General features: G+C 74.3%; 37 protein-coding genes and 1 pseudogene. 26 read left to right on the top strand and 12 right to left on the bottom strand.

From position 1 onward, the window contains the following. Window positions 1-234: 234 nt before the first annotated feature. Complete coding sequence (locus ACZ6RT_RS21700) at window positions 235-1131, bottom strand: lysostaphin resistance A-like protein (RefSeq protein ID WP_470155648.1); 897 nt, start codon at window positions 1129-1131, stop codon at window positions 235-237. 672 nt (window positions 1132-1803) lie between these two features. On the opposite strand from ACZ6RT_RS21700, the gene ACZ6RT_RS21695 reads away from it, so the two are divergent. Then, the gene (locus ACZ6RT_RS21695) at window positions 1804-2208 is read left to right on the top strand and encodes an SRPBCC family protein (protein ID WP_399194942.1); all 405 of its coding nucleotides are present in this window, start codon (window positions 1804-1806) and stop codon (window positions 2206-2208) included. Window positions 2209-2438: 230 nt separating this feature from the next. On the opposite strand, the pseudogene ACZ6RT_RS21690 reads toward ACZ6RT_RS21695, so the two are convergent. Both ACZ6RT_RS21690 and ACZ6RT_RS21685 read right to left on the bottom strand, forming a co-directional pair. Beyond that, window positions 2439-3407: pseudogene (locus ACZ6RT_RS21690) on the bottom strand (RNA polymerase sigma factor); the annotation flags it as partial. A gap of 311 nt (window positions 3408-3718) precedes the next feature. Then, window positions 3719-4228: a hypothetical protein gene (locus tag ACZ6RT_RS21685; protein WP_399194944.1), complete on the bottom strand. Its 510-nt coding sequence runs from the start codon at window positions 4226-4228 to the stop codon at window positions 3719-3721. Window positions 4229-4450: 222 nt separating this feature from the next. Between ACZ6RT_RS21685 and ACZ6RT_RS21680 the strand changes: the two genes are divergently transcribed. Then, window positions 4451-5746, top strand: a complete 1296-nt coding sequence (locus ACZ6RT_RS21680) for a sensor histidine kinase (protein WP_470155645.1) — start codon at window positions 4451-4453, stop codon at window positions 5744-5746. Between the two features lie 119 nt (window positions 5747-5865). After that, window positions 5866-6510, top strand: a complete 645-nt coding sequence (locus ACZ6RT_RS21675; RefSeq protein ID WP_470155644.1) for a response regulator transcription factor — start codon at window positions 5866-5868, stop codon at window positions 6508-6510. Here ACZ6RT_RS21675 and ACZ6RT_RS21670 read toward each other — a convergent pair. Then, window positions 6495-8147, bottom strand: a complete 1653-nt coding sequence (locus tag ACZ6RT_RS21670; protein WP_470155642.1) for a serine hydrolase domain-containing protein — start codon at window positions 8145-8147, stop codon at window positions 6495-6497. The two genes, ACZ6RT_RS21675 and ACZ6RT_RS21670, sit on opposite strands and share 16 nt — an antisense overlap. Before the next feature lie 335 nt (window positions 8148-8482). Between ACZ6RT_RS21670 and ACZ6RT_RS21665 the strand changes: the two genes are divergently transcribed. From ACZ6RT_RS21665 to ACZ6RT_RS21655, 3 genes are all read left to right on the top strand, one after another. Further along, the gene (locus ACZ6RT_RS21665; RefSeq protein WP_470155641.1) at window positions 8483-10324 is read left to right on the top strand and encodes a discoidin domain-containing protein; all 1842 of its coding nucleotides are present in this window, start codon (window positions 8483-8485) and stop codon (window positions 10322-10324) included. Between the two features lie 160 nt (window positions 10325-10484). Further along, a complete protein-coding gene (locus ACZ6RT_RS21660; protein WP_470155639.1) occupies window positions 10485-10697 on the top strand; it encodes a hypothetical protein in 213 nt (70 codons plus the stop codon). A 9-nt stretch (window positions 10698-10706) separates the two neighbouring features. Continuing rightward, window positions 10707-11729, top strand: coding sequence for a RimK family alpha-L-glutamate ligase (locus tag ACZ6RT_RS21655; protein WP_399194954.1), 1023 nt, complete (start codon window positions 10707-10709; stop codon window positions 11727-11729). On the opposite strand, the gene ACZ6RT_RS21650 is transcribed toward ACZ6RT_RS21655, so the two are convergent. Continuing rightward, on the bottom strand, window positions 11698-12570 hold the full coding sequence (locus ACZ6RT_RS21650) for a pyridoxamine 5'-phosphate oxidase family protein (protein WP_470155637.1): 873 nt from the start codon (window positions 12568-12570) through the stop codon (window positions 11698-11700). The two genes, ACZ6RT_RS21655 and ACZ6RT_RS21650, sit on opposite strands and share 32 nt — an antisense overlap. Next, window positions 12567-13004, bottom strand: a complete 438-nt coding sequence (locus tag ACZ6RT_RS21645) for a hypothetical protein (protein WP_470155636.1) — start codon at window positions 13002-13004, stop codon at window positions 12567-12569. Before ACZ6RT_RS21645 ends, ACZ6RT_RS21650 begins: the two co-directional genes overlap by 4 nt. A gap of 216 nt (window positions 13005-13220) precedes the next feature. Here ACZ6RT_RS21645 and ACZ6RT_RS21640 point away from each other — a divergent pair, with 216 nt between their 5' ends. Further along, window positions 13221-13631, top strand: coding sequence for a RidA family protein (locus ACZ6RT_RS21640; protein ID WP_399194960.1), 411 nt, complete (start codon window positions 13221-13223; stop codon window positions 13629-13631). Between the two features lie 98 nt (window positions 13632-13729). Here the strand turns inward: ACZ6RT_RS21640 and ACZ6RT_RS21635 are convergent, their stop codons facing one another. Both ACZ6RT_RS21635 and ACZ6RT_RS21630 read right to left on the bottom strand, forming a co-directional pair. Beyond that, window positions 13730-14401, bottom strand: a complete 672-nt coding sequence (locus ACZ6RT_RS21635; RefSeq protein WP_470155633.1) for a nucleoside/nucleotide kinase family protein — start codon at window positions 14399-14401, stop codon at window positions 13730-13732. Continuing rightward, window positions 14398-14841 (bottom strand): MarR family winged helix-turn-helix transcriptional regulator, encoded by a 444-nt coding sequence (locus ACZ6RT_RS21630; RefSeq protein WP_399194964.1) that lies wholly within the window; start codon window positions 14839-14841, stop codon window positions 14398-14400. The genes ACZ6RT_RS21635 and ACZ6RT_RS21630 overlap by 4 nt, the downstream gene beginning before the upstream one ends. 58 nt (window positions 14842-14899) lie before the next feature. Between ACZ6RT_RS21630 and ACZ6RT_RS21625 the strand changes: the two genes are divergently transcribed. The 3 genes from ACZ6RT_RS21625 to ACZ6RT_RS21615 all read left to right on the top strand — a co-directional run bounded on the left by ACZ6RT_RS21625 (window position 14900) and on the right by ACZ6RT_RS21615 (window position 16662). Then, window positions 14900-15028, top strand: a complete 129-nt coding sequence (locus ACZ6RT_RS21625; RefSeq protein ID WP_470155631.1) for a hypothetical protein — start codon at window positions 14900-14902, stop codon at window positions 15026-15028. A gap of 138 nt (window positions 15029-15166) precedes the next feature. Further along, window positions 15167-15925, top strand: coding sequence for a helix-turn-helix domain-containing protein (locus ACZ6RT_RS21620; protein ID WP_470155630.1), 759 nt, complete (start codon window positions 15167-15169; stop codon window positions 15923-15925). Beyond that, the gene (locus tag ACZ6RT_RS21615) at window positions 15922-16662 is read left to right on the top strand and encodes an SRPBCC domain-containing protein (RefSeq protein WP_399194970.1); all 741 of its coding nucleotides are present in this window, start codon (window positions 15922-15924) and stop codon (window positions 16660-16662) included. The genes ACZ6RT_RS21620 and ACZ6RT_RS21615 overlap by 4 nt, the downstream gene beginning before the upstream one ends. 89 nt (window positions 16663-16751) lie before the next feature. Here the strand turns inward: ACZ6RT_RS21615 and ACZ6RT_RS21610 are convergent, their stop codons facing one another. Further along, window positions 16752-18098: a cation:proton antiporter gene (locus ACZ6RT_RS21610; RefSeq protein WP_470155628.1), complete on the bottom strand. Its 1347-nt coding sequence runs from the start codon at window positions 18096-18098 to the stop codon at window positions 16752-16754. Between the two features lie 261 nt (window positions 18099-18359). Between ACZ6RT_RS21610 and ACZ6RT_RS21605 the strand changes: the two genes are divergently transcribed. The 4 genes from ACZ6RT_RS21605 (at window position 18360) to ACZ6RT_RS21590 (ending at window position 25793) form a co-directional block, all read left to right on the top strand. Continuing rightward, window positions 18360-19832 (top strand): helix-turn-helix domain-containing protein, encoded by a 1473-nt coding sequence (locus tag ACZ6RT_RS21605; RefSeq protein ID WP_470155626.1) that lies wholly within the window; start codon window positions 18360-18362, stop codon window positions 19830-19832. A gap of 232 nt (window positions 19833-20064) precedes the next feature. After that, on the top strand, window positions 20065-21114 hold the full coding sequence (locus tag ACZ6RT_RS21600) for a FecCD family ABC transporter permease (RefSeq protein WP_470155624.1): 1050 nt from the start codon (window positions 20065-20067) through the stop codon (window positions 21112-21114). Then, window positions 21111-22139 (top strand): FecCD family ABC transporter permease, encoded by a 1029-nt coding sequence (locus ACZ6RT_RS21595; protein WP_344897044.1) that lies wholly within the window; start codon window positions 21111-21113, stop codon window positions 22137-22139. The genes ACZ6RT_RS21600 and ACZ6RT_RS21595 overlap by 4 nt, the downstream gene beginning before the upstream one ends. 87 nt (window positions 22140-22226) lie before the next feature. Continuing rightward, window positions 22227-25793, top strand: a complete 3567-nt coding sequence (locus ACZ6RT_RS21590) for a non-ribosomal peptide synthetase (protein ID WP_470155621.1) — start codon at window positions 22227-22229, stop codon at window positions 25791-25793. Between the two features lie 114 nt (window positions 25794-25907). Here the strand turns inward: ACZ6RT_RS21590 and entS are convergent, their stop codons facing one another. After that, window positions 25908-27212 carry an enterobactin transporter EntS gene (gene entS / locus ACZ6RT_RS21585; RefSeq protein ID WP_470155620.1) on the bottom strand — a complete coding sequence of 435 codons (1305 nt, stop codon included), beginning with the start codon at window positions 27210-27212 and terminating at the stop codon, window positions 25908-25910. A gap of 56 nt (window positions 27213-27268) precedes the next feature. Here entS and panD point away from each other — a divergent pair, with 56 nt between their 5' ends. Then, on the top strand, window positions 27269-27676 hold the full coding sequence (gene panD, locus ACZ6RT_RS21580; protein ID WP_399194982.1) for an aspartate 1-decarboxylase: 408 nt from the start codon (window positions 27269-27271) through the stop codon (window positions 27674-27676). 3 nt (window positions 27677-27679) lie between these two features. Then, on the top strand, window positions 27680-29251 hold the full coding sequence (locus ACZ6RT_RS21575; protein ID WP_470155618.1) for a (2,3-dihydroxybenzoyl)adenylate synthase: 1572 nt from the start codon (window positions 27680-27682) through the stop codon (window positions 29249-29251). Between the two features lie 89 nt (window positions 29252-29340). On the opposite strand, the gene ACZ6RT_RS21570 is transcribed toward ACZ6RT_RS21575, so the two are convergent. Further along, window positions 29341-29955 (bottom strand): TetR/AcrR family transcriptional regulator, encoded by a 615-nt coding sequence (locus ACZ6RT_RS21570; protein ID WP_470155617.1) that lies wholly within the window; start codon window positions 29953-29955, stop codon window positions 29341-29343. Between the two features lie 107 nt (window positions 29956-30062). Between ACZ6RT_RS21570 and ACZ6RT_RS21565 the strand changes: the two genes are divergently transcribed. Beyond that, a complete protein-coding gene (locus ACZ6RT_RS21565; protein ID WP_470155615.1) occupies window positions 30063-30635 on the top strand; it encodes a dihydrofolate reductase family protein in 573 nt (190 codons plus the stop codon). A 130-nt stretch (window positions 30636-30765) separates the two neighbouring features. Here ACZ6RT_RS21565 and ACZ6RT_RS21560 read toward each other — a convergent pair whose 3' ends face one another. Then, the gene (locus ACZ6RT_RS21560) at window positions 30766-32199 is read right to left on the bottom strand and encodes a salicylate synthase (protein ID WP_470155613.1); all 1434 of its coding nucleotides are present in this window, start codon (window positions 32197-32199) and stop codon (window positions 30766-30768) included. Between the two features lie 134 nt (window positions 32200-32333). Here ACZ6RT_RS21560 and ACZ6RT_RS21555 point away from each other — a divergent pair, with 134 nt between their 5' ends. The 9 genes from ACZ6RT_RS21555 to ACZ6RT_RS21515 all read left to right on the top strand — a co-directional run bounded on the left by ACZ6RT_RS21555 (window position 32334) and on the right by ACZ6RT_RS21515 (window position 53818). Next, a complete protein-coding gene (locus tag ACZ6RT_RS21555; RefSeq protein WP_470155611.1) occupies window positions 32334-44630 on the top strand; it encodes an amino acid adenylation domain-containing protein in 12297 nt (4098 codons plus the stop codon). Between the two features lie 121 nt (window positions 44631-44751). Further along, window positions 44752-45786 carry an iron-siderophore ABC transporter substrate-binding protein gene (locus ACZ6RT_RS21550; RefSeq protein ID WP_470155610.1) on the top strand — a complete coding sequence of 345 codons (1035 nt, stop codon included), beginning with the start codon at window positions 44752-44754 and terminating at the stop codon, window positions 45784-45786. A gap of 151 nt (window positions 45787-45937) precedes the next feature. Continuing rightward, window positions 45938-47212, top strand: coding sequence for a lysine N(6)-hydroxylase/L-ornithine N(5)-oxygenase family protein (locus ACZ6RT_RS21545; protein WP_470155608.1), 1275 nt, complete (start codon window positions 45938-45940; stop codon window positions 47210-47212). A 65-nt stretch (window positions 47213-47277) separates the two neighbouring features. Then, window positions 47278-48063, top strand: coding sequence for an SDR family NAD(P)-dependent oxidoreductase (locus ACZ6RT_RS21540; RefSeq protein ID WP_399194994.1), 786 nt, complete (start codon window positions 47278-47280; stop codon window positions 48061-48063). Next, entirely contained in the window at window positions 48053-48694 is a 642-nt protein-coding gene (locus ACZ6RT_RS21535) for a TetR/AcrR family transcriptional regulator (protein WP_399194996.1), read from the top strand. Before ACZ6RT_RS21540 ends, ACZ6RT_RS21535 begins: the two co-directional genes overlap by 11 nt. Before the next feature lie 211 nt (window positions 48695-48905). Next, complete coding sequence (gene efeU, locus ACZ6RT_RS21530) at window positions 48906-49754, top strand: iron uptake transporter permease EfeU (RefSeq protein ID WP_470155605.1); 849 nt, start codon at window positions 48906-48908, stop codon at window positions 49752-49754. Window positions 49755-49775: 21 nt separating this feature from the next. Continuing rightward, window positions 49776-50924: an iron uptake system protein EfeO gene (gene efeO, locus ACZ6RT_RS21525; protein WP_399195002.1), complete on the top strand. Its 1149-nt coding sequence runs from the start codon at window positions 49776-49778 to the stop codon at window positions 50922-50924. A 19-nt stretch (window positions 50925-50943) separates the two neighbouring features. Beyond that, window positions 50944-52206, top strand: coding sequence for an iron uptake transporter deferrochelatase/peroxidase subunit (efeB, locus tag ACZ6RT_RS21520; RefSeq protein ID WP_470155603.1), 1263 nt, complete (start codon window positions 50944-50946; stop codon window positions 52204-52206). A gap of 208 nt (window positions 52207-52414) precedes the next feature. Further along, a complete protein-coding gene (locus ACZ6RT_RS21515; RefSeq protein WP_470155601.1) occupies window positions 52415-53818 on the top strand; it encodes a family 16 glycosylhydrolase in 1404 nt (467 codons plus the stop codon). Window positions 53819-53943 lie beyond the last annotated feature (125 nt).

Raw genomic sequence — 53943 nt, 5'->3', positions numbered from 1 at the left:
GCATCCGCGCGGGCAACCTCCCCCCCCCCCCCCCCTCCCCCTCCCCCCCTCCCCCCCCCCCCCCCCCCCCCCCCCCCCCCCCCCCCCCCCCCCCCCCCCCCCCCCCCCCCCCCCCCCCCCCCCCCCACACCCCCCCCCCCCCCCCCCCCCCCCCCCCCCCCCCCCCCCCCCCCCCCCCCCCCCCCCCCCCCCCCCCCCCCGGCGCGAGGGGACGACGGCCCCGAGGCCGGGACGTCAGGGGGAGAACGTCTCGATCCTCCGTCTCCTGGCCATGATCACCACCACGACCGCGTACAGGCCGAGCTGGACCACCGTCCCCGTCAGGCTCTGCCAGGGCACCGACCCCTGCTTCAGCGCCTCGTCGAGGGACCCGTCGGCCCCGCTCACCCCGAACGCCAGCACGTTGTTGGCCACGTGCAGCGCGATGGCGGCCTCCAGGCCGCCGGTCCGCACCGCCAGCCAGCCCATCAGGGCGCCGAACGCGAAGACGTCGAGGATGCCCCAGTCGACGTAGGCGTGCACCGCGGTGAAACCGGCGGCGCTCAGCAGGATGCCCGGCCAGGGGTTGGCGAGGAAGGCGCCGAACGCCTGGAGCAGCCAGCCCCGGAAGACGTACTCCTCGGCGGCGGCCTGGAACGGCACCAGGAGCACGGTGACGATCAGGGCGGGCAGGAAGCGCTCCCAGCCGACCCAGCCGAACAGCTCGCCCAGGTCCTCGCCGGTCACCAGGTAGGTGAGGGCGACCGTGCCCTGGCCCAGCACCACCGAGGCGGTGGCCACCGCCGCGCACCAGGCCATCCACCGCCACCGCAGGCGGCCGATGACCGAGGACAGGGTGCCGGGCGGCCGGCGCTGGATCCACGCGGCGATCCCGTACACGACGGGCAGGGTGGCGGCGATGGCGAACAGGTTGACGCCCAGTTCGAGGACCGGGTCCTCGAACATCCGCTCCCCCGACCCGGAGATCCCGGCACCGGTGAACGCGGCGATCAGCGTGCCGCCGAGGACCACGGCGAGTATGACCAGCATGACGCCGAGCAGGCCCGCGAGCGTGCCCAGCACGGGCCGCCACCAGGCGTGCAGGGGGGTACGGGCCAGCCGGTCGTAGCGGGTACCGGACGGGGCCGCCACGAACCAGGGGGTCGGCCTCGGGGGTGGGGGGTACTGCCCGGACGGGCCGTACCCGCCGGGGACCCGTGGATCGTACGGAGGACCGGGGACCGGCGGGCCCGATGGTGGGCCCAAGGGCGGACCCGGTGGCGGACCCGGTGGCGGGCCTGATGGCGGGCCCGGTGTCCGCGGATCGTACGGAGGGCCCGGTGTCTGTGGGACCGACGGCGGGCCGGGGACCCCCGGTCCGGGGGGTGAGCCGGGGACCCGCGGGTCCTGGGGCGGGTGGGAGGCCCGCGGGGACGGGTCCTGGGCCGGCGAGGGTGTCGCCGTGGGGTCGGAATCCTGAGGGACGTGCATGTCTCATTCCGTTTCGATACGTTCGCGGAGGTCACCGGGCCGGGAACGGGACACGCCGCGGCGCGCCCGGCGTTCCGCACGCGATCTCGGCGCACCTTCAGGCACAACGACGCCGGAGGCCACCGGGTTCCTCCCCGGCCCCGCGTCCTCCGAAGCCGGACCGGCGCGCCGTCCCGCTCGCGTGCCCGGCCGGGCCCGGCTCGACCTCGGATTTCGTGGATGGACCCGGCGGTGGGGGGTAAGTCGTCGATCAACGTCCTCGACCGGGGACGACGACCGGCCGACGACCCGCACGGGACGCGGTCAGGGGGTCTCCACGCTGAAGGAGTAGGTATGAGTGAATACGAGCGTTCCCGCAGGATCGCGGCGCCGCCGGGGGTGGTGTTCGACCGGGCGGAGGACCTGGACGGGCTCGACGACTGGCTCCCGCGCGACCTGCACGTGCACGCCGGGGAGCAGCCGCCCGCGGTGACCGTGCACGAGGACTCCACCGGAACGGACGCCCGCGCGCTGCTGCGGGCCGAACGCGACCAGCTCCGGATGGAGTGGGGCACCCGCGACAACGGCCGGTACGCCGGATGGCTCCAGGTGGCCGACAGCGGGGAGAACGAGAGCGAGGTGACGATCCACCTGTCGTTCTTCGACGAGGATCACGCCCCGCCGGCCGAGGCCGTCGACCGGGCGCTCGGCGACAGCCTGGAGCGGCTGGCCCGACAGGTGGACCGTCAGGGTGCCTGATCGCGTACGGAGGGCGGACCGTCAGGGCGTCTGATCGCGTAGGGGAGGCGGGGAGAGACAGGCGGCCGGAAGATCACGTCCCTGTGTGATCCTCCGGCCCTTGCCCGATGTTTCGGGCCGCCCGGCCCGTCCGGTTGCATCACTTTCGCGCCGTTCGGCGGGACGTGTCCCGGGGGCGGGCCGATCGGAGCGGCCGGTCCGATCCGGTTCGCGGGAAGGACGGGAAGGGATCAGGTCAGGTAGTCGCGCAGCGCGCGGGAGCGGGAGGGGTGGCGCAGCTTCGTCATGGTCTTGGACTCGATCTGCCGGATGCGCTCGCGGGTCACCCCGTAGGCGCGGCCGATCTCCTCCAGGGTCTTGGGGCGGCCGTCGCCGAGCCCGAACCGCATCGCCACCACCCCGGCCTCACGCTCGGAGAGGGCCTCCAGGATCGTGTGCAGCTGCTCCTGCAGCAGCGCGGCGGCCACCGCGTCCTCAGGGGTGATCGCCTCGGAGTCCTCGATGAGGTCGCCGAACTCGCTGTCGCCCTCGGTGCCCAGGGGGCTGTGCAGGGATATCGGCTCACGCCCGTACCCCTGCACCTCGACGACCCGCTCCGGGGTCATCTCCAGCTCGACCGCGAGCTCCTCGGGGGTGGGCTCGCGGCCCAGGTCGGTGGTCATCTGCCGGTGCACGCGGGCCAGCTTGTTGATCACTTCGACCATGTGGACCGGGATGCGGATGGTCCGCGCCTGGTCGGCGAGCGCACGGGTGATCGCCTGCTTGATCCACCAGGTGGCGTACGTGGAGAACTTGAAGCCCTTGGTGTAGTCGAACTTCTCGACCGCGCGGATCAGGCCCAGGTTGCCCTCCTGGATCAGGTCCAGGAAGAGCATGCCGCGGCCGGTGTGGCGCTTGGCCAGCGAGACCACCAGGCGGAGGTTGGCCTCCAGCAGGTGGTTCTTGGCCCGGTGGCCGTCCTCGGCGAGCCATTCGAGCTCCGCGCGGACGTCGGGCTGGAGCCGGTCGGCCTCGTTGAGGCGCTCGGTGGCGAACAGCCCGGCCTCGATCCGCCGGGCGAGCTCGACCTCCTGCTCGGCGTTGAGCAGCGGGATCCTGCCGATCTGCTTGAGGTAGTCCTTGACCGGGTCGGTGCTGGCGCCGACGCTCGACTCCAGGGCGGCGGGCACCTCGTCGTCGTCCGTCAGGACGAGTTCCTCTTCGTCGACGGTGCCCTCCACGGTGGCGGCTTCCATGGCGTTCACACCTTCCCCAGGTCTGGTCAGATACAACAACCCGTGCAGTTCAAGGTACGTCCCGCGACGGGATGCTGCGGCGCCTGGCTCGCCGTCGTGGCCTTCGCCGCCCCGGAGAGCCTCCGCCGCACATGTGTGTTCCCGCCCAGGGCAGGGCTATTCCGTTCCGCCGCCGACGAGTCGGAGCCGCCCGCGGCTCCTGCGAGACGCCGCGGGCGCCGCCCGTGGTCGGTGGGACGTGGGAAGGGGGGAATGGATCCGCCGGACCCGCCGGATCAGGCCGGGAAGTCCCTGGGGTTGACGCCGGTCGTCCGGGCGTTGCCGTTCCTGACGGGGTTGATGGTCAGGGTCCAGACGGTCGAGCTGGTCGCGGTCGTGCTGAACCTCAGCTTCTGGGTGAAGCGCTGGTAAGAGGGAGCGCTGGCGAACCTGCCCCGGGAGGTGCTGAACCGGTAGCCGGAGGTGAAGAAGATCGTGTAGGTGCCGTCCCTGACCTCCCTGACGGAGGCGGTGGACCGCGCGCGGACGTAGACGCTGATCGCCTTGGACCTGCCGCGGACCAGCGTGACGACGGCGTCCCTGCTGTTGCCGTTCTTGATCTTCAGCCTGCCCAGGCCACCGCTGATGCGGTTGTAGAGGATCTTTCCGTTGCCCGGCCGCGCGGCGGCCTCGGTCGAGGAGACGGCGACGCTCTCCTGGGACGCGGCGGTGGCGGGGGCGGCGACGGAGCCGGTCAGCAGAACGGCTGCGAGCATCGCTCCGGCGAGCGTACGTGGTTTCGTCATTGCGCAAATATGACTAATCTCCAGTAATCGGTCAACGCAATTCGCGATCGCGGCACCCTTCGGCCATTTTCGCGCCTTTGACTGTTTTTCCCCTTTTAATCACCTGCTTCGGCCGGCGTCATCCGTCCCGGCACCGGCCCGGACGGCGTGCCCGCCCACGCCCGTGTCCGTGCCCGCGCGGTCGTCGTGGCCGGCCGGGGAGAGGTCAATACAATTCATCCGATGCCGACCATGCCGACCATGCCGACCATGCCCACGACGTCGAGGACGACCGTCCCGCCGCGACCGGCGCGCCGGTCCGGACGGGCCGGGGCGCCGGTCGCGCGGGCCGCACGGCGACTCGTCGGACTGGCCGCAGGCGGGGTGACCGGCGTCGCCGAGCTCGGCTTCCTGTGCGTCGCGGGCGTGCTGCTGGCGGTCCCGGGGACGTGGCCCGCGGGCCGCCGGGCCGCCCGGCGCCTCGCGGCGGCCGGGGCGGAGCTGCTGGTCGCGCTGGAACGGGCCCGGCTGGCGGCGTGGTTCGACCACCACCTCGGCGAGGTCCCGGCCGGGAACCGGTACCGCTACCTCGCGCTGCGGGCGACGTTCGGCGCGCTCGCGAGCTACCTGACGTTCACCGGCCTCTTCGTCGGCCTGCTGTTCCTGGCCGGTGGTGTCGAGGGGCTGCTCTCCGGCACCTCGTACCCGGTCCCGCTGCGGTATCCCGGCGTGCGCCTGACGGTCGACAGCGGGCCGCTGGGCACCGCCCACGGGCTGGTCCTGCTGGGAGCGGCCGCGCTGTGGGGCGCGGTGACGGTGACCGCGGAGCGACGGCTGGCCGCCTGCCTCGCCGGCCCCGGGGAGCGGGAGGCGATGCGCCGCCGCATCGCGGAGCTGACCGCCTCCCGCAGCGGCATCGTGCGGGCCGTCGACGACGAGCGGCGGCGCATCGAGCGCGACCTGCACGACGGCGTCCAGCAGCGGGGCGTGGCCCTGGGCATGCTGCTGGGCCGCGCGCGGCACGGGAGTGACCCGGCCGTGGTCGCCGGGCTGGTGGAGCAGGCCCACGCGGAGTCGCGCCGCCTCCTGGAGGAGCTGCGCGGCGTCGCCTGGCGGATCTACCCCTCCGCCCTGGACGAGCTGGGCCTGCGCGCCGCGCTCACCGGGGTGGCGGAACAGGCGGGCCTGCCGGTGACCGTCCGCTACGGCCTCGTCGAACGTCCCGTCTCCGAGGTCGAGACCGCCGTCTACTTCGTGGTCCGCGAGGCCATCTCCAACGCCGCCAAGCACGCCGCCGCCACGGGCGTCCTGGTGGTCCTGGACGAGGACGGGCACGCCGTCACCGTGGAGATCTCCGACGACGGCCGGGGCGGGGCGGACCCCGCAGGGAGCGGCCTGTCCGGGCTGGAGCGTCGGGTGCTGGCCCTGGACGGCACGTTCGCGGTGCACAGCCCCCCGGGCGGCCCGACCAGGATCACGGCCGTCCTGCCCCTCGGCGGGCCCGCGGCACCGCCCCGGGGGACCGATGCCCCCCGGTGAACCCCCCGTCGTCCCGGCCGGGTCCCGTCCGGCCTCTTCCGGTCCGTGTCCCCTCGTGTCCCCTCGTGTCCGCCCGACGGGTTCCCCCGCAGGCACCCGCACCCACCTCCGGAGCCCCCATGCGACTGGTCCTCGCCGACGATTCCGTGCTGTTCCGGGAGGGACTGGTCCGCCTGCTGGGGGAGGCCGGCCACGCGGTCGTGGCGGCGGTGGGCGACGCGGCGGCGCTGCTGGAGGCCGTGGACGAGCACCGTCCCGACGTGGCGATCGTGGACGTGCGCATGCCGCCGGGCCAGGCCGGTGAGGGGCTGCGGGCCTCGCTGACGATCCGGGAGCGCCTGCCGGACGTCGGCGTGCTCGTGCTCTCGCAGTACGTCGAGACGACCTACGCCTCCCGGCTGCTCACCGGGGCACCCGAAGGGCTGGGGTACCTGCTCAAGGACCGGGTCACCGAGGTGGGGGAGTTCCTGGAGTCGCTGGAGCGGGTCGGCGCGGGCGGGACGGTGTTCGATCCGGAGGTGGTCAGGCGGCTGCTGGCCCGCACCACGCGCGCCGACCCGCTCGGCAGGCTCACCCCGCGGGAGACCCAGGTGCTGGAGCACCTGGCCCAGGGCCTCGTCAACGCCGCGATCGCCGAGCGCCTGCACGTCTCGCAGAGCGCGGTGGAGAAACACGTCAACGCGATCTTCGACAAGCTCGGGCTCGTCCACGTCCCCGGCTACAGCCGGCGCGTGCTGGCCGTGCTGCGCTACCTCGGCGCCTGACCCGCGCCGGCCGGGACCAGGTGCCGCAGGCGGGCCAGGAGCAGCAGCGCGCAGGCCACGGCGGCCAGGAGGAGCCAGATCACGAACGAGAGGTAGAGGTAGGCCACGTGCGCCCAGGTGGCGTCGCCCCCTCGGGACAGCACCCGGAACACATCGGTGATCGTCAGGCAGAGCACCCCCGGCGCCGCGTACGGCAGCAGCCGGGCCGCCGTCCGCCACCCCGGGCGCCCGGCGTGCCGTGCCGCCCAGCGGCGCGAGCGGACCAGACCTCGTCCGGCGAGCGCGAGCGTCAGCACGGCGGCGAGCGCGAACGCGGCGTCGACGAGCAGGAACGGTGAGGGGGAGGGCGGCGGTCCGGGCTTCCTCCCCTCGGCCATGGCGACCAGCGCGTCGGCGATCGCACCGCTGTCGTCGTAGGCGGTTCCGGTGTTGGCCATCACCACGATGCCGTGGCCGGAGCGGAGCAGCAGCGTCTGCCGGGCCGTGGCGGTGGACAGGTCGCCGTCGTGCTCCACGACCGGCGCGCCGCCCTCGGTCGTGTCGAGCGCCCAGCCCAGCGCGTACGAGCGCTTGATCCGGGACGGGGTGCGCATCTCGGCCACGCCCTCGGCGGAGACGACGCGCACACCGCCGGGGCCGGTGCCCTGGCCGGCCTGCATGATCATCCACCGCGCCATGTCGGCCGCGCTGCTGATCACTCCGCCCGAGCCGTTGCCGAACCCGTGCGGTTCGGCGAGGGCGATCGGGACGCCGAGCAGGTGCAGGTGCCCGCGCGCGGTCGGCGGCAGGTCCCGTTCGGTGTCGATCGTGCGGCTGTCGCGCATGCCGAGCGGGCCGAACACGTGGGTCCGCAGGCGTTCGGCGAAGGGCACCCCGGCCACCACCTCGACCAGCCTTGCCGCGACCTGGAAGTTGGTGTTGTGGTAGCTCCACCGCGTGCCGGGGTCGGCGGCCAGCCGTGCCCCGCGCAGGCGCGCGACCGCCTCGCGCAGGGAACGCGGCTGGGGCAGGCTCCTCTCGCGGAAGACCGACGTGGCCATCCCCGACGTCTGGTCCAGCAGCTGCCGGACGGTGATGCGCGCCGCCCGGGGGTCGGCCATCGTGAACTCCGGGAGCGCCTCGCGCACCGGCGCGTCGAGCCTGACCCTCCCCTCCTCCACGAGCTGCATGACCGCGAGCGAGGTGAAGGACTTGCTGAGCGAGGCGACGGCCATCGGCGTCCGTTCGGTGACCGGCTCGCCGGAGGCGGTGCGGCCGTAACCGGCGACGTGCACGACCTTCGCGCCCCGGGTGACGGCGACCGCGACCCCGGGCAGGCCGGTGGCCTCGCGGTAGGCGCTCACGAACCGGTCGACGGCCGCGGGGTCGATCTCGCGCCCGGCCCCGGCCGCGGTCCTCGACGCCGGCGGGGATCCCGCGCCCGGGGAGGCCGGTCCGCCCGGAACCGCCGGGGGAGTCCAGGTCCGGGAGCCGGACGGGGACCAGGGCGCAGACGAGGACGAGGACGGGGACGAGGACGGGGACGAGGAAAGGGCGGCGGCGGGCGGGACGGCCGCCAGGGCGAGGACGCAGGCCGCCGAGAGACCGGCGGCGAGACGCCGGAACACCGGGCCGCCGGTGATGTCGAGTTCGGGCATCGTCCGACCGTAGGGAGCGCCCCCGGGCCCGGACCATTGCGAGATCCCTCCCTTCCCCCTGCGGAAAACCACAGGGCGGATCGCCCCCTACCCCTCCGGTGCCAGGGCCCGGCCGGTCCGGCACCCGATCCGCCGCGTCCCCGTCGCGAGAAATGAATATGTATTTTGCAAAAATAAGTAGAAACATTGCAGACATCTGCTCGTCATCTTATGGTGTCAGCAGCGCCGCCCGTTGATCTCCAGGTGACCGGCGGCACCCCCACCCCCCATCAGGCCGGATCGCGGTGACGGCGCGTCCCGCGGCGATCCGGCCCGGCGTGACGAAGGGTCAGCCGATGACGACATCCGACCGATCCCCCACCCGCCCGCACCGCCTCGGCGGCCGCGCCATGACCGTGCTGGCGATCCTGCTGGCCGCCCTGTGCTGGACCGGCGCCCAGGCGCCACCGGCGGCCCGCGGCGCGGCCGTCCCGGAACAGTCCTCCAACGTCCACCTGTTCTACTACCCCTGGTACGGCAACCCCCAGGTGAGCGGGGGCTGGCGGCACTGGGAGCAGGGCGGCCACACCCCGCCGGACGACATCGGCGCCGACCTCTACCCCACCCTGGGCGCCTACGACTCCGCAGACCACGCCGGAGCCGTCACCCGGCACATGCAGTGGATCAAGCAGGCCGGGGTCGGCGTCATCGTCTACAGCTGGTGGGGCGTCGGCGGCCCCGAGGACCGCATCGCCCAGGGCGTGCTGGACGCGGCCGCGCGCCACGGCATCAAGGTCGCCTGGCACCTGGAGCCCTACGGCGGGCGCACCGCGGCCTCCACCGTGGCGGACATCCGCTACATCAACGACCGCTACGGCTCCCACTCCGCCTTCTACCGCTCGGCCGAGCACGGCGGCCGGGCCGCGTTCTACGTCTTCGAGAGCCTGCGCATCACCGACTGGTCGGCGCTCGGCCAGGTCACCGCGAACAACATCGTGCTCGCCCAGACCACCGACACCTCGAAGATCGCGCACTTCTCCGGGATGTACACCTACGACGGGATCGCCGGTGCCACCGCGCCCGGCTGGGCCGAGGCGAGCGCGTACGCCAGGCGCAACGGCCTGATCTGGGCGCCCTCCGTGGCCCCCGGCTACATCGACGACCGCGCCGTGCCCGGCAACACCACCCCGACCCTCGGCCGCGCGGGCGGCGCCACCTACGACCTGGAGTGGTCCAACGCCCTGGACCCGGCCAAGGGCGGCCTGCCCACCTGGGTCTCGGTCACCTCGTTCAACGAGTGGCACGAGGGCAGCTCCATCGAACCGGCCGACTCCACCCCGCCGGCCGGGTTCGGTTACCAGACCTACGAGGGCGCCTACGGCAGGACCGGGACCGCCGCGGAGACCGCGTACCTGGACCGGACGAAGTACTGGGCGACGGAGTTCGAGACCCGCAGGGCCGGCGGCCAGGGCGACACGCGTCCCCCCACCGCACCGGGCGCGGCGCGGGCCGTCCCGGCCTCGCCCACCAGCGTGACCGTGGGCTGGACCGCCTCCACCGACGACGTCGGGGTGACCGGCTACGACGTCCACCGCGAGGCCGGCGCCGTCGACCCGCTGGTGGGGAGCACCACCGGCACGTCGTTGACCGTCACCGGCCTCACCCCGTCCACCGCCTACTCCTTCTATGTCGTCGCCAGGGACGCCGCGCGGAACACCTCGCCGCCCTCGGGCACGGTGACCGCGACGACCGGGCCCCCGCCCGGCTGCTCCCCGAACGCCGGTGACCTGGCCAGGGGCAGGCCGGTCGTCGCGAGCGGCGTCACGCAGAACTACGTGGCGGCCAACGCCGTCGACGGCGACGCGTCCACCTACTGGGAGAGCGTCAACCACGCCTTCCCGCAGTCGATCACCGTCGACCTGTGCGCGCCGGTCCAGGCCGGGCGCGTGGTGCTGAGGGTGCCGCCGGCCGCCGCCTGGTCCAGGCGCACCCAGACCTTGTCGGTGCTCGGCTCCGCCGACGGCACGTCGTTCACCACCCTGGCGGGCTCACGGGGCCACGTCTTCGACCCGGCCACCGGCAACACCGTGACCGTCACGTTCCCGGCGGCGGCCGTCAGGTACGTGCGGGTGACCGTCACCGGCAACACCGGCTGGCCCGCCGCGCAGCTCTCCTCGTTCGAGGTGCACCGCCCCTGAGCCACCCTTCCGGACGTCCCGAGGGAGGAACGGGAGGATCCGTCCCCGGCCGGCGCGGCACCGGCCGGGGACCGGTCTCGCGCGGCGACACGAACGCCCCGCGCGTATATGGTTACCCGCAGTGACGACGTCCTGACGGGACCGACCGGAGGCTGAGACCATGGCAGAGCTCGCGCACTTCATCACCGACCTTCCCGGCAGCCTGGCGGGTGAGACCCGCCGGGGGTCCGGGGCCGCGCTGACGTACACCTACGCGGAGGGCGGAGACGACCCGACCACGCTGGCCATCGGCGAGGAGGGGGACGACGGCCCCACCACCTACGCGCTCGGCGAGGAGGGCGACGACCACGGCTGGGGTCGCGCCGGCGCGTAGGGGCCCGACATGACCCGCTGGGGGATCATCGGCCCGCCGGGCGACCCGCAGGTGGCGAACGTGACCGCCGCCCTGCGGGAGCGTGGCGCCGAGCCCGTCGTCCTCGACCTGTCGGGGTTTCCGGCACGGTCGAGGCTCTCGCTGCTCGACGGGACGCCCTCGGCCCCGGGGGTGGACGTCACCGCCGTCCGCGCCTGGTACCTGCGCTCCATGCCGCTCCCGCTGCCCTTCGCCCCCTGGCCGGGGCAGGGCGGGCGGCCCGGTCAGGACGCCCGGGACGACGCCCGGGGAGATCGGGGCGGGGTCACGCCGGAGGAACGGGAGCGCGAGCAGCGCTCGGCGTACGCCGGGGGGCGTGAGCGCCGCTCGTTCACGTTCGGTTTCGTCACCGCGCTGCGGCACGGCGGCGCGGTGCTCGTCAACCCTCCCGAGACGCTGGGCCAGCACTTCCTCAAGCTCGACCAGCTCCGGAGGCTGCGCGAGGCCGCGGTGCCGGTGCCCCGCACGCTCGCCACCAACGATCCCGACGCCGTCGCCGGTTTCGCGCGCGCCACCGCGGGGCCGGTCGTCTACAAACCGCTCGCCGGGGGCGCCCTGTGCCGCCGGATCACCCCCGACGACCTGCGCCCCGAACGGCTGCGGCTGCTGGCCACCGCGCCGGTGCTCTTCCAGGAGGAGGTGCCCGGCCGCAACCTGCGCGTGTACGTGGTGGACGGCGAGGTGGCCGCCTCGTACGAGATCGTCTCCGAGGAGCTGGACTTCCGGGGGGCCGAGCGGGCCGTGCTCCCGGAGCCGCCGAGCGAGCAGGAGCGCGACGCCTGCCTGCGCGCGGCCAGGGCGTGCGGGCTGACCTTCACCGGCGTCGACGTGCGCCGGAGGGACGACGGCACGTTCGCGGTGCTGGAGTGCAACCCCTCGCCCATGTTCGCCGCCGTCGAGCGCCGTACCGGCTCGGCGGGCGTCACCCGGGCGCTGGCCGCCCTGCTGTGCCGCGCGGCCGTCACGGGCCGCGCCGGATGCGCCGGCCGGTGACCTCGTTCGCGGAGATCCGCAGGTACGGCTCCTCCTCGCCGTCCGTCCAGGGCCGTACGCCCAGCGCCGCCAGGGCCGCCCGGTCCTCCTCGGAGGAGACCTGGTCGATCCCGCCGCGCACCATCACGCTCCAGCCCTCGCGGCCGGCGTCGTCGATCCGGTCCACCTCGAAGGCGACCTTGGTCTCGACGCCCTCGACGTCGAGGTGCGGGGTCTCCTCCAGCGGGCCGCCGCAGGCCGTACGGAAGATCACCGAATCGCCGTGCAGGGCGTAGTCGACCGGCTGGATCACCGGTCCGCCGACGCCCTCGAAGGCGATCCGTCCCACCCCGCCGGGGGTGATGAGCCGCAGGCACTCGTCCCGGTCGAGCCGCTGCGACCGTGCCGCGGAGGACGGCCGCCCGTACCAGGACGGCCGGTCGCCCCCGGAGGGCCGGTCACTGCCGGACGGCCGCTCGTCCCCGGGGGGCCGATCGCCTCCGGACGACCTGTCATTCCCGGACGGCCGCTCCTCCCCGGACGACCTGTCGTCCCAGGACGAGCGGCCGGGCACCGACGGCGGCCCGTGCCCCGACGACAGGCCGGACCCGGGCGACACGTCGTACCCCGACGGCGGGCCGGTGTTCCCGCCGAGCAGTTCCTCCGGCCGGGTGTCCAGGGCGGTGGCCACCCGGTTCACGGTCCCGGGGTTCGGCGAGGCCACGGTCTCCTCCAGGTAGGCGAGGTACCCGGGGTCGATCCCGGCCCGCAGGGCCAGTTCCTCCCGGGTCAGGCCGAGGTCCTCGCGCCGCCTGGCGATCCGGCGGCCGAGGTCGCCGGGAGCCGATACGCGTCCAGTCATGGGATTTCTCCTGCCGAGAACGGTGACGCCGGTGCGAGTCCGGGGCTCCTCCGGCTCCGCGTCCCCCGTCCGGCGTCATCTGAGGCCTCCCCGCACCGGCGCGCGGCTAATCCGACCTGGTCGGAGCCGGTACGTCCCCTTCCGGCCGCCGGAGGGTCCCGCAGCACCACCTCGCCGTCCACGCCCATGTCCTTGCTCACGTTCGCGGCGGCGACGTAGTGGCCCAGGTGGCGCAGGAAACGCCCCTCCTCGCCGATGGTCAGGGAACGGGTGAGGGAGCGCAGGCCGTCGGCGCCGATCACCAGGCCGAGGCGGCGGGCTCCGCCCCGCTCGAAGGTGACGTTCACCCCGTCGCCGTCCTGCTCCAGCGTGCCGACGGAGTCGCCGAAGACGTACTCCACGTCGTCCGCGGTGGCCTCGTGGAGGATCCTCACCAGGTGAGGTCCACGCGTCCGGCGAGGACGCGGACACGGGTCCGGGGAAGGCCCGTGACCGTCGGGACGCCCGCGGACCTGCCTTCGCCGGGCGAGGTCTAGGGTTGTGTCGCCATTCGGGCAGGGGGACGGCCGCCGTCCCGGAGACCGCCCGGGACGCCGGCCGTGCCCCCGCGGCACGCGCCGTGACGCGCCGACAGACGACGAGGAGAACCGATGATCCGCCGCTGGAACCCCGACGGCCCGGCCGCGCCGCTCGGCCGGTACAGCCACCTGGCGTCCGTGCCCGCCGGTCACGAGCTGCTGGTCATGTCCGGCCAGGTCGGCGTCATGGAGGACGGCACCCTGGCGGGGACGGACGCCGAGTCCCAGACCCGGCAGGTCTTCGCCAACATCGAGAGCCTGCTGCGCTCCGCCGGAGCCGGGCCCGAGCACCTGGTCAAGCTGTTCACCATGCTCTCCGGTACGGAGCACCTGGCGGGCTCGCGGGCCGCACAGGGTGAGGTGTTCGCCCGCTGGTTCCCGGAGGGCGACTGGCCCGCGCACTCGCTGATCGTGGTCGCCGCCCTCGCCGCCCCCGGACTCCTCGTCGAGGTCGAGGCCATCGCCGCCGTCCCGCGCGGCTGACCGCCGCACGCCCGGGCGGGAGGGGCGGTCCAGCGGGCGGGATCGCCAGGTCCGTGCGGCCACCCGCCGCGCGCCCGGGGGGCAGGGGATGCGGCGGCTCAGCCGGTGGCGATCGTCAGGTCCGCGCGGCTCCGGACGTCGTCGCGGGCGTGGAACCTCTCCTCCTGGGCCGCCCAGCGCTCCCAGTGCGGGGCGTAGAGGTCGCCGTCCCGCTCCAGCGCGCGGGTCCTGCGCACCTCGTCGGGTGCCTCCAGCCACACCAGGCCGCTCAGGTACGGCGCGGCGGCCAGGGCTCCGGAGCCGGTGCCGTCGATGACGAGGACCCCGGTGTCCGGTACCTCGTGCCATTCGGCGTAGCCGCCCGCCGTCCAGTCGTAGCGCCTCCACCGCGCGCGCCCGTCCAGGCCCAACGGCCGCAGGACCCACCGGACCAGCGCGTCCACCCCGCCCAGCAGGCCGTCCCAGCCGGGGTAGAGGTCGTCCATCCGCACGACGGGCGCGCCCAGCCCGGCGGCCACGGCGGTGGCGAGGGTGGACTTGCCCGATCCCGACCGTCCCTCGACGGCCAGGACGCGGGTGCCGCCCGCGCGGGCGGGACGCGCCCGCAGCCAGGCGGCGACGCGCGCCGCGTGCCGGCCGGACGGACCGGGCGTGGCCCCCGGCGGGCCGGGGGCCGGTCCCGGGGCGTGCCGCGCGGCCTCGCGGCGCCGTCGTCCGCCCTCCTCGTCGCGCGCCGGGGACGTTTCCCCGGAGCCATCGGGGGACGTCACGAGTCCTCGGCCGAGGACAGGCGGGCGGTCTGGTCCTTCAGGACCGCGATGGTCCTGGTCACGTAGTCGTGGATCAGGGCCAGCTCGCGCTCGTCGTACTCGGCCATGAAGGCGCCCATCTCGCGGCCGAGCCCGGCGAAGATGGCGCCGAGGTCGGGGGTGCGCCCGGAGGTGGCGGTGACCAGCACCCGCCGCCGGTCGGCCGGGTCGGGGACGCGCCGCACGTACCCGGCCCGCTCCAGGCGGTCGACCAGGGCGGTGATCGCGCTGGCACCGAACCCGAGCTCGGCGGCGAGCGCCCCGGCGGGCAGCGGGCCCTTCCTGGTGACGACCCCCAGGGCCTTGTGATCGATCGCGCTGAGCCCCAGCCGCCGCGCGACCGCCTCGTGGAAGATCACCACCGCGGTGCTCAGCTCCCAGCCCAGTTCGGCGCCGTCCATCTCGCTCCAATTACTTCACTGTGGTGAATAGTTCAATGTTCTGTAATAATTTAGCGGTATGACCCTTCTTACCGTGATCCTCGACGCGCCGGTGCCCGAGCACGCGCCGGTGCCCGAGCACGCGCCGGTGCCCGAGCACGCGGGAGAGCCGGAGCGCACGGGGAAGCCTGCGTCACCGAAGGGCTGACGCCCAGCCGGACGGGGACCCGTCCGGCCGGACGGCGGCACCGGCGTCCTCGTTCGGGCCCCACGGGGTGACGGACGGTGCGGGACGCCACCCCTACCGTCATTTGACAGATTAATTTGTCCAATGCTTTGATGCAGCATGGCCGCGACCGAGATGACGCTCATGGACGAGCCCGACCGCCTGCGTCTGGCGCTCACCCCGATCCGCCGGCGTCTCCTCGGCCGCCTGCGCGAGCCCGCCTCGGCGGTCCGCCTCGCCGCCGACCTCGGCCTGCCGCGGCAGCGGGTCGGCTACCACCTCAAGGTGCTGGAGGAGGCCGGGCTGATCGAGCTGGTGGAGGAGCGCCCGCGGCGCGGCTTCGTCGAGCGCGTCATGCGCGTGACCGCCAAGGCGTTCCTCGTCGATCCCGGCGTGCTCACCTCCCCCGAGGAGACCACCGGGGCCGCGGAGCCCGGCGACACGACCGGCCCGAACGGCACGACCGGCACGACCGGGGCGGACGCGGTGGCGGTCGAGGCCGAGGTGGCCGCCGAGACCGACGCGGAGTTCCGCCGCGTCGCCGACCGGTACGCCGCCGAGCACCTCGTCGAGGCGGCCGCCGACACCGTGCGCGACGTCACCCGGATGGCCGACGCCGCCGACCGGCAGGGCGTCCGGCTGCTGACGTTCACCCTGGAGGCGCAGGTGCGCTTCGCCGAGCCCGGCGACGTGCACGACTTCACCGAAGCGCTCGCCGACGCCCTCGCCCGGGTCGCGGAACGCTTCGACACCCCCGGCGGGCGGCCCTACCGCCTCGTCGCCGGTGGCCACCCCGCCCCGGCCCGCAGGGAGCGGGCGACCGGCCCTCTTCCCGGGGCCGACGCCCCGCCGAACCCACACCCGGAGGTATCCGAATGACCGATGAACCGTTCGTCGTCGACGTCACCATCGCCGCGCCCGTCGGCGAGGTCTGGGACGCCCTGCGCGACCCCGCCCTGATCCGGCGCTGGCACGGCTGGCACTTCGACGGTCTCGACGAGGAGATCGACGTCATCTACCGCAAGGGGGCCGTCGAGTCTGCCGAGGACCACCGGCTGGAGATCCAGGGCGACGACGTCTTCGAGCTGACCGACCTGGGCGACCGGACGCGCCTGCGGCTGACCCGCGCCCCGCGCGGCGGCGATCCGGAGTGGGACGCCTACTACGACGACATCACCGAGGGCTGGATCACCTTCGTCAACCAGCTGGCGTTCGCCCTGGAGCGCCACCCCGGCGCCGACCGGCGCACGGTCTTCCTCTCCGGAGCCGCGACCACGCCGCTGCTGGAGGCGGCCGGGCTCGCGGCGACGGCCGATCTGCCCCCCGGGCGCCCGTACGAGGTGACCGGCCCCACCGGCGAGCCGCTCCGCGGACAGGTCAGGTTCCGCTCGGCCAACCAGGTCGGGCTCACCGTCGAGGGCTGGGGGGACGGGCTGCTGGTCGCCGGCCAGAACCCGTCCTCGCCCGCCCATCCGGACGGCACCGTCATGATGGTGCTCACCGCGTACGGCCTCGACGAGGCGGCGTTCGCCGACCTGGAGTCCCGCTGGAACGCCTGGTGGGCGCAGACCTACCCGCCGGTGGCCGAGGACGGGCCGGTGCCCGCGCAAGAGTAGGGCCCCCGCCGCGCACGGGGGCGGGGTTCCGGGGACGCGGCGGGCCGGGAGGACCCGGCCCGCCGTCGGGGACCACGCCTCGTGGCGGGTCACACGATCGGTTCGGAACCGCCCACCGGCTGCCGGGTCCACGCCTGGTGCTCGGCCTCGCGGATCTTCTCCTCGGAGGTCTGCTCCACCTTGGCCATGGCGAGCCGCAGGATCGGCGGCGCCATCAGGGACGTCACGATCGCCACGAGGATCACGATGGTGTACGCCTCCACGCTGAGGATCCCCAGCCGCAGGCCGACCATGGCGACCACGACCTCGATCACGCCGCGGGCGTTGAGCCCGGCGCCCAGCGCGAGCGCCTCCCACCGGTTGAGCCTGCTCAGCCGCGCCCCGGCGTAGGCGCCCAGGAACTTGCCGATGATCGCGATGGCCAGGATGGCCAGACCGGCGAGCAGCACCTCGGGCCTGGCCAGCGCGGTCAGGTCCATCCGCAGCCCCGCGGTGGCGAAGAAGATGGGCGCGAACCCCGAGAGCACGACCGTGCGCAGCGGGGCGAGTCTGGTCGGGTCGACCTTGCCCGCGGTGGTGATCAGGATGCCGCAGATGAACGCGCCGAAGACCGCCTCGAGGCCCAGGGCGTGGGTTCCGGCCCCGGCGAGGATGACGAGGACGGCCGCGGCGGCGACGGTGGGACCGGGCTCGTCGGACCGGGCTGCGAGCCGCAGGGTGTGCCTGACCAGCGGGCGGCCGAGGGTGAGCGCGAAGACGATGATGGCGACCAGGTAGGCGAACGAGGTCAGCACCGTGGCGGTGGAGACCGCGTTGACCGCCATCGCGCTCACGATCGACAGCATGAACCAGCCGAAGGCGTCGTCGATCATTCCGGCGGTCAGCGTGAGCTGGCCGATGTTGCGGTGCAGCAGGTTCATGTCCATCAGGGTCTTGGCGATGACCGGGATCGCGCTGACGCACATCGCCACACCCATGAACAGGGCGAAGACCGTGACGTCGGTGCCTTCGGGGATCAGTGCCTTCGGGAGCACGAAGCCGGCGCCGATGCCCAGCGCCAGCGGGATGACGAGGCCGCCGATGCTGACGCCGGCGGCCGTGCCGCCGCGGCGGCGGACCAGCCCCATGTCCATGTGCATGCCGGTCAGGCCGACCAGCAGCAGCACGCCGATCTGACCGACGGCGTCGAGCAGGTGGTACTGCTCGGGGACGGCCGGGAACAGCCAGCCGTGCACGCCCGGCGCGGCCCAGGCGAGGAGCGAGGGGCCGAGGATCACGCCGACGGACAGTTCCCCGACGACGGCGGGCATGCCGAACCGGGCGGCGAGGCGTCCGAGGGACACCGCCAGCATGAGCAGGATCCCGACCTGGAGCAGGAAGACCAGCAGTTCGTGGGCGGCGATCGGCGCTATGGGAGCGGCCAGGGAGGGGGACATCGTTCTCCTTCGACGTCTCAGAGTCGATAGAAGAAGTACCCGCTCTCACTTGGCGCCCACTTGTATCCGAATCACAACAATCATCACACCGCTCTCCGCCCGGGAGCCTTCGGGCGATCCCGGTGGAGCGAGTTCAAAACGGTTCGCCGTCGCGGCGCCGCCGGCCACGAACAGCAGTACGATCTACTGTAATTGACAGTAAACCGTGCGTAAGGAGTGGGACGTGAATCTCATCGTGCCCCCGGCGGAACGGCTCCGGTGATGGCCGGTCAAGCGACCATCGGCGACCGCGTCCGCGGACTGCGGCTGAACCACCACATGTCCCAGGCGCAGCTGGCCGGACCGGACCTGTCGGACAGCTACGTGTCGCTCATCGAGTCCGGCAAGCGGACTCCCACCCCGGTCGTCACCCGCCTGCTCGCCGACCGGCTCGGCTGCACCGCGGAGTTCCTGCTCCACGGGATCGAGCCGCACCAGCGCGTCGACACCGGGCTCGCCCTGCGCCACGCCGAGCTGGAACTGCTGTACGGCGACCCGGCCCTGGCGTCCGGCCGGTTCGCGGCCGTTGTCAAGGCCGCCGACCACGACGGGGCCGTGCTCGGCGCCCAGGCGCGGCTCGGCCAGGCCCGCGCCCTGGAGGCGGAGGGCCGTACGGCACAGGCGGTCGAGGCCTACGAGCGGCTCCGCCGCGAGGCCGCGGCGCATCCCGAACGCCTGGCCGACCTCCCGCTCGTCGTGGCGCTCTGCCGGTGCTACCACCGCGCCGGCGACACGCTGCGCGCCGGGGACCTCGGCGCCGAGGCGGTCGCCATGGCCGACCGGCTCGGGCTGGACCGCGGTGACCTGGCCCTCGACCTCGCCGCGGTGCTCGCCGAGACGGAGATCGACCTCTCCTACCCGGAGCGGGTGCTGGCGGCGTCCGGTGTCCCCCAGGTCGGTGGCCCCGGCTCGGAGGCCCTGGAGCTGTGGCGGGCCAGCCTGGCCGCGGCCGAGGAGGACTCCATGCTCGCCGTGGTGCTCGCCGACGACGCCATCGCCGCGGGCAGGCCCGCGCGGGAGGCCGGCCGCTACGTACGCGGCGCGATGCACTGGGCGTGGCTCGCCACCGCGCGGCCCGGCGCCGCCGACCTGACCCGGGCGGGGGAGTTCGCGGCCTCCGCCGTCGACGTCCTCTCCACGCTGGCACCCGGAACGCCCGAGCATGCCCGCAGCCTGCTCGTGCTCTCCCGCGTGCGACTGCGCGCCGGCGTGAACGGGACGGCGGACGCCGCCGACCTCGGCGGCACGGACCGTACGGGGTACCCCGAGCCGCTGGACGACGTCGCCGCCCTGGTGGACCGCGCGCTCACCCTGCTCGACGGCGCGCGCGGCACGGTGCCGGCCATGGCGTCCGTGATCCTGGCCGAACTCGCCCTGGCACGCTCCAAAGACGCCGCACCGGCGCTGGCGGAGGCCGAGCGCCTGCTCGACGGGGACCCGGCGGCCCCGGCGGTTCCGGTGGCTCCGGCGGTCCCGGTGGCTCCGGTCGCCGGCCGGGAGACGGCCCGGCTCTGGCGCGAGATCGGCGACCTGTGGGGGCGGGCCGGATCGCCGGCGGGGCAGATGAACGCCTACCGCAGGGCCCTCGAGCGCGTCGGTGTCGCGGCGCGTCCCGAGACGCCACCGGCCCCGGCGCGGTACGCGGTGGCGATCCCGGTACGCTCCGGCGTCCCGGCGGGACCCGGAACGGGGTGAAGGACGGCACGCTCCGGCCCGGAACGAGGTGAACGCCGGGGCGGGGACGGGACGAACGGCGTCCCGGGGGAGCGGCGAACCGGGAACGGGGTGAACGGCGGGGCGGGGACGGGGTGAGCGTCGGCCCCGCGGCGACCGCGGCGACCATGGCAACCGCGGCGAGGGCGGCGATGCGGCGGGGAGGCGGGGCGTCCGTCGCCACGTCCGGTTAGGTTGGGCTAACTTGAAGCGCGTGCCTCCCCCCGTCGTCTCCTCTCCCGTCGCGCCTCCCCCCGCGAGGAGCGCGTACCTGCCCGGCCGGTTCGCCGCCCTGTGCCTGCTCGGTGCCCTGCTGATGCTCACCGTGCTGGCGAGCATCGTGATCGGTGCCAAGCACATCCCGCCGGGCCAGGCCCTGGCCGCGGTCCTCGCCCCGGACGGCTCGGAGAACGCGCTGATCGTCCAGCAGCTCCGGTTGCCGCGGACCCTGCTGGGCGTGGGCGTCGGCGCGGCGCTCGGCCTGGCGGGCGCGCTCATGCAGGCGCTGACCCGCAACCCGCTGGCCGAGCCCGGCCTGCTCGGCGTCAACGGGGGCGCCGCGGTGGCCGTGGTGACGGTGATCGCCCTGTTCCGGGTGGACGACGTCCTCGTCTACGTGTGGGCGGCGTTCCTCGGGGCGGCCGGAGCGGCCGCGCTGGTCTACGCGGTCGGGACGCGCGGCCGTTCCGGTGCCGCCCCGGCCCGGCTGGTGCTGGCCGGTGCCGGGATCAACGCGGTGTTCAGCTCCCTGACCGCGGGGCTGATGCTGCTCAGCCCGCGCAGCTTCGGCGGCTTCCGGTTCTGGCAGGTCGGCTCGCTCTCCGGGCGCGACCTGGAGGTCTTCCTGCGGATCGGCCCGTTCCTGCTGGCCGGTACGGTGCTGGCGCTCCTGCTGGCCCGCCCGCTCAACGCGCTGGCGCTGGGGGAGGACACCGGGCGGGCGCTGGGCGCGCGGCCCGGCCGGACCCGCGCGCTGGGGGCGCTGGCCGTCGTGGTGCTGTGCGGCGCGGCCACCGCGGCGGTGGGGCCGATCATGTTCCTCGGGCTGGCGGTGCCGTTCACGGTCCGCGCCCTGGCGGGACCGGACCAGCGCCGGGTGCTGCCGTACTCGCTGCTGCTGGCGCCGGTGCTGCTGCTGTGGGCCGACATCCTCGGCCGCGTGGTCGCGGCGCCCGGGGAGCTGGAGACGGGGCTGGTCACCGCGTTCCTGGGTGCCCCCCTGCTGGCGCTGATGGTCCGTCGCGGAAGGGTTCCCCAGCTGTGAGCACGAGTCGTGTCCTGCGCGCCGGGACGTTCTCCCTGCGGTGGGAGCCGTGGTCGGTGGCGGTCTGCGCCGTCCTGACCGGCATCGCCCTAGGGGCGGCGGTGGTCGTGGTCGGCACCGGCGAGCTCCCGCTCTCCGTCACCGAGGTGCTGGCCGCCCTGACCGGGCAGGGGGACCGGGCCACCGAGTTCATCGTGCTCAACCTCCGCCTGCCCCGGGCCGTCACCGGCCTGCTCGCCGGGATCGCCCTCGGACTGAGCGGCGCGATCTTCCAGAGCATCACGCGCAACCCGCTGGGCAGCCCCGACCTGATCGGGTTCACCACCGGTTCGGCCACCGGCGCGCTGGTGCAGATCCTCGTCGTCGGCGGCGGGGCCCTGGCCGTCGCGGCCAGCTCCGTGCTGGGCGCGGTGCTGACCGCGCTCGCCGTCTACCTGGTCGCCTACCGCGGCGGGGTGCACGGCTACCGGCTGGTCCTGGTCGGGGTGGCCGCGGCCGCGATGCTCGAGTCCTTCAACGCCTACCTCATCACCCGCGCCGAGCTGCGCGAGGCGTACGAGGCGGCGTTCTGGCTCACCGGCAGCCTGAACGGCAGGAGCTGGCAGCACGCCTGGCCGCTGGCCGCGGCCATGGTGGTGCTGGTGCCGGTCGCGCTGGCGTTCGGTCGCCGGTTGCGCATGGGGGAGCTGGGTGACGACGCCGCGCTCGCGCTGGGCGTGCCGGTCCAGCGGACCCGGGCCGCGCTGGTGGTGACCGGTGTGGGCCTGGTGGCGGTGGCGACCGCGGCGGTGGGCCCGGTCCCGTTCGTCGCGCTGGCCGCGCCGCAGCTCGCGCGCAGGCTCACCCGCCGCCCGGGGACGCAGCCCGTGCCGTCCGCGCTGATGGGCGCGGCGCTGCTGGTCTTCAGCGACCTGGTGACGCTGCACCTGCCGATTCCCCTCCCGGTCGGCGTGGTCACCGGCGTGCTGGGCGGGGTGTACCTGGTCTGGCTGCTGTCCAGCGAGGGGGCCAGGGGGCGGGCGTGAGCGGCCCGCGGAGCTCCGGCCCGGTCGTGCGTTGACGATCGAACACACCTAAATTAGGTTAGCCTTACCTGATTAAAGGGGAGCTCTGTGCTGACCAGGGAAGAACTTCACGATTCGCTGACGGAACTGCTCGGAGAGCCGGTCGAGGCGGACGACAACCTCATCGAGCTGGGCATGGACTCGATCCAGCTGATGGGGCTGACCGGCCGCCTGCGCCGGCTCGGCGTCGAGGTCGGTTTCGCCGAGCTCGCGCGCCGGCCCACGCTGGCCGAATGGTGGGAACTGCTCGCCGAGCGCGGCGCCCTCGCTCCCGATGGGGACGGCGCCCCCGCCTCCACCGCGACCTCCGGTACGACCCCCGCCGCGGACGCGGACGCCGACGCGGCTTTGGGGTCGGGGACGGGACGCGGCCGCGAGACCGACGCCACCGAGGACGCCACCGAGGACGCCACCGAGCCGGACGGGCCCTTTCCGCTCGCGCTCATGCAGCACGCCTACTGGATCGGCCGCGACTCCGGCCAGTCGCTCGGCTCCGTCGCCGCGCACCTGTACGTGGAACTCGACGGCCGCCGGATCGACCCCGGCCGCCTGGAGCGGGCCGTCGTCGCGCTTGTCGAGCGGCACCCGATGCTGCGGGCCGCGATCCGCGACGACGGCACCCAGATCGTCCTGCCGGAGCGGCCCGGACCTGCCGTCACCGTGCACGACCTGCGCGCCGTCCCCGACCCCGAGGCGGAGCTGGAGCGGCTGCGCGCGGAGATGTCCACCCAGCGGCTCCCCATCGAGACCGGCCGGGTGTTCGACGCGAGGCTGAGCCTGCTGCCCTCCGGCGAGGCCCGGCTGCACCTGGACGTCGACATGGTCGCCGCCGACGCGATGAGCTACCGCACGATGCTGGCCGACCTCGCCGCGCTGTACGAGGGCGAGAGCCTGCCGCCGATCGGCTACAGCTACGCGCGCTACCTGGCGGCCGACCCCCGCGCGCAGGCCCGCGAGCGCGACCGGCGCTGGTGGGCCGGACGGCTCGGCGAGCTGTCCGGCCCGCCCGAGCTGCCGGTCGTCGCGCAGCCCGGCGACCGGGTCGTGCGCAAGCACCACTGGCTGGCCCCCGACGACAGGCGGCGGCTGATCGCCCGCGCGCACCGCGAGGGCGTCACCCCGGCCATGGCGCTGGCCGCCGTCTTCGCCGAGGTCATGGGCGCCTGGTCGGCGACGCCGCGCTTCCTGCTGAACCTGCCGCTCTTCCACCGCGAGCCGATCCACCCCGACGTGGACGCCCTGGTCGGCGACTTCACCGGTTCGGTCCTGCTGGAGGCGGACCTGTCGCGGGAGCTGCCGTTCACCGAGCGCGCCCGCGAGCTGCAGGCGCTGCTGCACACGGCGGGCGAGCACAGCGACTACTCCGGCGTGGAGGTGCTGCGGGACCTGTCGCGCTCGCGCGGCGAGCAGGTGCTCGCGCCGATCGTCTACACCAGCGCGCTCAACCTCGGCGAGCTGTTCGGCGACCGGGCCCGGCGCGCCTTCGGCGAGCCGGAGTGGATCATCTCCCAGGGCCCGCAGGTGCTGCTGGACGCGCAGGTCACCGAGGTCTCCGACGGGCTGCTGCTCAACTGGGACGTCCGCGACCCGGCCTTCCCCGAGGGCGTCGCCGACGCGATGTTCGCCGCCTACACCGGCGCGATCACCCGCCTGGGCGCGTCCGACGCGAACTGGGACGAACCCCTGCGGATCGGCCCGTCCCCCGACCGGCTGCGCCTGCGCCACCGGCTCAACGCCCAGCCCCCGCCGCCCGCCAGGACGCTGCACGAGGGGTTCTTCGAGCGGGCGCGCACCACCCCGGGCCTGCCGGCCCTGCACTGGGGCGAGAACGGCACCCTCACCTACGGCGCGCTCGCCGACCGGGCGCTGCGCGTGGCCGCCCACCTGAGGGACGAGGGGGTACGGCCCGGCGACCGCGTCTCGGTCGAACTGCCCAAGGGCCCCGACCAGGCCGTCGCGGTGCTCGGCGTGCTGGCCGCCGGTGCCGCGTACGTCCCGGTGGGGTCCGGGCAGCCCGCCGCGCGCCGCGAGCGGATCCTCGCGACCGCCGGGGTCGCGGTCTCGCTCACCCCGGACTCGCTGGCGGCGGCCGTGACGCACCCCGCGCCCGCCGCCGCCCCGGTGGCCGTCACCCCGGAACGGGTCGGGTACGTGCTGTTCACCTCGGGGTCCACCGGCGAGCCCAAGGGCGTCGAGGTCTCGCACCGGGCCGCGATGAACACCATCGGCGACCTCGTCGAGCGGTTCTCGATCGGCGAGGGGGACGTCTCGCTCGCGGTGTCGGCGCTCGACTTCGACCTGTCGGTGTTCGACCTGTTCGCGCTCTGGTCGGCGGGCGGCGCCGTGGTGCTGCCGGACCAGGAGGAGCGGCGCGACGCCACCCGCTGGGCCGAGCTGGCCGGACGCTGGTCGGTGACCGTGCTCAACTGCGTGCCGTCGGTGCTGGAGATGCTGCTGCAGACCGGTCCCGTCCCGAGTCTGCGGCTGGTGCTGCTCGGCGGCGACTGGGTCGGCACGCACCTGCCCGCGCTGCTGCGGGAGCGCTCACCCGGCTGCAGGTTCGTCGCGCTCGGCGGCACGACCGAGACGGCCATCCACTCGACCGTGCTGGAGGTCGACGGCGAGGTGCCCGCCGACTGGACGGCCATCCCGTACGGTGTGCCGCTGCGCGGGGTCGCCTGCCGGGTCGTGGACGAGCTGGGGCGGGACCGTCCCGACTGGGCCCAGGGCGAGCTGTGGATCGGCGGCGGGGGCGTCGCGGACGGGTACACCGGCGACCCCGGGCGCACCGCGGACCGCTTCGTCGTCCACGAGGGCACCCGCTGGTACCGGACCGGGGACATGGCCCGCTACCGGCCGGACGGCACGCTGGAGTTCCTCGGGCGGCGCGACCACCAGGTGAAGGTCCGCGGCTTCCGGATCGAGCTCGGCGAGGTCGAGGCCGCGCTGGAGAGCCACCCCCGGGTCCGCAGGGCCGTGGGCCTGCTCGCGGACGCGCGGCTGGCCGCGGCGGTGGTGCTCACCGACGAACCGGGCCGGTCCGGCGAGTCCGATGAGCCCGGCCGGTCCGGTGAGTCCGATCAGCCCGGCCGGTCCGGTGAAGCGGAAGAAGGCGTCACCGGGGACCTGCTCGCCCACCTGCGGGAGCTGCTGCCCCCGCACATGATCCCGGACCTGCTGGTGCCGGTGGAGGCGCTGCCGCTCACCGCCAACGACAAGGTGGACCGCAGGGCGCTCACCGCCCTGGTCGCCGCGGCGGCCGGGCAGGCGGGCGCCCCCTACACCGCCCCGGGAACCGCGCTGGAGCGGGTGCTCGCCCGGATCGTCGGCGAGGTGCTGGACGTGCCGAGGGTCGGCGCGCACGACGACATCTTCGCGCTCGGCGGGGACTCGGTGCTGGCCACCACGGTCATCGCCCGGCTGCGCGAGGCGCTCGACGCGTCGTCGCTGCCGTTGCGGGCCCTGTTCACCGAGCGGACCGTGTCGCGCATCGCCCACCGGTTCACCGAGACGGAGGAGACGCCCGGCAGGCTGGAGGCGGTCGCGGAGATCTGGCTCGCGGTGGAGGGCATGTCCGAGGACGAGATCGACGAACGCCTGGGAGCCGGGCGGTAGCCCGCAGGTCCCCTGGGCACCGGACGGGCGCCCCGGAACCGGCGGGACCCACCGGATCGGCTCCGGCGGGACCCACCGGATCGGCAGGGAGCCGCCGGGACCCGGTGGCCCGTCTCACCGTGTCCCGGCCTCCTCGTCCTGGCCCTCGTGCTCGCCCTGGTCCCCGTGCTCGCCGGGGGCCAGGGTCGCGCCGCGCAGGCCGGTGAGCGTCAGCGCCAGCGCCAGTGCCAGCGCGGCGCTGGCGGCCCCGTACACGACGATCGCGGTGCCGGGTGCCAGGTAGCGGCCGAGCGCGCCCGCGCCGAGCGAGCCGACGGCCTCGCCGCCGGTCTCCTGGGCCGACCACAGGGCGTTCACCCGTCCGAGGTAGCCGTCAGGGGTGTGCGCCTGGATGAGGCCGTAGCGGAGGATCTCCTCGATGGAGGCGACCAGCCCGTACCCGAACAGGATCGCGACGGCGAGCGCGGGATGGCGGGCCAGCCCGAGGCAGGCCAGCAGGGCGAACCCGCAGACCGACGCGACGAGCAGCGCCTTCCCCGGGGAGCGCGAGCGGCCCGTCCAGCCGCTGGTGACCGCGCCGAGCACCGCGCCGCAGGCCGGTGCCGCGTACAGCAGGCCGACCGTGGCCGGGCCGCCGCCGAGCTGCAGGGTCGCGAACGCGGGCATCAGCACCGGGATGCCGCCCGCCACCATGAACAGCAGGCCGAGCAGCATGAGCGACCCGACGACGCGGTGCGAGGCCACGAACCGCAGCCCCGAGCCGATCGCGCGCAGCGGGTTCTCGGTGACCTCGGTGACCGGCCTGAGCGCGGGCAGCCTGGCCAGCAGGCCGAGGGTGGCCAGCGTGCCGGCGGCCGCGGCCGCGTAGTTCCAGCCGACCCCGAACGCCGACACGGTCAGGCCGCCGAGCGCGGGGGAGAGCATCGAGCCCAGCCGTACGGTCAGCGCGTTGAGCGCGCCCGCCGCCACCAGCCGGTCGGGCGGCACCAGCGCCGGGGTCGCGGCCAGCAGCGCGGTGACGCTGACGCCGGTGGCCAGCCCGTCCCAGGCCGCGAGCACGTAGATCGCCGCCAGTGAGGGGGAGGGCAGGAAGGCGTTCAGCGTCAGCAGCGAGAAGCCGAGCCCGGCCGCGGTCCGCGCGACGAGCATCAGCCGGCGCCGGTCGTGCCGGTCGGCCAGCACCCCGCCCCACAGGAAACCCGCCAGCAGGGCGAAGCCCTCGGCCGAGGAGACCGCGCCGACGTGCACCGTCGAGCCGGTCATCGCGTACACCTGCACCGGGACCGCCACCATGAGCATCCCGATGCCGAAGACCGAGACGGTGCGCGCGATGAAGACGTCGCGAAAGGCCCTGCTGGTACGGAGCGGGCCGATGTCCATTGCCAGATGGCGGAGCATCTTCGGGGTTCTCCTCGACATGCAGAGTGGATAAGGTGAGCCTTACCTTAGTTGACCTTAGGGAAAGAGGGCAGACAGTGCAGCGGGTCCTTATGAACGGAAAGATCCACCGCGCCACGGTGACCCAGGCGGACCTGCACTACGTGGGTTCCCTGACGATCGACGCCGAACTGATGGCCGCCGCCGACATCGTCGAGGGGGAGCAGGTCCACATCGTCGACATCGACAACGGTGCCCGCCTGGTCACCTACGCCATCACCGGTGAGGCGGGCAGCGGGATCATCGGTGTCAACGGTGCCGCCGCCCATCTGGTGCACCCCGGAGACCTCGTCATCATCATCTCGTACGGCACCTTCGACGACGCCGAGGGACGGGCGCACCTGCCCAAGGTGGTCCACGTGGACTCCGCCAACCGCATCGTCGCCCTGGGGAACGACCCGGCCGAGCCGGTCCCCGGCGAGCCGGCCCAGCTCGCGGGGCGGTGAGACGTGGAAGGGTTCACCCCCTGGCCCGAGGAGTTCGAGGCCCGGTACGTGGCCGAGGGCTACTGGAGCGACCGCCTCCTCGGTGACGTGCTGCGCGGAGGCGACCCGGAGCGGGTCGCGCTGGTCGCCGGGGACGAGCGGCTGACCTACGCCGAGCTGGACCGGCGTGCCGGGCGCACCGCCGCCGGTTTCGCCCGGCTCGGCATCCGGCGCGGCGACCGCGTCGTGGTGCAGCTGCCCAACACGTCCTCGTTCGTCGTCGTCTTCCTGGCGCTGGTGCGCATCGGCGCCGCCCCGGTGCTGGCCCTGCCCGCGCACCGCAGCAGCGAGATCGGCTACCTGTGCGAGCTGAGCGAGGCCAGGGCGTACGTCATCCCGGACGTGCACGGCGGGTTCGACCACCGCGAGCTGGCCCGCTCGCTCTCCGTCGAGCACGTCGTGGTGGACGGGGACGCCCAGGAGTTCCTCGCGCTGGCCGACCTCGACGCCGACCCCGGTGACGTGTCCTACGAGCGGCCCGGCCCGGCCGACGTCGGGGTCTTCCTGCTCTCCGGCGGCACCACCGGCCTGCCCAAGCTCATCCCGCGCACCCACCGCGACTACGTCTACAACCTGGAGGCCAGCGCCGAGGTGTGCGGGTTCACCCCCGCGACCGTCTACCTCGTGGTGCTCCCGGTGGCGCACAACTTCGCGCTCGCCTGCCCCGGGGTGCTCGGGGTGTTCGCCAAGGGCGGCACGGTCGTGCTGGCGCCCTCGGGCTCTCCCGACGAGGCGTTCCCCCTCATCGAGCGGGAGCGGGTCACGGTCTGCGCGATGGTGCCGCCCATCGCGCTGCTCTGGCTGGAGGCGGCCTCCTGGTCCGAGGAGGACCTGTCCTCGCTCGAACTGCTCCAGGTCGGCGGTGCCAAGTTCGCGGCCGAGCGGGCCGCCCAGGTCCCCGGGGTGCTGGGCTGCGCTGTGCAGCAGGTGCTGGGAATGGCCGAGGGGCTGCTCAACTACACCCGGCTGGACGACCCGAGGGAGCTGGTCGACACCACGCAGGGCAGGCCGCTCTCACCGGCCGACGAGATCCGCGTGGTCGACTCCGAGGGCGCCGAGGTCGCCCCGGGGGAGGTCGGCGAGCTGCTCACCCGCGGCCCGTACACCCTGCGCGGCTACTACCGCGCGCCCGAGCACAACGCGCGCTCCTTCACCCCCGACGGCTTCTACCGCACCGGTGACCTGGTGCGGCGGCTGCCCACGGGACACCTCGTCGTGGAGGGCCGCGCCAAGGACCAGATCAACCGCGGCGGGGACAAGATCTCGGCCGAGGAGCTGGAGAACCACCTGCTGGCCCACCCGGCGGTGCACGACGCCGCGGTGGTCGGCATACCGGACGCGGCGATGGGGGAGCGGACCTGCGCCTTCCTGATCGTCCGCGGCCAGGCGCCGACGCTGCGGGAGATCAAGGCGTTCCTCAAGGAGCGCGGCGTGGCCGCCTACAAGTGGCCCGACCGCGTCCGGCTGGTCGAGACCTTCCCGCGCACCCCGGTCGGCAAGGTCAGCAAGAAGGAGCTCGCCGCCGACCTGAACTGAGCGTCCCGGCGCGGACGTCCGCGTCCGGGGGCGTCCCCGTCCGGGGGCGTCCCCGGGCGCGGACGGCGGGGTCGGCGGGGTCGGCAGGGTCACCGGTCCGGGCGGTCGCCCCCGTGCCGGACGGTCAGCGAGGCGAGGGCGGCGTCGACGGCGTCGGTGAGGCGGCGGGGGTCGGCCTCGGCCCGGGCGACGACGTGAAGTCCCTGCATCAGGGCGAGCAGGAGGCGGGCCTGGGCCCCGCAGTCGACGTCGGGACGAACCTCGCCGGAGCGTCGCGCGGCGTTCAGGGCCCGCTCCAGGCCGCCCTCCAGCGCGCCGAAGCCGTCGTGCACCAGCCGTCCCGCCGCCTCGTCCCGCGGGAGCAGCTCGGCCGCGGTGTTGCCGAGCATGCAGCCGCGCCCGGGTTCCGCCCGCGCGGCCTCGAGGGCGCCGAGGAGCAGCTCGCGGACCCGCGGCAGGACGGGCCCCCCGGCCGCGATCCCGTCCGCCTGCTCCCGGCTCGCGTCCACGTAACGCCCCAGCGCCCGCAGGAATATCGCGTGCTTGTCGCCGTAGGCGGCGTACAGGCTGCCCGGCAGCACGCCGATCTTCCCCTTGAGGTCCCGCAGCGACGTGGCCGCGTAGCCGTGCCGCCAGAAGATCTCCAGGGCGCCCCCGATGACCTGGTCGTCGTCGAAGGAGCGGGGCCGTCCGGTGCGTGGCATGGGGGGAGCCTACAACTTCTTGACAGCCCGTTCAAGAAGTGGAACCGTGCCGGTCACGACTTCTTGTTCGCCCGATCAAAAAGTCATCGCCACTTCGAGGAGATCCCGTGAGACGCCTCTTCCTGCACATCAACGTGTCGCTCGACGGCTACATCGCCGACCCCGCGGGTGATATCGACTGGCGGTTCGCCGACGAGGAGTTCCAGGGCCACATCGACGCCCTGCTGGAGTCGATCGACGGGATGGTCTTCGGCCGGACGGCCTTCGAGCAGCTCGCCGCGTACTGGCCGACGGCCGGGGAGGAGGTCTCGACCACCCAGCGGCGCCGGATGCACGAGTTGCCCAAGTACGTCCTGTCCCGTACGTTCCCGCACACCGGGTGGCACAACTCCCACCCGCTCGGCGACGACCCTGCCCGCCTCCTCGGCGACCTCAAGCGCCAGGACGGGCGCGACCTCGCGCTCTTCGCCGGAGGCCGGGCCGCCACCTCCGCGGTGCGCCTCGGCGTCCTGGACCAGGTGCGGCTCGTCGTCAACCCCGTCCTGCTCGGCGGCGGGACGCCGCTGTTCGACGGCACGTACCCGAAGGCGGATCTCCGGCTCACCGACACCCGCCGGTTCGCCTCGGGCGCCCTGCTCCTCACCTACGACGTCGCGGTTCCCGGGACGCCGGCGCGGTGAGGTTCCACGCCGGGCCGGGACGGACCTACCGGCCCTGCGGTGCCGGGTGGTCGCCGGACGGTGCCGGTGGGGAAAAGCGCGTGCCACCCGGGCGGGGGCGCCTCGCCCGGGTGGCACGGGAACACGGCGGCTAGGCGCTCGGGACCACGTACGGGGCGATGCTGGAGAGCTTCTCGCAGGTCTCCTCGTACTCACGCTCGGGGGTCGAGCCGGAGACGATGCCGGCACCGGCCCGCAGCCAGGCCCGGCCGTTCTCGCTGTAGATGGCGCGCAGCACCAGGGCGGCGTCCATCGCCCCGTCCCGCGAGATCGACAGGACGGCGCCCGCGTAGAGCCCGCGGGGCTCCTCCAGCCGGGCGATCGCGTCGATCGCCTCGGGCTTGGGGATGCCCGAGGCGGTCACCCCGGGGAACAGCGCGTCGAGGGCGTCCCAGCCGGTGCGGCCGGGTGCCAGCTCGCCGCTGACACTGGAGCCCAGGTGCTGCACGCTGCCGCGTTCCTTGACCGTCATGAAGCCGGTGACGCGGACCGTGTCGGGCGCGCAGACCCGGTACAGCTCCTCCTGTGAGGCGCGCACCGAGACCGCGTGCTCGAAGATCTCCTTGGGGTCCCCCTCCAGCTCGCGGCGGGTGAGCGAGTCCACGCTCTCGCCGCGGCCGAAGGCCCGGGTGCCGGCCAGCGGCTGGGTGGTGACCGTACCGGCCTCGTCCACGCTGACCAGCACCTCCGGGCTGAACCCGGCCGACCGGAAGCCGTCCAGGTCGAGCAGGAACGACCGGGCAGGGGTGTTGGCGGCGCGTCCGCACGCGTAGGTCGCGACGACGTCGACCGGGAACGGGACCGGCAACCGGCGCGAGACGATGACCTTCTGGTAGAGCCCGGCACCGATCTCGGCCACGGCCCTGGCCACCCGCGCCCGGTAGTCGTCCCCACCGGGACGCACGTCGACCGGGGACGGCGCCAGGGACGGCGCCGGGGCCGCGGACGGCGACAGCGCCGCCGCGACCTCGACCCCTACCGCGACCTCGGGCGAGGACGCGACGGGGGACATGGCGGGGGGCGCGACGGGGGACACCGCCGACGGCGGGACCTGCGGCGCGACCGGCTCGGACAGCAGCGCGGCGACCCGTTCGGCCTCGCCCGGGTCCGCGCTCGTCACCACGGCGCGTCCCTCCTCGATCCGCACCTCGGTGCGCGGCACGACCAGGTGGGCGAGCCGTCCCGCGGGGACGTGCGCGGCGAACTCGAACGCGATCCAGCCGTAGGCGTTCCAGGCCGGCCAGGGAGCCGACCGGAGCGCGGCCTCCAGTGCCGCGGAGGGACGTCCCGACCAGGTCTCCTCCTCGGCGGGACCGTCCGCCCAGCGGCTGCGCACGACGCCGGGTTCGAGGATCACCTCACCGGCCACCCCGCCCGCGAACGTCCAGCGGCCCGGCCGCTCGTACACCACATAGTCGGTGAACAGGCCGGACCCGGCCAGGCGCGTGACCAACGACAGCGGGTCGGCCACGTCGCCGACCACCACGTGCGCGCGCATCTCATCGGTGCTGACACCAGAGGACAAAAGACCCACCCCTCCGCGGGACGAACTTCCCGACTAATTAGGTAAGCCTAACCTTGTGTGAATTTAAGAGGCAAGGCTAACCTAAGCCAGACGCTGGACAGTGCCCGGCCCCGGCCCCAAAGGAAGAGTTGAGCGTGCGGCAACAGCAGGACATTGCGCGGCGACGTGAACTGATGCGGCGGATGATGGCCGAGGCGGGGCTAGGGCCCGGCAGGGACGGGATCGTCCCGCGCGCCTCGGCGGGACCGGCCCCGCTGTCCTACGCCCAGCAGAGCATGTGGTTGCACCACCGGACGTTCCCCGACAGCCCCGCCTACAACGTCTGCCTGCTGGTGCGCATGGCGGGCCCGCTCGACGTCGAGGCGCTGCGCGAGGCCCTGCGCGGCCTGATCCGCCGTCACGCGGTGCTGCGCACCGTCTACGACGAGGACGACGAGCACACCGCGAACGCCGGGGACACCGGGAACGTGGCGAGCACCGCGAACGCCGGGGACGCCGGGAACAGCGGGAACAGCGCGGGAGGCGAGGGCGCCGGGGGGCCGGTGCAGCGCGTCCTGGACGACGACTCCCTCGACCTGCCGCCGCACGACTGCGGCGACGCCGAGGCCCGGGCCGCGCACCTGGCCGCGCTCCCGTTCGACCTGCGGACCGAACGGCCGATCCGGCTGGAACTGCTCCGGCTCGGCGCCGACGAGCACGCGCTGGTCCTGGTCGTGCACCACATCGCCTGGGACGGCATGACCTGGGGGTCGCTCTCGCGCGACCTGTCGGCGCTGTACCGCGCCGCGCTCTCCGGCGAGCCGGACGGCCTGCCCCCGCTGCCGGTGCAGTACGCCGACTACGCTGCCTGGGAGCAGGGCCGCCCGCGCGCCGCCGAGGAGCTGGAGTACTGGCGCCGGCGCCTCGACCCGCCCCCGGCCCCCCTGGACCTGCCCGCCGACCGCCCGCGCGGAGCCGTCGTCTCCGAGCGCGGCGGGCGCCGGGCCCGCCGTTTCGACGACGCCGTCACCGCGGGGATGCGCGCGCTGGCCGCCCGGGAGAACCTCACCCCGTACATGGTGATGCTCGCCGCGCACGCGGTGCTGCTGCACCGCTACACCGGCGCGACCGACATCGCGATCGGCTCGGCGGTGATGAACCGCGAGCACATCGAGATCGAGCGGCTGGCCGGCAACTTCGGCAACACCCTGGTGCTGCGCACCGACCTGTCCGGCGCCCCCACCTTCCGCGAGGTGCTGCACCGGGTGCGCGAGACCTGCACCGAGGGGTTCGCGAACCGGACGCTGCCGTACGACACGATCGTGCAGGAGCTGCGGCCGGCCCGCAGGCGCGGCGGGTCGCCGTTCTTCGACACCATGCTGCTCTTCCTCGCCCAGGAGATCGGTGAGCTGGACCTGCCCGGCCTCACCACGGGCTGGACGCACATCCACAACGGCACCACCCACTTCGACCTGTCGCTGGAGGCGTTCGTCCGGCCGCAGGGCATGACGGTCGAGGCCACCTTCCGCCGCGAGCTCTTCGACGACGAGCGCATCGACGCGCTGCTGGTCCACCTGGAGACGCTGCTGGGCGGCGCGGTGAACGCCCCGGACACGCCGATCGCCGACCTGGAACTGCTCGACGCGGCCGAGTCGGCGCTGCTGGAGGCGTGGAACGACACCGCGCGTCCCGTCCCGGACACCACGGTCACCGCCCTGTTCGAGGAGCAGGCCGCGCGCACCCCGGACGCGGTCGCCGTGGACGGCGAGTCCGGCGCGCTCACCTACGCCGAACTGGACCGGCGCGCCCGCGACCTCGCCGGCCTGCTGCGCGAGCGCGGTGCCGGGCCCGACCGGGTCGTCGCGCTGGCCCTGCCCCGCACCCCGGACCTGGTGGTCGCGCTGCTGGCCGTGCTCAAGGCCGGCGCCGCCTACCTGCCGCTCGACCTGGACCACCCGGCCGACCGGCTGGCGTACATGATCGAGGACGCGGCCCCGCTCTGCGCGCTCGCGACCGCGGAGACCGCCGCGCTCCTGCCGCCCGGGACCGACGTGCTCCTCCTCGACGCCCCCGCGCCCGCCGTCGCGTCGGGCACGGCGGCCGGCGCGGAGGCGCGGCCGGTGCGGGGCGGCGACCTGGCGTACGTCATCTACACCTCGGGATCGACCGGCCGCCCCAAGGGCGTGGCCGTCCCGCACTCGGCGCTCACCGCCTTCCTGCTCACCATGCGGGAGCGCCTGGCCCTGGGCGCCGGCGACCGGCTGGTCGCGGTGACCACGATCGCCTTCGACATCGCCGCGCTGGAGCTGTACGTACCGCTGATCAGCGGCGCGACCGTGGTCCCCGCGAGCCGCGAGACCGTGCGCGACCCGGCCGCGCTGGGCCGGGCGCTGGCCGGGGCGACCGTCGTCCAGGGCACCCCCTCGCTGCTGGGGTCGCTGGAGCCGTCCGCGCTGGCCGGGCTGCGGGTCCTGGTCGGCGGCGAGGCCCTGCCGCCCGCGCTCGCCGGCACCCTGCACGCCACCGCGGCCTCGGCCGTCAACATGTACGGGCCCACCGAGGCGACGATCTGGGCGACCTCCGCCGAGCTGCCGTCGGACGGGATCGGCCACCCGTTCCCCAACACCCGCGCCTACGTCCTGGACGCCGCGCTGCGCCCGGTGCCGGTCGGCGTCCCCGGTGAGCTCTACCTGGCGGGCGTCCAGCTCGCCCGCGGCTACGCCGGCCGTCCGGGGCTGACCGCCGAGCGTTTCGTCGCCGACCCCCTCGGCCCGCCCGGTGAGCGCATGTACCGCACCGGCGACCTGGCCCGCCGCGCCCGTGACGGCTCCCTGGAGTACCTGGGCCGCGGCGACGACCAGGTGAAGATCCGCGGCTTCCGGATCGAGCCCGCCGAGGTGCAGGCGGTGCTCGCCGCCCACCCCGGTGTCGCGCAGGCCGCCGTCGTGGTCCGCGAGGACACCCCCGGCGACAGGCGGCTCGTCGCCTACGTCGTGCCGCACCCGGACCTGGACGACGGCCTGGACGAGGCCGGCCTGAGGGCCACCGCGGCCGGGGCGCTTCCCGAGTACATGCTGCCCTCCGCGACCGTCCTGCTGGAGGCGCTGCCGCGGACGGTCAACGGCAAGCTCGACCGGGCCGCGCTGCCCGCCCCCGAGGTCCGCGTCTCCGGCCGGGAACCGCGTGACGAGCGCGAGGCCGCGCTGTGCGCGGTCTTCGCCGAGACGCTCGGGCTGGAGAGCGTGGGCATCGACGACGACTTCTTCGCGCTGGGCGGCCACTCGCTGCTCGCCACCCGCCTGGCCGGCCGGGTACGCGCCGCGCTGGACGCCGAGCTCACCATCGCCGACGTCTTCGAGGCGCCCACGGTCGCCACCCTGGCCCCCCGCCTGACCCGTGGCACCGGCCCCCGGGTCCGCGACGTCGTCCGGCCGGACGTCGTCCCGGCCTCGCCCGCGCAGCGCGGTCTGTGGTTCGAGGAGCGCCTGCGCGGCCCCTCGGCCGCCGACGCGCTCCCGCTCGGCCTGCGCCTGCGCGGCCCCGTCGACGTCGACGCGCTGCGCGCCGCCTTCGCCGACGTGGTGGCCCGCCACGAGGCGCTGCGCACCCTGCTCGTCGAGGGGGAGGACGGCCTGCCCGTGCAGCGCGTCCTGGCCACCGGCGAGGCCGCCTTCGACGTGGTGGACGCGCGCGGACGCTCCGAGGAGTGGCTGCGAGAGGCCGAGACGCGGGCCGCCTCGCACGTCTTCGACCTCGCCACCGACCTGCCGATCCGGGCGACCCTGCTGCGCGTCTCCGCCGAGGAGTCGGTGCTGGTCATGCTCCAGCACCACGCCGCCGCCGACGAGTGGTCGTTCACGCCGCTGCTCGCCGACCTGTCGCGCGCCTACACCGCCCGCGCCGCGGGCGCCGCGCCCGACTGGGCGCCGCTGCCGGTGCAGTACGCCGACTACGCCGTCTGGCGGAGCCGGGTCCCCGAGGTCGCCGGCGGTACCGCCTTCTGGGAGCGGACGCTGCGCGGGCTGCCCGAGGAGAGCACGCCGCCCCCGGACCGGCCCCGCCCCGCCGAGGCGAGCCACCGCGGCGGGCTCGTCCCGTTCCGGCTGCCGCTGGACGGGGTGCGCGAGCTGGCCCTGCGGACCGGCACCAGCGTGTTCATGGTCCTGCACGCCGCCGTGGCCGCGCTGCTGCACCGGGCCGGCGCGGGCGAGGACGTGGCGCTCGGCACGCCCGTCGCGGGCCGTGCCGACGCCGACCTGTCCGACCTGGTCGGCGTGTTCGTCAACCTCGTGGTGCTGCGCACCGACCTGTCCGGCGACTCGGCCTTCACCGAACTGCTGGAGCGGGTCCGCCGTGCCGACCTGGCCGCGTTCTCCCACGCCGACGTGCCGTTCGAGCAGGTCGTGGAGCGGCTGGCGCCGGAGCGCTCGCTGGCCCGCAGCCCGCTGTTCCAGGTGATGATCGTCCACCAGCGGCTGGAGGACGTCCGGCTCCGGCTGCCGGGCGTGCGCGCCGAGCCGTTCCTGCCGCGGACCGGCGGCGTCAAGTTCGACCTGGACGTCTACTTCTCCGAGGGCGAGGACCTGATCGAGGGGTTCGTGGCCTACGCCGCCGACCTCTACGACGCCGAGACCGTCACCGGCCTGCTCGACGACCTCGCCGAGCTGCTGAGGCGGGCCGTGGAGGACCCGGCGCGGCGCCTGTCGGCGCTCGGCGCCCCGGCCGCCCGGCCCGCCGTCACCGCCCGCGAGGCCCGCGAGACCCGCGAGCTCCGCGAGCTCCGCGAGACCCGCGACGGCGGGGCCGCCGGCCTGACCGTCGCCGAGATGGTCGAGGCCCAGGTGGCGCGGACGCCGCACGCCCCCGCGGTCGTCTTCGGCGACACCGTGCTCGACTACGCCGGGCTGGACGAGCGCGCCGAGGCCCTCGCCGACCGGCTCGCCGCGGCGGGCGCCGGGCCGGAGCGGATCGTCGCGATCGCGCTGCCCCGCTCCGCCGAGTTCGTGATCGCCCTGCTGGCGGTGCTCAAGACCGGCGCGGCCTACCTGCCGATCGACACGACCTACCCGCGCTCCCGGATCGACCTGATGCTCGACGCGGCCCGCCCGCTGCTGGTCCTGGGGGCCGACGAGCTCCCCCCGGACGCGCCGCCCCGCGCCCGGACCCGGCCGCTGCCCGACCACCCGGCGTACGTGATCTTCACGTCGGGCTCCACCGGGACGCCCAAGGCCGTCGCCGGCACCCAGCGGGCCCTGGCCGGCCGCCTGGCCTGGGGCATGGACCTGGCCCCGGTCGGCACGCGGGTCGCCAAGAGCTCACCGGCCTTCATCGACGGCAGCACCGAACTGCTCGGCGGCCTCGTGGTCGGCGACACCGTCGTCGTGGCCGACGACGAGACCGCCGTCGACGCGCTCGCCCTGGCCGGCCTGATCCGCCGGCACCGGGTGAACCTGGTGACGGTCGTGCCCGGCCTGCTGTCCGCGCTCCTGCGGGCCGGCGAGGCCGGCGACCTCGGCTCGGTGACCACCTGGGTCAGCAGCGGCGAGGCCCTGCCCGCCGCGCTGGCCGCGCGGGTCCCGGCCCGGCTGGTCAACCTGTACGGCTGCTCCGAGGCGGCCGGCGACAGCCTGATCGCCGAGGGCGCAGGGGGACTGGTCCCGATCACCGGCACCGAGGCGTACGTGCTGGACGCCGGGTTGCGCGAGGTGACGGTCGGCGAGCTGTACCTGGCCGGGGACGGCCTGGCGCGCGGCTACCTCGGCGACCCGGCCCGCACCGCCGAGCGGTTCGTCGCCAACCCCTTCGGCCCGCCCGGCTCGCGGCTCTACCGCACCGGCGACCGGGTGCGCCGCCGCCGCGACGGCGCCCTGGACTTCCTGGGCCGCGCCGACGACCAGATCAAGATCCGTGGCTTCCGCGTCGAACCCGGGGAGGTCGAGGCCGCGCTCGCGGCCCGGCCCGGGGTGCGGCGGGCGGCCGTGGCGCTCCGCTCGGGGCCGCGCCTGGTCGGCTACGTCGAGACCGAGCCCGGCACCGACCTCGACGCGCTGCACGAAGGGCTCCGCGAGACCCTGCCCGGCCACCTCGTCCCGGCCGTGCTCGTCGGCCTCGACCGGCTGCCGCTGACCCCGGGCGGCAAGCTCGACCGCCGGGCGCTGCCCGAGCCCGCCGCCCGCGCGGGACGGGCCCCGGAGACCGGGGCCGAGCGCGCCCTGGCCCGGCTGGTGGCCGAGACCGTCGGGCGGGACGCCGTCAACGCCGACGATGACTTCTTCCGCACCGGCGGCGACAGCATCAGCGCCGCCCTGCTGGTGGGGAGGGCCCGCCGCGCCGGGTTCGCCTTCACCGTCCGCGACGTGTTCCGGCTGCGCACCGTCGAGGCCCTGGCCCGCATCCCGGCCGCCGCGACCGCACCGGACGCGTCCGCGCCGGACGTCCCCGTACCGGACGCGTCCGTGCCCGGCGTCCCCGCGACGGACGCCCCGGCCGGGGGCGCCTCCGGCCCGGAGCGGGCCGAGCTGCCGCTCTCCCCGCTGCAGGAGGGCCTGCTCTTCCACCTGATGATGGCCGGCGAGGACCGCGACATCTACGTCCAGCAGGCCGTGGTGACCCTGACCGGACCGGTCGAGGCGGACCGGCTGGCCGGGGCCGCGCGCCGGGTGCTGCTGAAGTTCCCCAACCTGCGCGCCGGGTTCCGCACCGACGGCGGCCGTACCGTGCAGTTCGTCCCCGAGCACTTCGAGGTCGACTGGACCTTCGCCGACCTCACCGGGACGACCGGCGAGACCGGCGAGACCGACCGGGTCGGCGGGATCGGCGGGGCGGACGGCCTGGAGGCGTTCGTCGAGGCGCAGCGCGCCCGCCCGTTCGTCCCCGACTCCCCGCCGCTGATCCGCTTCGCGCTGGCCAGGGTGGGGGAGGAGGACTTCCGGCTGGTGCTGACCTCCGAGCTGATCCTGCTGGACGGCTGGTCGGGCGCCCTGCTGGTCACCTCGCTGCTGGAGTTCTACACCGACGCCGAGGCCGAGCACGACCGCCCGGCCGTCCCCTTCCACGCCTACCTCGACTGGGTCAACGCCCAGGACCGCCAGGCCGCGCTCAAGGCGTGGGCCCGTGCCCTCGACGGCCTCGACGAGCCCACCCTGATCAGGCCCGAGCTGACCGGCCGCCCCGCCGACCTCGCGGGTGCCGGGGAGATCCACCGGGCGCTGCCCGGCGACCTCGCGTCCCGCCTCGACACCCTGGCCCGCGAGTCCGGCCTGACCCTGGGCACCCTGTACGAGAGCGCCTGGGGACTGCTGCTGGCCGGGCTGACCGGCCGCGACGACGTGGTCTTCGGCGTCTCGGTCTCCGGCCGCCACCCCGACGTCGACGGGGTGGAGTCCATCGTCGGCCTGCTGTTCAACACCGTCCCGGTCCGGGTGCGGGCCTCGGCGGCCGACCCGCTCCGCGCCGTCCTGGAGCGGGTGCAGACCTTCCAGTCGGAGCTGTTCGACCACTCCTACGTCGCGCTCGCCGACGTGCAGCGGGAGACCGGTCTCGGCACCCTGTTCGACACCCTCTTCGTGTTCCAGAACTTCCCCGGCATGCCCGTCGGGCGCGGGTTCGGCCCCGGCGGCGACGTGCGGGTGACCGGCCGCCAGGTCCGCGACGCGACCCACTACCCGGTCACCATGGTCGTCGAGCCCGGCGCGGGCCTGCGCGTCATGTACCGGGGCGACGCCTTCACCGAGGCCGAGGCCGCGCGCCTGACCGACCGCTACGTGCGCGTCCTGGAGGCCGTCGCCGCCGACCCGGCCGGGCCCTGCCACCGGCTCGACCTGCTGCTGCCCGGCGAGCACGACCGGCTGCGCCGCGACTGGGCCGACTCCGAGCGGTCCGTGCCCGAGCTCACCATCGCCGAGCTGCTCGCCGAGCAGGCCGCGCGCACCCCGGACGAGCTCGCCCTGGTCTCCCAGCCGGACGTGCGGCTGACCTACGCCGAGCTGGACGCCGCGGCCAACCGGCTGGCCCGGCTGCTGCTGGCGCACGGGGCCGGTCCGGAACGGGTCGTCGCCCTCGCGCTGCCCCGCTCGGCGGAGATGGTCGTCGCGCTCTTCGCGGTGCTCAAGACCGGCGCCGCCTACCTGCCGCTGGAGCTCGACTACCCGGCCGACCGGCTGGACTTCATGCTGGCCGACGCCGCCCCGGCCTGCCTGGTCTCGCACCGCGCCATCGCCGCCGGGCTGACCTGCCCGGGGGAGACGATCGCGCTCGACGACCCCGCGGTGCGCGAGCGCCTGGACCGGCTGCCCGGCACCGGCCTGACCGGCGAGGAGACGCCCGGCTTCGGCAGGGACGTCCCCGGGCGGCTGGAGCACCCCGCGTACGTGATCTACACCTCCGGCTCGACCGGCCGGCCCAAGGGCGTGGTCACCCCCTACCGGGGCCTGACCAACATGCAGTTCAACCACCGGGCCAACATCTTCGACCCGGTCGTGGCCTCGGCCGGACGCCGGCTGCGGATCGCGCACACCGTGTCGTTCTCCTTCGACATGTCGTGGGAGGAACTGCTCTGGCTCATCGAGGGCCACGAGGTGCACGTCTGCGACGAGGAGCTGCGGCGCGACGCCGAGGCGCTGACCGAGTACCTGCGACGCCACCGGATCGACGTGATCAACGTGACGCCGACCTACGCGCAGCAGCTCCTGGAGGAGGGCCTGCTCGACGGTGAGCACCGGCCGCCGCTGGTGCTGCTGGGCGGCGAGGCCGTCCCGGCGGCCGTGTGGGACCGGCTCGCGCGCACTGAGGGGACGCTCGGCTACAACCTCTACGGCCCGACCGAGTACACCATCAACACCCTCGGCGGCGGCACCGAGGACAGCGCCACCCCAACCGTCGGCAAGCCCATCTGGAACACCCGCGGGTACGTGCTCGACGCCTGGCTGCGGCCGGTCCCGCCCGGCTCACCCGGAGAGCTCTACATCTCCGGCGCCGGCCTGGCCCGCGGCTACCTCGACCGGCCCGGCCTGACCGCCGAGCGGTTCGTGGCCGACCCCTTCCAGGCGGGGGAGCGGATGTACCGCACCGGCGACCTGGTACGGGTCCGCGAGGACGGCAACATCGACTTCCTGGGCCGTACCGACGAGCAGGTGAAGATCCGCGGTTACCGGGTCGAGCTGGAGGAGGTCGAGACCGCGCTGGCGGCCGAGCCCGGCGTCGGGCAGGCCGCGGTCGTCGCGGTGAGCACGGACGTGCCCGGGGTCAAGCGCCTCGTCGGCTACGTGGTGCCCGACGGCGCCGCGCAGCCCGAGGCCGAGGCCGAGCACCTGGCGGAGTGGCGGCAGATCTACGACGCCGAGTACACCGAGATCGGCACGGCCGTGCACGCCGAGGACTTCGCGGGCTGGGACAGCAGCTACGACGGGACGCCCATCCCGCTGGAGCACATGCGCGAGTGGCGCGAGTCCACCGTGGCCAGGATCGCCGCGCTGCGGCCCCGGCGGGTGCTGGAGATCGGCGTCGGCACCGGCCTGCTGCTGTCGCGGCTCGCCGGTGACTGCGAGGAGTACTGGGGCACCGACTTCGCCGCCCCCGTCATCGCCAAGCTCCAGGCCGACCTCGGCCCGGACTCGCCGGTACGGCTGAGCTGCCGGCCCGCGCACGACACCGCCGGCCTGCCCGCCGGGCACTTCGACGTCGTCGTGGTCAACTCGGTGGTGCAGTACTTCCCGAGCGCCGGCTACCTCGCCGAGGTGATCGGCGCCGCGATGGACCTGCTCGCCCCCGGCGGCGCGCTGTTCGTCGGCGACGTCCGCGACCTGCGGTCGGTGCGCTGCCTGCACGCGGCCGTCCGGCTCGGCCGCCTCGGCGACGGCAACGACGACGGGGACGGCGGCGACCCGCGGGCGGTCACCGCGGCGATCGACCGCGCCGTCCGGATGGAGAAGGAGCTGCTGCTCGACCCCGCGTTCTTCACCGCCCTCGGCGTGGCCGCGCGGGTGGAGGTCCGCGCCAAGCGCGGCGTGCACCACAACGAGCTCAGCAGGCACCGCTACGACGTGACGCTGTGGAAGGCGCCGGTCACCCCGCCCGCCGTACCGGCGGAGGAGACCCCGGTGGTGGACTGGGCCGGGCCGGGCACCCTGCCGCCCGCGGGCCCGGCCGGGCCGCTGCGGGTGCGGGGCATCCCCGACCCCCGCCTGTCCGGCGAGCTCGCCGCGCTGCGCGCCCTGGAGGGCGGCGCCTCGCCGAGGCGGGCGCGCGAGCTGCTGGGCGAGCCCCCGCGCGGGGTCGACCCCGAGTCGCTGTACGCCCTCGACCCGGACGTGGTCATCACCCCCTCGGCCGAGATCGGGTACTACGACGCCGTCTTCGGCGGCGGGGCCGCGTACGCTCCGGCCGACCCCGACCGCAGGCCCGCCTCGTACGCGAGCAACCCGGCGGCGGCCCGCGACCACGGGGCGCTCGCCGCCCGGGTGCGCGAGGGGCTCAAGCGCAGGCTGCCCGGCTACATGGTGCCGAGCGCGATCGTGACGCTGGACGCGCTGCCGCTGACCGTCAACGGCAAGCTGGACCGCAGGGCCCTGCCCGCCCCGGACCGGCACGGGCCGCGCGGGAGCGGGCGCGCCGCCAGGACCGCGGTGGAGCACCTGCTGTGCACGCTGTTCGGCGAGGTGCTCGACGTCTCCGGCGTCGGCATCGACGACGGCTTCTTCGAGCTGGGCGGTCACTCGCTGCTGGCGACCCGGCTGGTCGGCAGGGTCCGCGCGGTGCTCCGCACCGAGCTGGCCATCCGCGACCTGTTCGAGGCGCCCACCGTCGCCGAGCTGGCCGGACGGCTGCACGACCGGGCCGGGGTCGCGCTGCGGCCCCCGCTGGTGCCCGCCGAGCGGCCCGAGCGCGTCCCGCTGTCGTACGCCCAGCGCCGGTTGTGGCTGCTGGACCAGATGCTGCGCGAGGACGAGGGGCCGCGCGAGGCCTACCACCTGCCGCTCGCGGTGCACCTGAGCGGGAGGCTCGACGTGGCCACGCTGCAGGCCGCGATCGGCGACGTGACCGCCAGGCACGAGAGCCTGCGGACCGTCTTCGCCGAGCACGAGGGCGTGCCCTTCCAGCGCGTCCTGCCGCCCGAGCAGGCCCGCCCGGTCCTGGAGGTCACCTCGGCGGCGCCCGGGGAGGTCATCGCGCGCCCGTTCGACCTGGCCACGCAGATCCCGCTGCGGGTCGCGCTCATCGAGGAGGGGCCGGACGAGCACCTGCTGCTGGCGGTCTTCCACCACATCGCGTTCGACGAGTGGTCCTTCGGCCCGTTCGCCAGGGACGTGGCCCGCGCCTACGCCGCGCGGCTGCGGGACGCGGCACCGGCCGTGGAGCCGCCCGCGGTGCAGTACGCCGACTACACGCTCTGGCAGCGCGAGCTGCTCGGCGACCCCGCCGACCCCGGCAGCCTGCACGCCCGCCAGCTCGCCTACTGGGCGCGGGCGCTGTCCGGCATGCCGCAGGAGATCCCGCTGCCGGTGGACCGGCCCAGGCCCGCCACCGTCGGCCAGCGCGGAGGGACCGCGACCAGGCGGCTGCCGGCGGCGCTGACCGGGCGGCTGCGCGAGCTCGCCCGCTCGGCGCAGGCCAGCATGTTCATGGTCTGCCAGAGCGCGGTGGCCGCGCTGCTGCACCGTACGGGCGCGGGGGAGGACATCCCGCTGGGCAGCCCGGTCGCGGGCCGCACCGACGAGGCCGTCGCCGACCTGGTCGGGTTCTTCGTCAACACGCTGGTGCTGCGCGCCGACACCTCGGGCGACCCGTCCTTCGCCGAGCTGCTGGCCCGTGTCCGCGACACCGACCTGGCCGGTCTGGCCAACCAGGACCTGCCGTTCGAGGCGCTGGTGGAGGCGCTGCGCCCGCCGCGGGTGCCCGGCCGCAACCCGCTGTTCCAGGTGATGGTCGGCTACGAGAACCAGGCCATGGGCGAGGTGGACTTCCCCGGGCTGCGGCAGCGGGAGGCGCTGTTCAGCCCGCCCGCGGCCAAGTTCGACCTGGACTTCATCTTCCGGGAGCGGGGGGAGGAGCTCCACCTGATCGTCGACTACTCGGCCGACCTGTTCGACCCGGCCACCGTGGACACGATGATCGGGGCGCTCCTGGACGTGCTGGGACGCGTCGCGGCCGAACCCGAGACGCGCCTGAGCGACCTGCCCGTCACGCTGGAGGCCCGCACGGTCACCGCCGCCGCCACGGGACCGGCGTCCCGGCGCGACGACGACCTCACCGAGCGGCTGTGCCGGGTGTTCGCCGAGGTCCTGGAGGTGGACGCGGTCGGGCCGCACGACAACTTCTTCGACCTGGGCGGTCACTCGCTGCTGGCCATGCAGCTGGTCCGCAGGATCCGGCGCGAGCCCGGGTGCGCCGGGGTGCGGATCGCCACGCTGATGACGTCCCAGAGCGTGGCCGAGCTCGTCGACCGCCTGGAGTGAGGCGCTTCGCCGGGAAGCGCTTCGTCGTGAAGCGCTTCCCAGGGCGGGCAAAGATTGTTAACTTAGGTGAGGCTTACCTAAAACGGGAGCTCTCGTGAGCTCTGGAAGGACACCCATACCCATGCGCGACACGATGCGCCGTCTGTTCGCCACCGGAACACTCCTGCTCGGCCTCGGCCTGGTCGGCGCGTGCGGTGGCGGAGGCGGTGGCGAGCAGCCCGCCGCGAGCGCCACGACGCCCGCCGCCCAGGCAGGCTCCGGATTCCCGGTGACCATCACCCACAAGCTCGGCACCACCACGATCGAATCCGCGCCCCAGCGTATCGTCGCCCTCGGTGAGATCGACCAGGACACCCTGCTCGCCCTGGGCGTGCAGCCGGTCGGCATGGCGGAGCTGACCGGCATCCAGCCCGACGGCCTCACCCCCTGGACCGCCCCCAGGCTCTCCGGTGCGAAGCCGGAGCTGCTCAAGGCCGGCGAGGCCGGCTTCTCCCTGGAGAAGATCGCCGCCCTCAAGCCCGACCTGATCCTGGCCGGCGGCGACTACTACATCGACAAGGAGTACGCGGGCCTGTCCCAGCTCGCGCCGACCACCGCCTACGAGACCGGCCCGGCCGAGGACTCCTGGCAGACCGTGGCCCGCCAGGTCGCCAAGGCGGTCGGCAAGGCCGACGAGGGCGAGAAGCTCGTCGCCGACGTCGAGGCGAAGATCGCCTCGGTGAAGACCTCCCACCCCGAGCTCTCCGGCAAGAAGTACGCGCTCACCAGCGTCTTCCCGTCCGGCAACATCGGCGTCATGAAGTCCGACGCCGACATCAGCGTCAAGCTCTTCGACCAGTTCGGGATGGTGCTGCCCGAGGAGATCAAGGCCCTGCCCGGCGAGGGCTTCGCGGCCGAGCTGAGCATGGAGAAGGTGAAGGTCCTCGACGTCGACGTGCTGCTCAGCCACTACAACGACGACGCCGCCACCCAGAAGAAGATCGAGGCCAACGCCCTGTTCTCCGGCCTGGACGTGGTCGAGCGCGGCTCGTACGTGCCGCTGGACCTCAAGGCGTTCTGGCCGCTGCGCACGCCGACGCCGCTGGCGATCCCCTACGTGGTCGACCAGCTCGTGCCCCAGGTCGCCAAGGCCGCCAAGGCCGCCTCGTCCTCCTGACGGACGTCCCGGCCCTCCCCGGGACGGGCCCGCCCCGGCGGGCCGTCCCGGGGCGGGCTCCCGCGGGACCCTGCGGATCTCGCGCGGACCCGCTCTCCCCCCGCCGCCGCCCGGCTCCGGGGGACCATTCCTCAGCACGTGAGAGGCGAACATGTCGAGCCCGGTCTATGACGTCGTGGGCATCGGTTTCGGGCCCTCCAACCTCGCGCTCGCGGTGGCCCTGGAGGAGGAGTACGGCGCCGGCGTGAACGCGGTCTTCTTCGAGAGGCAGCCCAGGTTCGGCTGGCACCGCAACATGCTCATCGACGGCGCCACGATGCAGGTCCACTTCCTCAAGGACCTGGTCACCCTGCGCAACCCGACCAGCCCCTACTCCTTCCTGTGCTACCTGCAGGAAAAGGGCCGGCTGGTCGACTTCATCAACCACAAGACCATGTTCCCCACCCGGCTGGAGTTCCACGACTACCTGGAGTGGGTCGCCGCCTCCTTCGCCGACCTGGTGCGCTACGACTCCGAGGTCGTGGCGGTGCGCCCGCACGACGACGACACGCTGGAGGTCGTCGTGCAGCGCGGCGACGAGCTGCACACCTGCCTGACCCGCAACCTGGTGATCGCGGTCGGGCTGGACCCGGTGCTGCCCGGCGGCGTGCGCTCCGGAGAGCGGATCTGGCACACCGAGGAGCTGCTGGCCCGCCTGGAGGGCCTCGGCGGCCGCGAGCCCAGGCGGTTCGTGGTGGTCGGCGCCGGGCAGAGCGCGGCCGAGGCCGTCGAGCACCTGCACCGCACCTACTCCTCCGCGGAGATCTGCGCGGTCTTCACCCGGTACGGCTACTCGCCGGCCGACGACAGCCCCTTCGCCAACCGCATCTTCGACCCCGAGGCCGTCGACCACTTCTTCACCGCCCCCGAGGAGGTCAAGCGCATGCTGCTGGCCTACTCCCGCAACACCAACTACTCGGTGGTGGACATGGACCTCATCGACGAGCTCTACCGGCGCTCCTACGCCGAGAAGGTCTCCGGGGTCGAGCGCCTGCGCATGCTGAACGCCTCCCGCCTGCTCGGCGTGGACGAGGACGGCGAGAGCGCCCGCGTCCGGCTGTGCTTCCTGCCCACGGGCGAGACGAGCACGATCGAGGCCGACGCGGTCGTCTGCGCGACCGGCTACCGCGAGCGCAACCCGCTGGACCTGCTGGGCGAGGCGCGCGAGCACTGCCGTACCGGCGAGGCGGGCGAGCTGCTGGTGGAGCGCGACTACCGGATCGCCGTCGACCCCGGCAAGAGCTGGGGCGTCTACCTGCAGGGGGCCACCGAGGACACCCACGGGATCGCCTCGTCGCTGCTGTCCATGACCGCCGTGCGCACCGGGGAGATCGTGCGCTCGATCGCCCGCCGCTCGGCGCAGGTGCCCCAGGGCGCCGAACCCTGAGCGGCCCGCCCGGAGCCGGGGACCGATTCTAGAGAGACTCTCTAGAATCCGGTACGCTCCCGGACATGAGACCCAGCGTCGTCATCACCGGGGGCAACCGCGGGATCGGTCTGGCCACGGCCGAGGAGTTCGCCCGCCTCGGCCACCGCGTGGTGCTCGTGGCCAGGAACCCCGCCGCGGCGGGCGAGGCGGCCCGGCTCGGCGCCGACCTGGTGACGGCGGACCTGTCGACCCTGCGGGGGATCCGGTCCGCCGCCGGGGAACTGGCCGCCGTCTGCCCGCGCCCGGACGTGCTGATCCACAACGCCGGGATCTGGCCCGCGGCGCGGCGGCTCACCGAGGACGGGTTCGAGGAGTCCTTCGCCGTCAACCACCTGGCCCCCTTCCTGCTCAACCACCTGCTGGAAGACCGCCTGACCAGGGTCGTCCAGGTCACCGCGGGCCTGTACGTCAAGGGCCGCGCCGACCCCGGGCGCACGCCCACCGGCGCGGACTTCTCCCCGGTGCGCACCTACGCCGACACCAAGCTGTGCAACCTGGCGCTGACGCCGCTGTGGGCCGCGCGCTGGAGGGAGCGGGGCGTCACGGTCGACGCCGTGCACCCGGGGGTGATCAGGACCGGGCTCGGTGACCGCGGCGGCCCGGTGGGGGTGCTGCTGAAGGCCGCCAAGCTGCTGTGGAAGGCACCCGCCGAGGGCGCGGCCGCGGTCCTGGGGGTGGCCATGGACCGGGCCGGTACCGGGCGCTACTTCGACGTCGACCGCGAGCTGCCCCTGGAGCCGGTGGCGGCCGACGCCGTCCTGGCGCGCAGGCTCTGGGCGCAGGCCGCGGAGCTCACCGGTGTCGCCTAGGCACAGGCGCGGCGACGAGACCAGGGAACGGCTGCTGGCCGCCGCCCTGGAGCTGTACGACCGCCACGGCGCCGAGGGCTTCACGATGACCGCGGTGACCGGGACGAGCGGCGTCAGCGTCGGCAGCCTCTACCACCACTTCGGCAGCTTCGACGGGCTGGCCGCGGCACTGTACGCGCGCTGCCTGTCCGGCCTGCTCGACGCCGTCATCGCCGCCCTCGACGCCGAACGCGACCTCGTCCGGGCCGGGGCGGCCACGCGGCCGGGGCGGGGCGAGCGGGAGGCGGCCGGGGTGATCCGCGCCGTGGTCACCGGATACCTCGGCTTCACCCGCGAGCACCGGTCCGCCGCGCACTTCGTGCACGCCTCCGCCTACGCCGGGTTCCTCGCCGCCCACCCCGGGCCGGTCACGCGGGAGACGGGGCCGAGGCTCGCCGAGATCCTGGGCCGGCTGCGGCCGTACACCGAGGCGGGCCTGGTCGTGGAGCTGCCGGACGCGCTGACCGAGACGCTGGTCGTCGGCCCGGTCGCGGAGACGGCCCGCCGGTGGCTGGCCGGAGCCCCCGGCATCGACCTGGACGAGGCGTGCCGCCTGCTGCCCGAACGGATCTGGCGCTCCGTGCGCGCGTGAGCGGACGGCACCGCGACAGGGCGCCACGAGGGGACACCGCGGGGGTTCCGCGAGAGGGGTACCGCCGGGGAGGGACCGCGAGAGGGCACCGCACCCCGGCCGGGACCGCTCCGGCCGTCCGTGACCACCCCGCCCGAGAGTCGTTCCGTCCCCCTGACTAAGGTTGTCCTAACCTAATATGGTCGCGGTTTTCGGTTCTCATGGAGTGACGGTGTTCGCCAGCTATCTCATCGGACTGCGTGAGGGCCTGGAGGCCACCCTCGTCGTCTCCGTGCTCGTCGCCCTCCTGGTCAAGAGCGACCGGCGGGACCGGCTGCCCCTGGTGTGGGCCGGCGTCGGCGCCGCCCTGGTGCTGTCGGTCGCGTTCGGCGCGCTGCTGACCTTCACCGTCGCCCGCCTGGAGTACCGGCAGCAGGAGCTGTTCGAGGCGATCACCTCGCTGCTGGCCACCGCGTTCGTCACCTGGATGATCTTCTGGATGCGCCGCGCCGCCCGTACCCTCTCCGGCGAGCTGCGCGCCAGGCTCAGCCGGGCCCTGGAGGTCGGCGCGACCGCGGTGGTGGTCGTGTCCTTCCTCGCCGTGGCGCGCGAGGGCCTGGAGACCGCGCTGCTGTTCTTCGCCTCGGCGCAGGGCGCCTCCACCACCGCCGTCCCGCTGATCGGCATCAGCCTGGGCCTGCTCACCGCGGTCGCGCTGGGCTGGGCGATCTACCACAGCGCGATGCGCATCGACCTGACGGTCTTCTTCACCTGGACCGGGCTGCTGCTGATCCTGGTCGCCGCGGGCATCTTCAAGTACGGCGTGCACGACCTGCAGGAGGCAGGCGTCCTGCCGGGGCTGTCCGTCCAGGCCTTCGACATCAGCGGCGTGCTGCCCGCCGACTCCTGGCACGGGGCGCTGCTGGCCGGGATGTTCAACATCACCCCGCAGCCGAGCGCGCTGGAGACGGTGGCCTGGGCCGCCTACGCGCTGCCCACGCTCGTGCTCTTCCTGTGGCCGCGGCGGAACCCGGCCCCCGTGTCCCCGACCTCAGCGACCGACCCGCAACACGCGGGCTGACCCTTTCCGAACGGAACGACCATGCGCACCTCCGTCTCCATCGTCACCGGCGTGCTCGCGCTCGCCGGCCTCACCGCCTGCGCCTCCGATCCCGCCCCCGGCGCCGGGACGTCGGCCGCCTCGGCGGCCCCGGCCGCGGGCGGTCCCGTCGCGGTGGCCGCCAGCGACACCGAGTGCAAGGTCGCCGTCACCGAGGTCCCGGCCGGGACCTCGACGTTCGCCGTCACCAACGGCGGCACCAAGGTGACCGAGTTCTACGTCTACGCGGCCGGTGACCGGGTCATGGGCGAGGTGGAGAACATCGTGCCCGGCCTGACCCGTGAGGTGATCATCGAGCTGCCCCCCGGCACCTACCAGACCGCCTGCAAGCCCGGCATGATCGGCAAGGGCGTCCGCGGGCCGCTCAAGGTCACCGGCGAGCACAAGCCGCTCAGCGACGACGCGCAGCTCGCGGCGGCCACCGCCGGCTACAAGCGCTACATCAAGTCGCAGAGCGACACCCTGCTGACCAAGGCGCAGGAGTTCGTGGACGCGGTCAAGGCGAAGGACGTCAAGAAGGCCAAGGCGCTCTTCCCGGTCTCGCGGACCTACTGGGAGCGGATCGAGCCGGTCGCGGAGATCTTCGGCGACCTCGACCCGGCCATCGACGCCCGGGAGAACGACGTGGCCGAAGGCGAGGAGTGGACCGGTTTCCACCGCATCGAGAAGGACCTCTGGGTCACCGGGGACATCAGCGAGGACGGGCCCGTCGCCGACAAGCTGATGGCCGACATCACGACCATCGTGGAGAAGGCCAACGCCGCCGAGCTCTCACCGGTGCTGCTGGCCAACGGCGCCAAGGGGCTGCTCGACGAGGTCGCCTCCGGAAAGATCACCGGCGAGGAGGACCGCTACTCCCACACCGACCTGTGGGACTTCGACGCCAACCTGCAGGGGTCCAAGGCGGCGGTGCAGGCGCTCCGCCCGGTCCTGGAGCAGCGCGCCCCCGAGCTGGTCACGACGCTGGACGAGAGGTTCGCCGCGGCCGAGGCGGCGCTCGGCGCGCACCGCAAGGGCGACGGCTGGAAGCTGCACACCGAGCTGTCCAAGGACGACCTCAGGAAGCTCTCGGACGCGATCAACGCGCTCTCCGAGCCGATCAGCAGGATCGCCGCGGTGGTGGCGAAGTGACCCGCGGGAGGCAGGGGCGATGAGCGGGCGGATCAGCCGCAGGAAACTGCTGGGCATGGGCGCCGCGGGGGCGGCGGCCGCCGGTGCCGGCGCGATCGTGGTGCGCGCTGCCTCCGGCGGGCCCGAACCGGCACCCGCCCCGCCCCCCGCCTCCGCCGCCGACCCGATCCCCTTCTACGGCGAGCACCAGGCGGGCATCGTCACCCCGGCGCAGGACAGGTTGCACTTCGTCTCGTTCGACGTGGTCACCGGGAACAGGGCCGAGCTGGACGACCTGCTGCAGGAGTGGACCGCGGCCGCGGCCCGGATGACGCGGGGGCAGGAGGCCGGGGTGTTCGGGGCGGTCGGCGGGGACCGCGAGGCACCGCCGGACGACACCGGCGAGGCGCTCGGGCTGCCGGCCTCCGGGCTGACGCTGACGGTCGGCTTCGGAGGCTCGCTGTTCGACGACCGGTTCGGGCTGACGTCGCGCAGGCCGGCCGCGCTGGCCGACCTGCCGCACCTGCCCGGCGACGCGCTGGTGAAGGACATCTCCGGCGGTGACCTGTGCGTGCAGGCGTGCGCGCACGACCCGCAGGTCGCGGTGCACGCCGTCCGCAACCTGGCGCGCATCGGCTTCGGCCGGGTCTCGGTCCGCTGGACCCAGCTCGGCTTCGGCCGTACGTCCTCGACCTCGCGCTCGCAGGCGACGGCGCGCAACCTGATGGGCTTCAAGGACGGTACCGCCAACCTCAAGCTGGAGGACGTGGCGCTGCTGAGGGACCACCTGTGGGTGGCGCCGGGCGACGGCCCCGACTGGATGACCGGCGGCAGCTACCTGGTCACCCGCAAGATCCGGATGCTGATCGAGACGTGGGACCGGGCGCCGCTGTCCGAGCAGGAGCAGATCTTCGGCCGCGACAAGGGCGAGGGCGCCCCGCTGGGCCGCAAGGCCGAGTTCGACACGATCGACTTCGCCGCCAAGGGTCCCGACGGGCAGGCCCTGATCAAGGACGACGCGCACGTACGGCTGGCGCACCCGTCGAACAACGGCGGCGCGCGGCTGCTGCGCCGCGGCTACAACTACGTGGACGGCTCCGACGGGCTCGGCCGGCTGGACGCCGGGCTGTTCTTCATGTCCTACCAGCGCGACCCGCACCGGCAGTTCGTCACCGTGCAGCGCTCCCTGGCCGAGGCCGACTCCCTCAACGAGTACATCAGGCACGTCTCCAGCGCCCTGTTCGCCTGCCCGCCGGGCGTGCGCGACGCCGGCGACTACTGGGGGCGGGCCCTGTTCGCCTGAGACCGCGACCCCGCGGTGACGCCCTCCACCGGGAGCCCGCGCACTCCTTTTCACTATGGAACCGTCCAAAACACGGAAAAGCGTCGAGGCCGGATTTTCACTGTTAGGTTCGTCCCGTTCACATGATCAACGGCCGCTTGCAGCGGCGGCCCGACGATGTTCAAGGGGGCGGAAGATGACTCATCCGCGTTCGACGGGGTCACTCTTCTTGAGGAAACGCGCGGTCGCGGCGCTTCTGGCCGCGACCGGTGTCATGACGCTCTGCGGCAGTGGCACGGCCACCGCCGCGGCGGCGAGCGTCACGATCAAACCGGCCGCCGACACCACCTACTCGCAGGTCGCCCAGGACGGCGACGGCAGCGCCAGGACGACCCTGGCGACCTGCCCGCAGTCCTGCGACGGGAACTCCTCGGGGCAGCGGGACGCGGTCGTCGGCTTCAACGTCACCGGCCTGCCCGCGGGCGCCACCGGCGTGACGGCCCGCCTGGAGCTGTACTCCTGGAACCCCTTCACGGGCACCACGACCACCGCGCACGAGGCCGACGGCGGAGCCTCCGGCACCGGCACCTGGGCGAGCCGGCCGGCGCTCGGCGCCGCGCTGGACTCCAACGCCGCGGTCACCAAGGGCTACAACGCCTGGGACGTCTCCTCGGCCGTCACCGGCAACGGCGCGGTCACCTTCGCCGTCCGCCAGACGACCCGCACCACCCGGACGTACTGGGCGTCCGCCGACAACTCCAACGCGGCGACCCGGCCGCGCCTGGTGATCTCCTACACCACCGGCGCGACGCCCGGCCCCACGCCGACGGTGACCCCCACGGTCAGGCCGACGCCCACCCCGACGGCGAGCCCCACGGTGACCCCGACGACCCCGACGACCCCGGCCGGCTGGCGGCTGGTGTGGGCCGACGAGTTCAACGGCACCGCGATCGACACCACCAAGTGGAACACCAGGGACAGCTCCCTGGACTTCGACCGCGCCTGCATCACCAGCAGGCCGGCGAACCAGTTCGTGAGCGGCGGCGTGCTGACCATGCGGGCGCTCAAGGAGGACCGTACCTGCGCCGGTACGACCCGCCACTACTCGACCGGCTACCTCGACACCATGAGGGGCAAGGCGTCGTTCACCTACGGCCGGTTCGAGATCCGCGCGAAGTCCCCGAACGGGCCGAACAACTCCAAGGGCCTGTGGCCCGCGTTCTGGATGCGTCCCGACGACGGGGGCAACGGCGAGATCGACGTCACCGAGCTCCCCGGCGGCCCGCAGTACTACCGGGCCTCGACGGCGGCGATCTTCCGTGACTACACGCCCACCAAGAACGACTTCCGGTACACCTTCCCGAGCGGGTACCCGGGCGACGGTTTCCACACCTACACCACCGAGTGGGAGCCGGGCGTGATCCGCTGGTACGTCGACGGCAAGGAGATCTGGCGCCGCGAGGGCAACACGCCCACCTGGCTCAAGGACACCCTCGGCGGCGACCTGAACTACAAGCGGAAGTTCAACCTGCGGCTGAACTTCCAGGTCGGCGGATGGCTGGGCGACCCGGACGCCACCACCGTCTTCCCGGCCGACTTCAAGGTCGACTACGTACGGGTCTGGCAGCGCTGACCGCCCTTCGCGCACCGGCGGGGGCGGGGGGGGGGGGGGGGGGGGGGGGGGGGGGGGGGGGGGGGGGGGGGGGGGGGGGGGGGGGGGGGGGGGGGGGAGGGGGGGGGGGGGGGGAGGGAGGGACG

It is taken from the genome of Streptosporangium sp. NPDC050148, from assembly GCF_055586505.1.
This window is presented reverse-complemented; position numbering and strand designations above follow the sequence as displayed.

Coding starts and splice junctions, on each gene's coding strand:
- ACZ6RT_RS21695 (WP_399194942.1), top strand. CDS start 1,804: ATGAGTGAATACGAGCGTTCCCGCAGGATCGCGGCGCCGCCGGGGGTG.
- ACZ6RT_RS21685 (WP_399194944.1), bottom strand. CDS start 4,228: ATGACGAAACCACGTACGCTCGCCGGAGCGATGCTCGCAGCCGTTCTG.
- ACZ6RT_RS21680 (WP_470155645.1), top strand. CDS start 4,451: ATGCCGACCATGCCGACCATGCCGACCATGCCCACGACGTCGAGGACG.
- ACZ6RT_RS21675 (WP_470155644.1), top strand. CDS start 5,866: ATGCGACTGGTCCTCGCCGACGATTCCGTGCTGTTCCGGGAGGGACTG.
- ACZ6RT_RS21670 (WP_470155642.1), bottom strand. CDS start 8,147: ATGCCCGAACTCGACATCACCGGCGGCCCGGTGTTCCGGCGTCTCGCC.
- ACZ6RT_RS21665 (WP_470155641.1), top strand. CDS start 8,483: ATGACGACATCCGACCGATCCCCCACCCGCCCGCACCGCCTCGGCGGC.
- ACZ6RT_RS21660 (WP_470155639.1), top strand. CDS start 10,485: ATGGCAGAGCTCGCGCACTTCATCACCGACCTTCCCGGCAGCCTGGCG.
- ACZ6RT_RS21655 (WP_399194954.1), top strand. CDS start 10,707: ATGACCCGCTGGGGGATCATCGGCCCGCCGGGCGACCCGCAGGTGGCG.
- ACZ6RT_RS21650 (WP_470155637.1), bottom strand. CDS start 12,570: ATGACTGGACGCGTATCGGCTCCCGGCGACCTCGGCCGCCGGATCGCC.
- ACZ6RT_RS21640 (WP_399194960.1), top strand. CDS start 13,221: ATGATCCGCCGCTGGAACCCCGACGGCCCGGCCGCGCCGCTCGGCCGG.
- ACZ6RT_RS21630 (WP_399194964.1), bottom strand. CDS start 14,841: ATGGACGGCGCCGAACTGGGCTGGGAGCTGAGCACCGCGGTGGTGATC.
- ACZ6RT_RS21625 (WP_470155631.1), top strand. CDS start 14,900: ATGACCCTTCTTACCGTGATCCTCGACGCGCCGGTGCCCGAGCACGCG.
- ACZ6RT_RS21620 (WP_470155630.1), top strand. CDS start 15,167: ATGGCCGCGACCGAGATGACGCTCATGGACGAGCCCGACCGCCTGCGT.
- ACZ6RT_RS21615 (WP_399194970.1), top strand. CDS start 15,922: ATGACCGATGAACCGTTCGTCGTCGACGTCACCATCGCCGCGCCCGTC.
- ACZ6RT_RS21610 (WP_470155628.1), bottom strand. CDS start 18,098: ATGTCCCCCTCCCTGGCCGCTCCCATAGCGCCGATCGCCGCCCACGAA.
- ACZ6RT_RS21605 (WP_470155626.1), top strand. CDS start 18,360: ATGGCCGGTCAAGCGACCATCGGCGACCGCGTCCGCGGACTGCGGCTG.
- entS (WP_470155620.1), bottom strand. CDS start 27,212: ATGTCGAGGAGAACCCCGAAGATGCTCCGCCATCTGGCAATGGACATC.
- ACZ6RT_RS21570 (WP_470155617.1), bottom strand. CDS start 29,955: ATGCCACGCACCGGACGGCCCCGCTCCTTCGACGACGACCAGGTCATC.
- ACZ6RT_RS21550 (WP_470155610.1), top strand. CDS start 44,752: ATGCGCGACACGATGCGCCGTCTGTTCGCCACCGGAACACTCCTGCTC.
- ACZ6RT_RS21545 (WP_470155608.1), top strand. CDS start 45,938: ATGTCGAGCCCGGTCTATGACGTCGTGGGCATCGGTTTCGGGCCCTCC.
- ACZ6RT_RS21540 (WP_399194994.1), top strand. CDS start 47,278: ATGAGACCCAGCGTCGTCATCACCGGGGGCAACCGCGGGATCGGTCTG.
- efeO (WP_399195002.1), top strand. CDS start 49,776: ATGCGCACCTCCGTCTCCATCGTCACCGGCGTGCTCGCGCTCGCCGGC.
- efeB (WP_470155603.1), top strand. CDS start 50,944: ATGAGCGGGCGGATCAGCCGCAGGAAACTGCTGGGCATGGGCGCCGCG.